This window comes from Gordonia sp. 11cp, assembly GCF_057767225.1.
The window spans coordinates 975,385-1,030,932 of the sequence record NZ_CM173437.1 but is presented as its reverse complement, the minus strand read 5'-3'; the positions used below and the strand labels follow the sequence as shown (position 1 = coordinate 1,030,932).

At 68.0% G+C, this 55,548-nt stretch carries 58 protein-coding genes and 1 pseudogene (2 of these 59 cut by a window edge); 38 read left to right on the top strand and 21 right to left on the bottom strand.

All coding sequences use genetic code 11. The annotated features are described in order from the left end of the window. Positions 1–423 carry the beginning of an alpha/beta fold hydrolase gene (locus tag AC3B6C_RS04440; protein WP_488375122.1) on the bottom strand. Its footprint begins 600 nt before the window's first position, so 423 of the gene's 1,023 nt are visible here — the first part of the coding sequence; the start codon lies at positions 421–423; its stop codon lies off the left edge, out of view. Between the two features lie 128 nt (positions 424–551). Between AC3B6C_RS04440 and AC3B6C_RS04435 the strand changes: the two genes are divergently transcribed. The 7 genes from AC3B6C_RS04435 to AC3B6C_RS04405 all read left to right on the top strand — a co-directional run bounded on the left by AC3B6C_RS04435 (position 552) and on the right by AC3B6C_RS04405 (position 5,677). Further along, entirely contained in the window at positions 552–1,196 is a 645-nt protein-coding gene (locus AC3B6C_RS04435) for a TetR/AcrR family transcriptional regulator (protein ID WP_488375121.1), read from the top strand. A gap of 125 nt (positions 1,197–1,321) precedes the next feature. After that, a complete protein-coding gene (locus tag AC3B6C_RS04430; RefSeq protein ID WP_044507285.1) occupies positions 1,322–1,813 on the top strand; it encodes a hypothetical protein in 492 nt (163 codons plus the stop codon). A gap of 4 nt (positions 1,814–1,817) precedes the next feature. Continuing rightward, the gene (locus AC3B6C_RS04425; RefSeq protein ID WP_488375120.1) at positions 1,818–3,047 is read left to right on the top strand and encodes an Nramp family divalent metal transporter; all 1,230 of its coding nucleotides are present in this window, start codon (positions 1,818–1,820) and stop codon (positions 3,045–3,047) included. After that, entirely contained in the window at positions 3,044–3,412 is a 369-nt protein-coding gene (locus AC3B6C_RS04420) for a PRC-barrel domain-containing protein (RefSeq protein WP_010843703.1), read from the top strand. Before AC3B6C_RS04425 ends, AC3B6C_RS04420 begins: the two co-directional genes overlap by 4 nt. Continuing rightward, entirely contained in the window at positions 3,409–3,762 is a 354-nt protein-coding gene (locus AC3B6C_RS04415; RefSeq protein ID WP_014928235.1) for a PRC-barrel domain-containing protein, read from the top strand. Before AC3B6C_RS04420 ends, AC3B6C_RS04415 begins: the two co-directional genes overlap by 4 nt. A 65-nt stretch (positions 3,763–3,827) precedes the next feature. After that, positions 3,828–5,246: a cytochrome P450 gene (locus AC3B6C_RS04410; protein WP_488375119.1), complete on the top strand. Its 1,419-nt coding sequence runs from the start codon at positions 3,828–3,830 to the stop codon at positions 5,244–5,246. 146 nt (positions 5,247–5,392) lie between these two features. Beyond that, positions 5,393–5,677 carry a hypothetical protein gene (locus AC3B6C_RS04405; RefSeq protein WP_014928233.1) on the top strand — a complete coding sequence of 95 codons (285 nt, stop codon included), beginning with the start codon at positions 5,393–5,395 and terminating at the stop codon, positions 5,675–5,677. Between the two features lie 19 nt (positions 5,678–5,696). Here AC3B6C_RS04405 and AC3B6C_RS04400 read toward each other — a convergent pair whose 3' ends face one another. Then, positions 5,697–6,419 carry a cutinase family protein gene (locus AC3B6C_RS04400; RefSeq protein ID WP_488376219.1) on the bottom strand — a complete coding sequence of 241 codons (723 nt, stop codon included), beginning with the start codon at positions 6,417–6,419 and terminating at the stop codon, positions 5,697–5,699. A 175-nt stretch (positions 6,420–6,594) separates the two neighbouring features. Between AC3B6C_RS04400 and AC3B6C_RS04395 the strand changes: the two genes are divergently transcribed. Then, positions 6,595–7,320 (top strand): GAF and ANTAR domain-containing protein, encoded by a 726-nt coding sequence (locus AC3B6C_RS04395; RefSeq protein WP_488375118.1) that lies wholly within the window; start codon positions 6,595–6,597, stop codon positions 7,318–7,320. A gap of 63 nt (positions 7,321–7,383) precedes the next feature. Further along, entirely contained in the window at positions 7,384–7,785 is a 402-nt protein-coding gene (locus tag AC3B6C_RS04390; RefSeq protein WP_488375117.1) for an SRPBCC family protein, read from the top strand. 27 nt (positions 7,786–7,812) lie between these two features. Here AC3B6C_RS04390 and AC3B6C_RS04385 read toward each other — a convergent pair whose 3' ends face one another. Then, complete coding sequence (locus tag AC3B6C_RS04385; RefSeq protein WP_488375116.1) at positions 7,813–8,718, bottom strand: alpha/beta hydrolase family protein; 906 nt, start codon at positions 8,716–8,718, stop codon at positions 7,813–7,815. A gap of 98 nt (positions 8,719–8,816) precedes the next feature. Between AC3B6C_RS04385 and AC3B6C_RS04380 the strand changes: the two genes are divergently transcribed. The 3 genes from AC3B6C_RS04380 to AC3B6C_RS04370 are packed head-to-tail and all read left to right on the top strand — an operon-like array spanning position 8,817 to position 11,519. Beyond that, a complete protein-coding gene (locus AC3B6C_RS04380) occupies positions 8,817–9,410 on the top strand; it encodes a TetR/AcrR family transcriptional regulator (RefSeq protein ID WP_488375115.1) in 594 nt (197 codons plus the stop codon). 57 nt (positions 9,411–9,467) lie between these two features. Continuing rightward, the gene (locus AC3B6C_RS04375; RefSeq protein ID WP_488375114.1) at positions 9,468–10,004 is read left to right on the top strand and encodes an alpha/beta fold hydrolase; all 537 of its coding nucleotides are present in this window, start codon (positions 9,468–9,470) and stop codon (positions 10,002–10,004) included. 42 nt (positions 10,005–10,046) lie between these two features. Then, entirely contained in the window at positions 10,047–11,519 is a 1,473-nt protein-coding gene (locus AC3B6C_RS04370; protein ID WP_488375113.1) for a DHA2 family efflux MFS transporter permease subunit, read from the top strand. Here the strand turns inward: AC3B6C_RS04370 and AC3B6C_RS04365 are convergent. Continuing rightward, positions 11,516–11,935 carry a DoxX family protein gene (locus tag AC3B6C_RS04365; RefSeq protein WP_010843692.1) on the bottom strand — a complete coding sequence of 140 codons (420 nt, stop codon included), beginning with the start codon at positions 11,933–11,935 and terminating at the stop codon, positions 11,516–11,518. The two genes, AC3B6C_RS04370 and AC3B6C_RS04365, sit on opposite strands and share 4 nt — an antisense overlap. A 194-nt stretch (positions 11,936–12,129) precedes the next feature. Here AC3B6C_RS04365 and AC3B6C_RS04360 point away from each other — a divergent pair, with 194 nt between their 5' ends. The 3 genes from AC3B6C_RS04360 to lon all read left to right on the top strand — a co-directional run bounded on the left by AC3B6C_RS04360 (position 12,130) and on the right by lon (position 15,392). Then, entirely contained in the window at positions 12,130–12,312 is a 183-nt protein-coding gene (locus AC3B6C_RS04360; RefSeq protein WP_488375112.1) for a hypothetical protein, read from the top strand. 61 nt (positions 12,313–12,373) lie between these two features. Next, positions 12,374–13,000, top strand: a complete 627-nt coding sequence (locus tag AC3B6C_RS04355; protein WP_488375111.1) for a glyoxalase — start codon at positions 12,374–12,376, stop codon at positions 12,998–13,000. Positions 13,001–13,064: 64 nt separating this feature from the next. Next, positions 13,065–15,392, top strand: coding sequence for an endopeptidase La (lon, locus tag AC3B6C_RS04350; RefSeq protein WP_488375110.1), 2,328 nt, complete (start codon positions 13,065–13,067; stop codon positions 15,390–15,392). Between the two features lie 70 nt (positions 15,393–15,462). On the opposite strand, the gene AC3B6C_RS04345 is transcribed toward lon, so the two are convergent. The 3 genes from AC3B6C_RS04345 to AC3B6C_RS04335 form a co-directional block, all read right to left on the bottom strand. Beyond that, positions 15,463–17,109: an HNH endonuclease signature motif containing protein gene (locus AC3B6C_RS04345; protein WP_488375109.1), complete on the bottom strand. Its 1,647-nt coding sequence runs from the start codon at positions 17,107–17,109 to the stop codon at positions 15,463–15,465. A gap of 98 nt (positions 17,110–17,207) precedes the next feature. Further along, positions 17,208–18,026 (bottom strand): DUF1353 domain-containing protein, encoded by an 819-nt coding sequence (locus AC3B6C_RS04340; RefSeq protein ID WP_488375107.1) that lies wholly within the window; start codon positions 18,024–18,026, stop codon positions 17,208–17,210. A 72-nt stretch (positions 18,027–18,098) separates the two neighbouring features. Further along, the gene (locus tag AC3B6C_RS04335; RefSeq protein ID WP_488375106.1) at positions 18,099–18,698 is read right to left on the bottom strand and encodes a TetR/AcrR family transcriptional regulator; all 600 of its coding nucleotides are present in this window, start codon (positions 18,696–18,698) and stop codon (positions 18,099–18,101) included. A 101-nt stretch (positions 18,699–18,799) separates the two neighbouring features. Here AC3B6C_RS04335 and AC3B6C_RS04330 point away from each other — a divergent pair, with 101 nt between their 5' ends. From AC3B6C_RS04330 to AC3B6C_RS04275, 12 genes are all read left to right on the top strand, one after another. Further along, a complete protein-coding gene (locus AC3B6C_RS04330) occupies positions 18,800–19,327 on the top strand; it encodes a DUF4242 domain-containing protein (RefSeq protein WP_488375105.1) in 528 nt (175 codons plus the stop codon). Between the two features lie 5 nt (positions 19,328–19,332). Further along, positions 19,333–20,367 (top strand): acyl-CoA dehydrogenase family protein, encoded by a 1,035-nt coding sequence (locus tag AC3B6C_RS04325; protein WP_488375104.1) that lies wholly within the window; start codon positions 19,333–19,335, stop codon positions 20,365–20,367. Further along, complete coding sequence (locus AC3B6C_RS04320; RefSeq protein ID WP_488375103.1) at positions 20,343–21,077, top strand: ABC transporter ATP-binding protein; 735 nt, start codon at positions 20,343–20,345, stop codon at positions 21,075–21,077. Before AC3B6C_RS04325 ends, AC3B6C_RS04320 begins: the two co-directional genes overlap by 25 nt. Continuing rightward, on the top strand, positions 21,074–22,237 hold the full coding sequence (locus tag AC3B6C_RS04315; protein WP_488375101.1) for an ABC transporter substrate-binding protein: 1,164 nt from the start codon (positions 21,074–21,076) through the stop codon (positions 22,235–22,237). The genes AC3B6C_RS04320 and AC3B6C_RS04315 overlap by 4 nt, the downstream gene beginning before the upstream one ends. Continuing rightward, on the top strand, positions 22,234–23,022 hold the full coding sequence (locus AC3B6C_RS04310; protein WP_055477115.1) for an ABC transporter permease: 789 nt from the start codon (positions 22,234–22,236) through the stop codon (positions 23,020–23,022). Before AC3B6C_RS04315 ends, AC3B6C_RS04310 begins: the two co-directional genes overlap by 4 nt. 366 nt (positions 23,023–23,388) lie before the next feature. Continuing rightward, on the top strand, positions 23,389–25,233 hold the full coding sequence (dnaK, locus tag AC3B6C_RS04305) for a molecular chaperone DnaK (protein ID WP_010842653.1): 1,845 nt from the start codon (positions 23,389–23,391) through the stop codon (positions 25,231–25,233). Next, complete coding sequence (gene grpE / locus AC3B6C_RS04300) at positions 25,230–25,862, top strand: nucleotide exchange factor GrpE (protein WP_010842654.1); 633 nt, start codon at positions 25,230–25,232, stop codon at positions 25,860–25,862. The genes dnaK and grpE overlap by 4 nt, the downstream gene beginning before the upstream one ends. A gap of 109 nt (positions 25,863–25,971) precedes the next feature. Continuing rightward, positions 25,972–27,171, top strand: a complete 1,200-nt coding sequence (gene dnaJ, locus AC3B6C_RS04295; protein ID WP_055477113.1) for a molecular chaperone DnaJ — start codon at positions 25,972–25,974, stop codon at positions 27,169–27,171. A gap of 3 nt (positions 27,172–27,174) precedes the next feature. After that, positions 27,175–27,573: a heat shock protein transcriptional repressor HspR gene (locus AC3B6C_RS04290; protein ID WP_010842656.1), complete on the top strand. Its 399-nt coding sequence runs from the start codon at positions 27,175–27,177 to the stop codon at positions 27,571–27,573. Positions 27,574–27,676: 103 nt separating this feature from the next. Then, positions 27,677–28,144: an SRPBCC family protein gene (locus AC3B6C_RS04285; RefSeq protein ID WP_488375100.1), complete on the top strand. Its 468-nt coding sequence runs from the start codon at positions 27,677–27,679 to the stop codon at positions 28,142–28,144. Between the two features lie 13 nt (positions 28,145–28,157). Further along, complete coding sequence (locus AC3B6C_RS04280; protein ID WP_488375099.1) at positions 28,158–29,243, top strand: hypothetical protein; 1,086 nt, start codon at positions 28,158–28,160, stop codon at positions 29,241–29,243. A 97-nt stretch (positions 29,244–29,340) separates the two neighbouring features. Then, entirely contained in the window at positions 29,341–30,420 is a 1,080-nt protein-coding gene (locus tag AC3B6C_RS04275; protein ID WP_488375098.1) for a hypothetical protein, read from the top strand. A 6-nt stretch (positions 30,421–30,426) separates the two neighbouring features. On the opposite strand, the pseudogene AC3B6C_RS04270 reads toward AC3B6C_RS04275, so the two are convergent. Then, positions 30,427–31,587, bottom strand: a pseudogene (locus AC3B6C_RS04270) (FAD-binding oxidoreductase); the annotation flags it as partial. 126 nt (positions 31,588–31,713) lie between these two features. Between AC3B6C_RS04270 and AC3B6C_RS04265 the strand changes: the two are divergent. Continuing rightward, entirely contained in the window at positions 31,714–32,847 is a 1,134-nt protein-coding gene (locus AC3B6C_RS04265) for an amidohydrolase family protein (protein WP_055477110.1), read from the top strand. Positions 32,848–32,851: 4 nt separating this feature from the next. Here AC3B6C_RS04265 and AC3B6C_RS04260 read toward each other — a convergent pair whose 3' ends face one another. Then, a complete protein-coding gene (locus tag AC3B6C_RS04260) occupies positions 32,852–33,829 on the bottom strand; it encodes a serine/threonine-protein kinase (protein ID WP_488375097.1) in 978 nt (325 codons plus the stop codon). A 49-nt stretch (positions 33,830–33,878) separates the two neighbouring features. Next, complete coding sequence (locus AC3B6C_RS04255; protein ID WP_014928212.1) at positions 33,879–34,304, bottom strand: nitroreductase/quinone reductase family protein; 426 nt, start codon at positions 34,302–34,304, stop codon at positions 33,879–33,881. An 86-nt stretch (positions 34,305–34,390) separates the two neighbouring features. Here AC3B6C_RS04255 and AC3B6C_RS04250 point away from each other — a divergent pair, with 86 nt between their 5' ends. After that, complete coding sequence (locus tag AC3B6C_RS04250; protein WP_488375096.1) at positions 34,391–35,755, top strand: FAD-binding oxidoreductase; 1,365 nt, start codon at positions 34,391–34,393, stop codon at positions 35,753–35,755. On the opposite strand, the gene AC3B6C_RS04245 is transcribed toward AC3B6C_RS04250, so the two are convergent. Further along, positions 35,703–36,890, bottom strand: a complete 1,188-nt coding sequence (locus tag AC3B6C_RS04245; RefSeq protein ID WP_014928210.1) for a GGDEF domain-containing protein — start codon at positions 36,888–36,890, stop codon at positions 35,703–35,705. The two genes, AC3B6C_RS04250 and AC3B6C_RS04245, sit on opposite strands and share 53 nt — an antisense overlap. A 450-nt stretch (positions 36,891–37,340) precedes the next feature. On the opposite strand from AC3B6C_RS04245, the gene AC3B6C_RS04240 reads away from it, so the two are divergent. Further along, positions 37,341–38,252: a LysR family transcriptional regulator gene (locus tag AC3B6C_RS04240; protein ID WP_014928209.1), complete on the top strand. Its 912-nt coding sequence runs from the start codon at positions 37,341–37,343 to the stop codon at positions 38,250–38,252. A 16-nt stretch (positions 38,253–38,268) separates the two neighbouring features. Here AC3B6C_RS04240 and AC3B6C_RS04235 read toward each other — a convergent pair whose 3' ends face one another. From AC3B6C_RS04235 to AC3B6C_RS04225, 3 genes are all read right to left on the bottom strand, one after another. Further along, positions 38,269–39,951 (bottom strand): acyl-CoA dehydrogenase family protein, encoded by a 1,683-nt coding sequence (locus AC3B6C_RS04235; protein WP_488376218.1) that lies wholly within the window; start codon positions 39,949–39,951, stop codon positions 38,269–38,271. Further along, entirely contained in the window at positions 39,951–40,616 is a 666-nt protein-coding gene (locus AC3B6C_RS04230; protein ID WP_488375095.1) for a TetR/AcrR family transcriptional regulator C-terminal domain-containing protein, read from the bottom strand. Before AC3B6C_RS04230 ends, AC3B6C_RS04235 begins: the two co-directional genes overlap by 1 nt. 104 nt (positions 40,617–40,720) lie before the next feature. Next, positions 40,721–41,479 (bottom strand): glycoside hydrolase family 16 protein, encoded by a 759-nt coding sequence (locus AC3B6C_RS04225; RefSeq protein ID WP_488375094.1) that lies wholly within the window; start codon positions 41,477–41,479, stop codon positions 40,721–40,723. 143 nt (positions 41,480–41,622) lie between these two features. Between AC3B6C_RS04225 and AC3B6C_RS04220 the strand changes: the two genes are divergently transcribed. Further along, complete coding sequence (locus AC3B6C_RS04220) at positions 41,623–42,576, top strand: proline dehydrogenase family protein (RefSeq protein WP_488375093.1); 954 nt, start codon at positions 41,623–41,625, stop codon at positions 42,574–42,576. Here the strand turns inward: AC3B6C_RS04220 and AC3B6C_RS04215 are convergent. Beyond that, a complete protein-coding gene (locus AC3B6C_RS04215; RefSeq protein ID WP_488375092.1) occupies positions 42,551–43,150 on the bottom strand; it encodes a TetR-like C-terminal domain-containing protein in 600 nt (199 codons plus the stop codon). The two genes, AC3B6C_RS04220 and AC3B6C_RS04215, sit on opposite strands and share 26 nt — an antisense overlap. A gap of 51 nt (positions 43,151–43,201) precedes the next feature. Between AC3B6C_RS04215 and AC3B6C_RS04210 the strand changes: the two genes are divergently transcribed. From AC3B6C_RS04210 to AC3B6C_RS04200, 3 genes are read left to right on the top strand one after another with little or no spacing between them, the layout of a single operon-like run. Next, positions 43,202–44,317 carry an Rv3169 family protein gene (locus AC3B6C_RS04210; RefSeq protein ID WP_488375091.1) on the top strand — a complete coding sequence of 372 codons (1,116 nt, stop codon included), beginning with the start codon at positions 43,202–43,204 and terminating at the stop codon, positions 44,315–44,317. 8 nt (positions 44,318–44,325) lie between these two features. Beyond that, a complete protein-coding gene (locus tag AC3B6C_RS04205; protein WP_488375090.1) occupies positions 44,326–45,366 on the top strand; it encodes a TIGR03617 family F420-dependent LLM class oxidoreductase in 1,041 nt (346 codons plus the stop codon). After that, positions 45,363–47,753: a PEP/pyruvate-binding domain-containing protein gene (locus tag AC3B6C_RS04200; RefSeq protein ID WP_488375089.1), complete on the top strand. Its 2,391-nt coding sequence runs from the start codon at positions 45,363–45,365 to the stop codon at positions 47,751–47,753. The genes AC3B6C_RS04205 and AC3B6C_RS04200 overlap by 4 nt, the downstream gene beginning before the upstream one ends. 40 nt (positions 47,754–47,793) lie before the next feature. On the opposite strand, the gene AC3B6C_RS04195 is transcribed toward AC3B6C_RS04200, so the two are convergent. Together AC3B6C_RS04195 and AC3B6C_RS04190 are read right to left on the bottom strand one after the other, a co-directional pair. After that, a complete protein-coding gene (locus AC3B6C_RS04195; RefSeq protein ID WP_488375088.1) occupies positions 47,794–48,204 on the bottom strand; it encodes a globin domain-containing protein in 411 nt (136 codons plus the stop codon). 129 nt (positions 48,205–48,333) lie between these two features. After that, positions 48,334–49,200 carry a helix-turn-helix transcriptional regulator gene (locus tag AC3B6C_RS04190; protein WP_488375087.1) on the bottom strand — a complete coding sequence of 289 codons (867 nt, stop codon included), beginning with the start codon at positions 49,198–49,200 and terminating at the stop codon, positions 48,334–48,336. A 135-nt stretch (positions 49,201–49,335) separates the two neighbouring features. On the opposite strand from AC3B6C_RS04190, the gene AC3B6C_RS04185 reads away from it, so the two are divergent. After that, positions 49,336–50,355 (top strand): zinc-dependent alcohol dehydrogenase family protein, encoded by a 1,020-nt coding sequence (locus tag AC3B6C_RS04185; protein ID WP_488375086.1) that lies wholly within the window; start codon positions 49,336–49,338, stop codon positions 50,353–50,355. A gap of 40 nt (positions 50,356–50,395) precedes the next feature. After that, entirely contained in the window at positions 50,396–50,806 is a 411-nt protein-coding gene (locus tag AC3B6C_RS04180; protein ID WP_014928198.1) for a (R)-mandelonitrile lyase, read from the top strand. A gap of 22 nt (positions 50,807–50,828) precedes the next feature. Here the strand turns inward: AC3B6C_RS04180 and AC3B6C_RS04175 are convergent, their stop codons facing one another. From AC3B6C_RS04175 to AC3B6C_RS04160, 4 genes are read right to left on the bottom strand one after another with little or no spacing between them, the layout of a single operon-like run. Next, on the bottom strand, positions 50,829–51,827 hold the full coding sequence (locus AC3B6C_RS04175) for an NADP-dependent oxidoreductase (RefSeq protein WP_488375084.1): 999 nt from the start codon (positions 51,825–51,827) through the stop codon (positions 50,829–50,831). A 46-nt stretch (positions 51,828–51,873) separates the two neighbouring features. Then, positions 51,874–52,713, bottom strand: a complete 840-nt coding sequence (locus AC3B6C_RS04170; protein ID WP_488375083.1) for an alpha/beta fold hydrolase — start codon at positions 52,711–52,713, stop codon at positions 51,874–51,876. Beyond that, entirely contained in the window at positions 52,710–53,435 is a 726-nt protein-coding gene (locus tag AC3B6C_RS04165) for an SDR family oxidoreductase (RefSeq protein WP_488375082.1), read from the bottom strand. The genes AC3B6C_RS04170 and AC3B6C_RS04165 overlap by 4 nt, the downstream gene beginning before the upstream one ends. A gap of 53 nt (positions 53,436–53,488) precedes the next feature. Beyond that, on the bottom strand, positions 53,489–54,376 hold the full coding sequence (locus tag AC3B6C_RS04160; RefSeq protein ID WP_488375081.1) for an alpha/beta fold hydrolase: 888 nt from the start codon (positions 54,374–54,376) through the stop codon (positions 53,489–53,491). A gap of 128 nt (positions 54,377–54,504) precedes the next feature. Between AC3B6C_RS04160 and AC3B6C_RS04155 the strand changes: the two genes are divergently transcribed. Next, positions 54,505–55,128 carry a TetR/AcrR family transcriptional regulator gene (locus tag AC3B6C_RS04155; RefSeq protein WP_014928193.1) on the top strand — a complete coding sequence of 208 codons (624 nt, stop codon included), beginning with the start codon at positions 54,505–54,507 and terminating at the stop codon, positions 55,126–55,128. Positions 55,129–55,165: 37 nt separating this feature from the next. Continuing rightward, positions 55,166–55,548, top strand: partial view of a MaoC/PaaZ C-terminal domain-containing protein gene (locus AC3B6C_RS04150; protein WP_488375079.1) — the 5' portion only. It continues 91 nt past the right edge of the window; only the first 383 of its 474 coding nucleotides appear in the window; the start codon lies at positions 55,166–55,168; its stop codon lies beyond the right edge, outside the window.

Genomic DNA, 55,548 nt, shown 5'->3' with positions numbered 1-55,548 from the left:
CATGCTGTGCCCGACGAAGACCGCTTTCGAACCGTCCGGAACCGTCTGGGAGACAACCGTGTACAGGTCGTCGGCGAGTACATCGGAATCGAACTTCCGCCGGCCCCACGTGCTGTCGCCGTGTCCGCGCTGGTCGTATGCGATGACGTGATAGCGCTCGGCGAGGGCGTTGATCTGCGGATTCCAGTACTCGATGCAGCACGACCACCCGTGGATGAGCACCAGAACAGGAGCCCCCGAAGGGCCGTGATGGTGGACCCGCAGACGTGCGCCGTCGTCGGTGACCGCCCACGACGTCCTGTCCGGTTCTCTCGAGTTGAAGAGGGCGTCGACGTACTGCCGCCGGCGGAGTCGTCGACGTGCTTCTGCCGGACTCAGTCGCGACCGGGCCCGACGGGCGACGGCTGCTCCGCTCACACTCATGGTGTCCTCCTCGACCCCGTGACACGCGTCACAGCAGACGCCCAATGATACAAACCGGGTAACCCCTCGTTCGCAAACGAAACATCTCGCCGGTCACGGCCTCGGCCATCCGGCTACGATCGGCGACCATGCCCACCTCGGACTCCGGCATGCCGGCCGACGGCCCCGCGACAGCCATCCGGCGAGTCAATCGGCGCGGGCAGGCGACGCGCGACGCGATGCTCGACGCCGCGATCACCTCGCTGGCATCGGGTGACCCGGCATCGGTGTCGGGCAACCGCATCGCCAAGGACATCGGCGCCACGTGGGGTGCGATCAAGTACCAGTTCGACGACATCGACGGTCTGTGGGCCGCGGTGCTGCACCGCACCGCCGAGCATCGCGGCGACCTCCCGGTGAGTGTGAAACCCGAAGCGCCACTGGACCAGCGGGTCGCGGCCATCGTCGACCTCATGTACGACGGGCTGACCGCGCCCGAATCGCGGGCGATCGAGACACTTCGGGCGGCACTGCCGCGGGATCCGGACGAGCTGCGCCGGCAGTTCCCCAAGACCGCAGCCGAGTTCGCCTCGTGGGGGCCGTCGTGGATCGACTCGTGCCAGCGAGCGTTCGCCGACCTGGACGTCGATCCCGAACGTGTGCGCGAGGTGGCGGCATTCCTCCCCGGGGCCATGCGGGGACTGGTGTCGGAGAAGCAGCTCGGCACCTTCCAGGATCAGCAACTCGCCCGCCGCGGCCTGGCCAGGGCCATCGTCGCGCTTCTCGCGGCCTGAGCGCAGGCGGGGAGCAGCGTTCAGGACCCGGTGCCGCTGTCGGCGGCTCCCTCGTCTGGTTTCGTCGCAGGCCGGTTGGGTTATCCCGCGTCCGGGATGTCACGCCTTCACAGAAGGGGACGGTGATGCTTCTGCCGACCGGGCCGAGGGCCGAATCGTTCGCGATGCGCCGGGCGTTGACGTGCGTGCTGTGCCTCCTCCTGCTCGCCGGATGCGCCCGGCAGCCCGGTGGCGTGATGGCCGAACTCTCGCACTCGTCCGGTGACGTGGTCAGCGCGGTTGCTTCCGGAGAGGAAGGGCTGCGTTCGTGGGCCGAGGGTCGTGCACCGCGACAGTACGTTCGCGTCCTCTTCGACGACCTGATCGAGCAGTCGCTGTCCGCCTATGGAGCGGTCGTCAACCTGGACATCGACGACGTCGCCGACGAGCCGATGCGGGCCGGGGTCGAGGACGCGATGGCGGAGGCCACCCGTGTGCTCGTGGCGGCGCGGTCGGTGACGCTGCTCGAACGGGCGGACCCACGGGTGTCCGACTCGCGCGGCGCGCTCACCGAGATCGGCGAACGGTTGCAGCAGATCGTCGACGATCCGCGTTCCGCGGCCGGTGCGAGGGGATGAGCCGGTGAAGAACGTCATCGGCGTCGCGCTCGGCATCCTGACCGCCATCGGCGGGTTCCTCGACATCGGTGACATCGTGACCAACGCGGTCGTCGGGTCCCGGTTCGGGTTCGGCCTGGTGTGGGTCGTGGTGGTCGGCGTCATCGGGATCTGCCTGTTCGCCGAGATGTCGGGACGGGTCGCCGCGGTGAGCGGCCGGAGCACTTTCGAGATCATCCGGGAACGGCTCGGTCCCCGCATGGGCGCCGCCAACCTGGTCGCATCGCTGTTCGTCACCGGTCTCACCCTCACCGCCGAGATCGGCGGCATCGCTCTCGCGCTTCAGCTGGCCAGTGGGGTCGCACCGTTGCTGTGGGTGCCCGTCGCCGCGTTCGGCGTCTGGATCATCGTGTGGCGCGCCAACTTCAAGATCATGGAGAACGTGACGGGCCTGTTGGGGCTGTGCCTGGCGGTGTTCGGCGTGGTCTTCTTCCTGTTGCAACCGCCCTGGGGCCAGGTCTGGGATCAGATCACCGCGCCCGCCATCCCCTCGCAGGAATCGGTACCGACGTACTGGTACTACGCCATCGCGCTGTTCGGTGCGGCGATGACGCCGTACGAGGTGTTCTTCTTCTCCTCCGGTGGCATCGAAGAAGGCTGGCGGCGCAAGGATCTCGCCCGTGAGCGATGGAATGTGCTGATCGGTTTTCCGCTCGGGGGTCTGGGGTCGATCGCGATTGCCGGTGTCGCAGCGTTGTACCTGATGCCGGCCGACATCTCGGTGGACTCGTTGTCGCAGGTCGTGTTGCCGGTCGTCCAGGCCGGCGGGCAACTGGCACTGGCGTTCGCCATCATCGGGCTGGTCGCGGCCACGACGGGTGCGGCCTTGGAGACGGCGTTGTCGACCGGTTACACCATCGCCCAGTACGCGGGGTGGCCGTGGGGCGCGGCCAAGAAGCCGCGTCAGGCAGCCCGCTTTCACCTGGTGATCATCGTGTTCCTTCTCGGGGGTGTCCTGATCCTCCTCACCGGGGTCGACCCGATCATGGTCACCGAGTACTCGGTCGTCTTCTCCGCGGTCGCCCTGCCACTGACCTACCTGCCGATCCTCGTCGTGGCGAACGATCGGGAATACATGGGAGACAACGTGAACGGACGAGTGCTGAACTTCTTCGGAACCATCTATCTGGGCATCATCGTGGTCGCCTCGGTGGCGGCGATACCGTTGCTGATCGTGACGGGGGCCGGGCGATGAGCTCCGACGACGACCGTCGGCTGTCGCGCCGCACCACGATCGATCTCCGCCTTCATCTGCTGGACAGGCAGATCCACGACCGGGACGGTGTGCCGCTCGGCGTCGTCGACGACGTCGAGATCGACATGCCCGACGACGGACCGCCGCGGGTGTCCGCGCTGCTCACCGGACGGGCGCTCTTCTATCGACTCATCGGCGGAGGTCCGCATGTGAGCGAGCTCGACCGGATCCCGTTCGACCGCGTCCGCGACATCGACGTCCGGGTCGCGATCGACGACAAGCAGGACGATCTCGAGCTCGCGTGGCCCGAACGATGGTGCCGGGACCACATCGTCGCGCGTATCCCGGGAAGTGGGCAGCGATGATCGCCAGCGACCTGTTGAGCTGTGCCGTCCACGATTCCGGCGGCGATCACCTAGGTCACGTGATCGACCTCCGCTTCGAGGTGGAGGACGACGAACTGCGGCTCGTCGGGTTGCTCGTCAACCGCCGAAACCGCGTGTCCTTCCTCGGCTACGAGCGCCAGGGCGTCTCGCGGCCCTGGGCGCTCAACCGGTTCTTCGCTTGGCTGCATCGCGGCACGGTGCTCATCCCGTGGGCGGACGTGACTTCCGTCGAGGACGGGGCGGTGTGTGTCCGGGACGGTTTCCGTCGCCTCGACGCCTCGCTGGACACCGCGCATGCCGACGGTTTGGGGCGCCCGGTCGACGGGTAGATCTGGGACGGCCGACGCCGCGGTCCGCCCGGCGTGAATACTCTGCGATGGGAGTGTTGTCGCTGATGACGCAGGGACGCGATGATGGCGTGCAGGACAGCGGCGGTGCGGTGACAACGACACCGCGCCTGGCCCGCGCGGGGCTCGGGGACACCGGGCGAGTCCTGCTCGGCGTGCTCGCCCCGGTGATCGCCGAAGGTGTTGTGGCGCGCCGGAAGACGATGGTCCGCTTCGGTGGGCGATTCGACACCCACGGCCGGGCCGCCCGGGTACTCAACGGCCTGCGGTCCCGCCACGACGCCGACGCGCTGGCTCTGACCTTTCCGCGCTCGATGGTGCTCGCGCTGCGCCCGCCGGCGGTGACGGCAACCCTCCACGGCACGCCGGAACCCTTCACCCCGGCGTCGAAGGAGAAGGTCGCGGCACTCTCCCGGTTTCAGCCGTCGGGTGTGCTGATCTCGGACAACCGGCATCGGCAGGCGAGGCGGGAGCTGAACGAACTCGCCCTGCAGACATCGGCGGATGTGCACTCTCTCCACGGGCGGTGTGGGGAGATCATCGAATCCGAAGTCGCGGAACTGCTCCAGACCCTCTCCGAGGGCCATCTCACCTGGGACACCTACGTGGTCGCACACTGGCGCATGGTGCGCCGCTTCGTCTTCGGGGATGCAGCGCGTGACGACGAGACGGTGACGGACCTGCTGACGGTGCTCCGACGAGACGCCAACTGGGGGTACGCCTTCCCTCGTCGATCCGCCACCTACAACAACTTCCGACGACGTCTGGACCATCTGGTGGCCGCGGCTCCCGAGGACTCGTTGGCCGCAGTGGTCCGCGACGCGGTGGGCAAGCCCGGCTCGTTGGACCCGATCGGTCAGATCCCGCACTGGCTGTTCGCGTTCGACGCCGTCGCGGTGGCCATCCATCGGGCACTCGCACTGCTCGCGTCCCACCCCGTGACCGCGGCCGCCGCCCGGACGGAGGCCGCGGTTGTGGACTCCGCGGAGCCACGGGTACTGCCGACACTTCGGGCGACCGTCCTCGAATCCCTGCGTCTGTGGCCGACGACCCTCGCCATCCTGCGGGAGGCGACCCGGGATGTCCCGTGGGACGGCGGCGTCGTCGCCGAGGGTGCGACCACGATCGTGATCGGGGAGTTCTTCCAGCGCGACGACGATGCGATGGACTTCGCACAGCGCTTCACCCCGGACGCCTGGACAGACGGACGAGCTCAGGAACTCGCCGGCGTCGTCCCGTTCAGCGACGGGCCGGGCGAATGCCCGGGACGCAATGTGGTGCTGATGTTCGCCACGGCAGTGCTGGCGGCGATCTGTCGCGACGTCGACCTCGACGACAACGTGCTCTCGCCGCGGGCGCGAGCCGGTGTAGTGGACATGCCGCACTCGCTGGACCACTTCGACCTGAGGATCGAGCTCCGAGCCGTGCCGGGGTCGACGCGAGAAATATCCCGCCCGCACGATTGACCAAAGCGCTTGTTGGGTAAGGACACCGAACCGACGAGCGGTTCGCGAGCGGGAACGACACCGGAGTCCGAGAAGTGGGCTGGTCGTGACCGGGAGAACCGGGGTGCCCAAGGCTGGGTTCGGTGCGGCACGATAGGAGACGACCGATGGGGTCTCACTGCAAGACGACGCGCGATCACGACGAGATCCGGGAATGGGTGACCACCCATCAGGGTGTGCCGGCGCGCGTTCGCGACGTCAGAAGCGTCGGCGGAACCGGAGTGCTCCGCATCGACTTCACCGGCCGGACCGCCGACGAGTGCCTCGAGCACATCAGCTGGGACGAGTGGTTCCGCAACTTCGAGCGTGCCGAGCTCGCTCTCGTCTATCAAGCGGAGAAGTCCGACGCCGGCAGGACTTTCGCGAAAGTCGTGCCGGCGCCGGACTTCTGAGCCGTGTGAGCTTCTCCGGTCAGACGCGCCGGGCGACGTATCGGGCGCCCTCCAGCGTCATACCGTTCACCGAGTACAGCACATGCAGGGCGTTGGGGCCGCCGACCGGAGCTCCGTCGCAGATGGTGTCACCCGGGATGCAGTAGCGAACGGTGCGGCTGCGGTACGGCGCGGCGACCTTCACCGGGGGAGCGCCGATGTCGTCGATGAACCGATCCGATGGGGCGCCGTAGAGCACGATCGCGGCGACATTGCGGGCCATGTTCGCCGGCAGCGGCGGCGGGACGAACCGGTCGTAGGTGGCGTACCGCGCCGGCAGGTCGAGTCCCGCGTGGACGGAGTATCCCGCGACGACGGCGCCCTGGGAGTAACCGCCGAGGACGACCTTGGTACCCGGGCACTTCGCCGCCAGGTACTTGATGCGGTTCTGCGTGGTGCGGACGCCGTCGGCGACCGTCTGGGCGAACTTCAGCCGATTGTCGAACTTGTCGCTCGCGGGGTAGGGGACGCCGTAGGAGCTGACGGACTTGCCCGGCAGCTGCGAGCGAACGGCCTCGACGAAGGAGATACCGGTGAGACCCAGCGGCGGAGACGTCTCGACGGTGCCGCGCGCGAACACCACCTCGACGTCGGAGCACGATGGTGCGGCCTGCGCGGTCGGTGTTCCGAGGGCCACCGCCCCCGTGATCGCAGCGATGACACAGAGGACGGAAACACTCAGGCGTTTGATCACCCGCCCCATGGTAGAGATCACAGCACGGCGGGGTAAGGGCCTCATCGTCTCAAAGAACGAGGGAGTCCACACCCATCCGCGACCGGGTGCGCAACGAAGGACCCCGATGACCAGCCCATGGATTTTGTAGGATCACGTGACGTGCCGGACTCGACCGGCCGCTCGAAGCAGAGGTGAGTGCCCGGTGGACGCAGATGTGCATTTCAAGATCGCCGAACTGGCGCGGCAGATGCATGCGGTGCCGGAGAGCATCGAAGACAGCACCGGCCGGGTCCTGGACTCCATCACCGCCGGGGCCGTCGAGCATGTCCCCGGAGCTCGGTACGCGGGTGTCCTGCTCGTCGACCAGAAGAAGAACTTCGACACACTCGCGCCGACCGACCCGCTGATGAACGAGGCCGACCGGATCCAGCGGGAGACCGGGGAGGGTCCGTGCCTGCAGGCCGCCTGGGACCATCACACCGTGCTCGTCAACGACATCCGTCGCGACGAGCGGTTCCCGGCGTTCTCCGCCCGGGTCATCGACGAGACGCCGCTGCGCTCGAGCCTGTCGTTCAAGCTGTTCACCGACAAGGGAACCATCGGTGCGCTCAACGTCTTCTCCGACGAGACCGACGTGTTCGGGGAGGAATCCCTGGAGATCGGGCTCCTGTTCGCGACCCATGCCGCACTGGCGCTGCGAGCAGCGCGCCAGCAGCAGCATTTCCAGAGCGCCCTGGCGAGCCGGGACGTGATCGGCCAGGCCAAGGGCATGATCATGTACCGCTTCCGCATCGACGCGGTCCAAGCGTTCGCGCTGCTCCGGCGGCTGTCCCAGGACACCAACACGCCGCTGGCCAAGGTCGCCGAACAGCTCATCGAGCGGGAACTCGCCGAAGCCGTCGAGGCGGGAAACGGCTCGCCGTCCTGACCCCCGGTCTTCCGTCGACTGGGCGCCGTTTTCCGTCGACTGTGCACCGGCTAGGTTGGGCTCATGCGCAGCCGGCATGTGAGCGTGGTCATCGACGCCGAGCCCGCGAGGGTCTACGACTTCGCGGCCGAACCCGACAATCTGCCGCGGTGGGCCGCAGGACTGGCGACGTCGGAGGTGACCCGGCGTGGTGACGAACTCCTCGTCGAGTCGCCGATGGGCACCGTCACCGTACGGTTCGTCCCGCGGAACACACTCGGCGTCGTCGACCACGAGGTCGTGCTCCCCACCGGGGACACCGTGCTCAACCCGCTGCGCGTGCTGGCGCATCCGCAGGGCGCGGAGGTGGTCTTCACCATCCGGCAGCTGGCCATGTCCGACGACGAGTTCGACCGCGACACCCAGATGGTGGAGAAGGACCTCGCACAGCTCAAGTCGCTGCTGGAGGCGGGCGGTCCGGCCTGAAACCCCGGCACGCTGAGGCCGGGGGCATCATTTCGGCTGCACCGTGAAGTCCGCAGACTCCGCTCGACGCAACGCTTCCCACTCGACCGAGCTGACGCCGAGTGCGTCGAGCAGGTAGGCGGCGACGGCGTCGGCCACCAGGGAGACCCTCGCCGGGTCCTCATCGGTGGTCTCGCGTACCGCCTCGCCCGCGATGCCGCCGAGAGTGTGCTCTCCGTCCGGGATCCACATCAGGTCCGTCGCGCCCGGGCCGAGATGGAAGGCATCGGTCAGCCAGTCGGGGCCGCGCGTCGACAGTGCCGAGTCGTCTTTGCCGCCGGCGATGACGAGTGCCGGGGTCGTCATGGTCGAGAAGTCGGGACGCATGAACGGAAGGTGTTCGCGCGCATACTCGCTCAAGCTGTCGCCGGTCCCCGCGGTCGCGATCAGTGCGCCCGCTCGTACGGCGGGATGTGCGAGATCCGCGCCGACGACGCCGTCGGGTCCGATCACACGCGCGCCGAGGAGAGCGCCGACGGTCTGACCGCCCCACGAGTGGCCGGCTGCGGCGAGCAGGTCGATGTCGACTCGGGAGCGGAGGTCCCCGCCGGCCGCGATCAGTATCTCGTCGAGATGGTCGATCACGGCGTGCGCGTCCTGCACCCGCATGCGCCAGATGGACGTGAACCGGGGATCGTCGAATCCGATTCCATGGCGCCGGGAATCCAGGTGCGTCGGTTGTACGACGACGAATCCCGAAGCGGCCCAACGATCGACGAGCGGCTCGTAACCATCCATCGACCAGGCGTTGCCGTGGGAGAACACGACGACCGGGAGGCGATCACCGGCGACAGGTGCGCTGACCTTCGCCGTCAGAGGGAAGGGCCGATCCGAGGTGGGGACGAGAATGGGCTTGACGGCGACGATCTGGCGGGCGAGCAAATCCGTGGACATGGGAGCTCCTTCGGGACGGGGCCGGGTACGCGATAATCTGGACGGAACGATGTTCCGCCAAACTAGCGGAACAATGTTCCGCGAGCAAGGGGTGGACGGTGTCCGAAGGTAAAACCGCACGTCAGGCACAGGCTGAACGGAGTCGCACGGCACTCCTCGAGGCGGCGGCCGCGGCTTTCGTCGATGTGGGTGTGCAGGCCCCGGTGCGCGACATCGCCACGCGTGCCGGTGTCGGCGTCGGGACCGTGTACCGGCACTTCCCGACTCGAGCGGAACTGGTCACCGCGGTGTACCGGCATCAGGTCGACGAGTGTGCGGCACTGGCGGAAGAGCTGCTGGCCGAACAGATCCCGCCGCGCGCGGCGCTGTGCCGGTGGACGTCGGCATTCACCGACTTCCTCGTCACCAAACACGGACTGAGCGACGCACTCAGCTCCGACGATCCCAGCCTGGCCGACCTGCACGCGCTCATCTTCGACACCCTCGTGCCGGCGTTCGCCTCCCTGCTCGAGCCGGCACAGGCCACGGGGGAGGTCAGCGAGGACATCTGCGCGCTGACCTTCCTGCGCGCGATCGGCAACCTGTGCATCGTCGGACCCGGCTACACCGACGCCGACGCAAGGGCGATGGTGGGTCTGTTGTTGATCGGCTCCGGTGCGTCGTCGGCAGAAGACGAGAACGAGGGGCGATGAGAACGGCCACGCGCCGAAGTCAACCTTGATGACCGAACGCGACTTCGAGGAGATCCCATGCCCCAGCGTCGACTGTTCTTCATCCACGGTGCGGGCGGTTACGTCGAGGACGGGCCGCTCGCGGACTCGTTGTCGGCTGCCTTTGGCGCGTGTCTCGACATGCCGAGGTTCTCCGACGACGACATGTCGATCGAGGCGTGGGCTCGACCGATCCGACAGCACCTCGTCGGGTTGGGCGCCGACGATCTCGTCGTCGCGCATTCCTTCGGTGCGACGGTACTGCTGCACGTCCTCACGGCGGACGGCGTACCAGAACCGAGAAACGTTGTGCTGCTTGCGATGCCGAACTGGGGACCGGACGGCTGGGATGTTCCCCAGTACGTACTGGCCGACCACTCGCTCCCGAGCCACGGAGGGCTGACTCTCTCCCTCCACCACTGCATCGACGACGACGTGGTGCCCGTCGAACATCTGGATCTGAACACGACGCTCCTCCCGGCGGCGACGGTGCAGCGGCACCCGATGGGCGGCCACCAGTTCGACGGGCTCGCCGATGTGCTTGCGCGCGGGCGAGGTGGCCCCGACCCTGGGTAGGTACGCGACCCAGGTCCGGAGGGCACACATGGACGACAACCGATGAGCGAGCACGGCTCGGCCGAGACCGGGTCCCGAGGGGTGCCGGCAGCGTCGCCGGCGGGTCGATGGTTGATCGTCGCCGCGGTCCTCGGTTCGGGCGTCGCCTTCATCGACGGGACCGTCGTCAACGTCGCACTGCCGGCCATCGCGCGTGACCTCGACACGGGCTTGCGCGGTCAGCAGTGGGTGCTCGACGGGTATCTGCTGACGCTGAGCTCGCTGTTGCTCATCGGTGGCGTCGCCGGTGACCGGTACGGGCGCCGGCTGGTGTTCGCAGGTGGTCTGGGTGTGTTCGCGGTGGCGACGGTCGCGTGCGGGCTGGCACCGACCGTCGAGCTGCTCGTCGTCGCGCGGATCGTGCAGGGGATCGCCGCGGCCGCCGTGGTCCCCGGAAGTCTGGCGCTGATCAACGCCGAGATCCAGCCGTCCGACCGGGGCGCTGCCGTGGGCTTGTGGGCCGGGATGTCCGGCGCGACCACCGCGCTCGGACCATTCCTCGGCGGCTGGCTCGTCGACGCGGCGTCGTGGCGATGGACGTTCCTGCTGAGCGTGCCGCTCGCCCTGGGCGCGCTGTGGATCGCGGTCCGGCACGTGCCCGAATCGCGGGGCGCGCCGTCCGACGCCCGGCTCGACGTCGCGGGCGCGATCGCGATGACCGTCGGTCTCGCCGGCGTGATCTATGCGCTGATCGAGGGGCCGTCGACCGGGTGGAGCGGCGCAACCCTCGCCGCCGGGGTGACCGGTGTCGTGTCGCTCGTGGGTTTCGTGGTGATCGAGTCACGGGTCGCGGCGCCGCTCCTGCCGCTCGGGCTGTTCCGCTCGTCGCAGTTCACCGGCGCCAACCTGACGACGCTCCTCGTCTATGCGGCGCTCGGTGGTGCGCTGTTCCTGCTGGCGCTGCAACTGCAGCAGAGTCTCGGCTACTCGGCGTTGGAGGCCGGCGCGGCGATGTTCCCGAGCACGTTCATCATGCTGTTCGGGTCGCCGCTGGTCGGCAGACTCGCGCAGCGCACCGGGCCTCGGCTGCCGATGACGGTCGGCCCGCTCATCGCGGCCGGCGGGTTCGCGCTGATGTCCCGGGTCGAGCCCGGCTCGGGATACGTGGATGCCGTCCTGCCGGGAGTGTTGCTGTTCGGGCTCGGGATGACGGTGACCGTCGCGCCCCTCACCTCGGCGGCACTCGCCGCCGTCGACGACGAACTCGCCGGAACCGCGTCGGGCGTGAACAATGCGGTGGCGCGACTCGCGGGTCTGCTGGCGGTGGCCGTACTGCCGGCCGTGGCCGGGATCGATGCGGGGCCCGGGGATCCGCTCGGTGACGGTTTCCGCATGGCGATGTACATCTGCGCGGTGTTCTGTGCGGTCGGCGGGCTCGTCGCGGCGTGCACGATCAGGTCGAGCACCGACGTGCGGCCCCAGGTGCGGGCGGGCATGGACACCGCCTGCCAGGATGCGGCGACCCGGGCGGGTTAGTCGCGACGTTCGCCGGTGCCGGCCGCGATGGCCCAGAGCACGAGGACGGGCTGGAAGAACAGTCGAGTCAACCGCTTCTCGTCGGTGTCGAGGCCGAAGGCGTCGATGTGCTCGACGTACTGGTTGATGTTGCCGGGGAAGATGACGACGAAGAACGCGGCCACGATCCACGACACCACCTTGCGGTGACGGGGCAGCGCGATGAGCGCGGCGCCCAGCGCGATCTCGACCCCGCCGGAAGCCAGCACCACGAAGTCCTTGCTGAACGGCACCCAGTCGGGCACCTGCGCCTGGAATTCTTCGCGCTGGACGGTGAGATGGCCGACGCCGGCGATCGCCAGTACGGCTCCCAGGGCGATCCGCGCAATGGCCCGGCCCAGCGGCTGACGAGTGGTGGTCGGCGTGACGATCGACATGCAGGCTCCTCGATGGGGGTGGGTTCGGTTCTACCGCACTTCGTGGCGGAAGAGGTTTCGGACGGCCGGCATCGGTGACTTCGCGTCGTCGTGGGTCTTGGGGATTTTCTGGCACAGAAGTACCCACCTGTGATTGCATGTTGTGACCCCGGCCACTCCGACCGGGGTTGCTCGTTGCTCGCAGAGGACCGCCCATGACACTCGACACCGCACAGCCGCACCGACTTTCCGCCCCGTGGCTGCACTCGATGTCCGACGTCGTGCGAGGCGCGGCCGGTGTCGTGGTCACCACCGCGGCGTTCCTCGTCGCCGTCGCGGTGTTGGTCGTCGCGCAGATCGTCGTGGTCGCCGCCCGGGCCGCGGTCGACCTCACCTGAGGTTCGCGACCGGTCAGGAATCGAGAAGCATCCGGGCGGCTCGACGTCTTAGCGTCGAAGCATGACGAACATCAACGCACTCACACTCGAAGTCTCCGACATTGCGGCGGCACAGACGTTCTACGACAAGGCTTTCGGACTGGCTGACCGGTTGCGCCTTCGCGCGGGAGATTCACCGACGACGGGCTTCCGCGGCTTCGTGGTCTCGCTCGTCGTCGCCGATCCGACGGTCGCCGACTCCTTCCTCCAACCGGCGATCGACGCCGGCGCCACCGTCCTCAAACCGGCCAAGAAGTCCTTCTGGGGATATGGCGGCGTGGTCCAGGCGCCCGACGGCACGATCTGGAAGGTCGCCACTTCGTCGAAGAAGCCGACCGGCGCGCCGGAACGTAAGGTCGACGATCTGGTCCTGCTGCTCGGCGTCGACGACGTCGCGGCCACCAAACAGTTCTACGTGAGCCACGGATTCGCCGTGGCCAAGAGCTTCGGCCGGAAGTACGTCGAGTTCGAGAGTGACGTGAACTCGATCAAGCTGGCGCTCTACGGACGCAAGGCCGCGGCCAAGGATGCGGGTGTTCCCGCGGGCGGTTCGGGTTCCCATCGGCTGGTGATCGGCGGCGACGCCGGGGAACTGACCGATCCGGACGGGTTCGCGTGGGTGCCCACGCCCCGTTCACTCCTGGCATAAATCGCTCGGGAACAAGATTCCTGCCACCTGGGTTGAGTCGGTCAGACTTAACTCTGGAGGTTTCATGTCGAAGACATATTCACTACCGGTTCTCTTCGTCGCCGACGTCGTCCTGCTGCCCGGCATGGTCGTGCCCATCCCGCTCGACGATGCCGCCCAGGCCACGGTCGACGCCGCACGGGCGAGCGAGACCGGAAAACTGCTGGTCGCGCCGCGTCTGGACGACCGGTATCCCACCTACGGTGTCATCGCCTCGATCGTCCAGGTCGGACGCATCCCGGGCGGCGGCCTCGCCGCTGTCGTCAAGGGTGAACAGCGGGCACAGATCGGGACCGGAACACCCGGCCACGGTGCCGCGCTGTGGGTCGAGGTGACCGAGGTCGACGCCGTAGACGCCACCGACGAAGACCGTGAACTCGCCGGCGAGTACAAGAAGCTCGTGCTGGCGATGCTGCAGCGCCGCGAGGCGTGGCAGCTCATCGACGCCGTCAACAAGATGTCCGAGCCGTCGGATCTCGCCGACACGTCAGGCTATGCGGCGTGGCTGACCGACGAACAGAAGCGCGAGCTGCTCGAGACGCCGGTGACCGCCGAGCGGTTGCGTCGGCTCATCGAATGGACCGGCGATCACCTGGCCGAGTCCGAGGTGACCGAGAAGATCGCCGAGGACGTCCGGGCGGGCATGGACAAGCAGCAGAAGGAATTCCTGTTGCGTCAGCAGCTCGCCGCGATCCGCAAGGAACTCGGCGAGGACGAGCCCGAAGGAGCCGACGACTACCGCGGCCGCGTCGAAGAGGCCGACCTGCCGGAGAAGGTGCGCGAAGCCGCGCTCCGTGAGGTGGGCAAGCTCGAACGCGCCAGCGACCAGTCGCCGGAGACCGGATGGATCCGCACCTGGCTCGACACCGTGCTCGACCTGCCGTGGAACACCCGCACCGAGGACTCCACCGACGTCAAGGGCGCTCGCGAGATCCTCGACGCCGACCACCACGGCCTCGATGACGTGAAGGACCGCATCGTCGAGTACCTGGCGGTTCGTGCCCGTCGCGCCGAACGCGGCCTGCAGGTCGTCGGCGGACGCGGGTCGGGCGCTGTCATGGTGCTCGCCGGTCCTCCCGGCGTCGGCAAGACGTCGCTCGGTGAGAGCGTCGCCCGGGCGCTCGGCCGCAAGTTCGTGCGTGTCGCCCTGGGCGGTGTGCGCGACGAGTCGGAGATCCGTGGTCACCGCCGCACCTACGTCGGCGCGCTGCCCGGCCGGATCGTGCGGGCCATCGGCGAGGCGGGATCGATGAATCCCGTTGTGCTGCTGGACGAGATCGACAAGGTGGGGTCGGACTACCGGGGCGACCCGGCCGCCGCGCTGCTCGAGGTCCTCGACCCCGCGCAGAACCACACCTTCCGGGATCACTACCTCGATCTCGATCTCGACCTGTCCGACGTCCTGTTCCTGGCGACCGCCAATGTCATCGAGAACATCCCGTCGGCCCTGCTCGACCGCATGGAACTCGTCACGCTCGACGGTTACACCGAGGACGACAAGGTCGCCATCGCCCGCGACTACCTGCTGCCCCGGCAGGCCGAGCGTGCGGCCCTGACGCCCGACGAGGTGACCGTCACGGATGCGGCGTTGCGCGAGATCGCGGCCAACTACACCCGTGAACCCGGTGTGCGACAGTTCGAACGGTTGCTGGCCAAGGCGCTCCGCAAAGCGGCGACCAACCTCGCACAAGGGACCGCGACGGCGCCCGTCACCATCGACGAGCCCGAGCTGCGCGACTACCTCGGCCGACCGCGCTTCACGCCGGAATCGGCGGAGCGCACGGCGGTCCCCGGTGTCGCAACGGGTCTCGCGGTCACGGGCATGGGCGGCGACGTCCTCTTCATCGAGGTGAACGCCACCGACGGTGAGCCGGGTCTGAAGCTGACCGGCCAGCTCGGCGACGTGATGAAGGAATCGGCACAGATCGCCATGTCGTACGTGCGGGCGCACGCCGAGCAGCTCGGCGTCGATCCGAAGGCGCTCGACAAGACCATCCACGTGCACGTTCCCGCCGGAGCGGTGCCCAAGGACGGTCCGAGCGCGGGCGTCACCATGGTCACGGCGCTGGTGTCGATGGCCACGGGTCGCCAGGTTCGCAGCGATGTCGGTATGACCGGTGAGGTCACGCTGAACGGGCGCGTCCTTCCGATCGGCGGCGTCAAGCAGAAATTGCTTGCCGCACAACGCAACGGGCTGAAGACCATCTTCATCCCGCAGCGCAACGAGCCCGACCTCGACGACGTGCCGGCCGAGGTGCTCGACGCCCTCGACGTCCGCCCCATGACGGACGTGGCCGAGATCGTTGCGCAGGCACTGGAAGCCGCTTCCGACGCGCAGGCGACCGCGGCCTGACGGTGCTCGAACGATGACACCCCGGCGGGTGCGTGGATCGTCCACGCGCCCGCCGTTGTGTTGTCGTCCGTCAGAACGGCGGTGGGTCGTCGTCGTGATTGGTCGCTCGATGGTGGGCCGCCTCCGACCGGGCATGTCGATTCGCTTCGCGCTGTGCCTGATTGCGGGCACGTTCTTCTCGCCGCTTCGCGTGTTTCGCGGCGGTTCGTTCGGTGATCGTGCGCGGTGGTCGGCCGTGCCGGTCGGGCACGATGACCCGCGGTGTCGGTGGGGCTTTCGCGGCTTGCTCGAATCGGATACGACGCAGGTTGGGGAAGAGGTCTTCGAGGGTTTCGGCCTCGCCGGGGATCACAAAACCTTCCGGCGTCACGAATTCGGTGACCAGACGGCCATGCTCGTCGCGATACTGCACATCGGTCCAGTCGCCGTGGGTTTTGTGGAGATGCCCGGCACGGCATTTCGCGTTGAGGTTCTCACTCGACGTCGCGCCGCCACGCGCTGGCCGGGCGTGGTCGTACTCGGCGACGTGATCGACATCGGCGGTGAACGCCGACCGCGTACACCCGGGTTCGGTGCAGTAGCCGTCCCGCACCCGCACGAACTGCGCACACGCTGTGGTCGGCCGATACGGATCACCGGGCAGAGCACCTGGAAAGACCACCACAACCTCCGAGGGTGCTGGCGATCCGCTCTCGTCGGCGACGACCCGGGCGGGTGGTGTGCGTACCGGGGTGACCGGGGTCAGGGTGGCGTCGGGCCGGGCGGCGAGGTCGCGCACGTGCTCATCGCAGATCACCCCGTGCCCGTCGACCCACCCGGGCCCGGACCCACCGGCCAGCGTGTCGGCGTCGGTCACGACGTGGATCACGATCTCGGTGCCCGACGCCGCGGCGGCCGGGGCAGGAGGTGGTGCGGTGCAGTCGGATTCGCCACACGCGCACGCGAACACCGATCGGGTGAGCAATGCGCACATGGCATCGGACTTACGTTGACCCAGGGTGCGCCCATCCCGATCGCACACCGATGCGGCAAGCGCGCGCACCGACGCCTGGCAGGCCCGAACGTTCTCGGCGGCCATGACCGCGGTGATCTCGGCGGTGCCGTCGCCATGGTTCTCGGTCCATACGCCACGGTTGTCGAGCGCTTCGCGGCGCCGTTCGCGGACCGCGTCGGCATCGTGGCCGAAGACCAGACGGTCGATCATGTCGCGTAGACCCGATGTCGACCACGACCCGCCCCGACCGCGTAGCAGGTCGGCGATCGATTCGTCGAGAACCTCGATGATCCGCCGACTGTCGGGGTCGTCGGGATCGAGATGGTGATCGTCGGACACCAGGTGGGTTCGGCTGATGATCTCGCGGATCTGGTGCGGGGCGATGATGCCGTCGCGCAACGTCTCCAACACCCGCGGTAGCCGATCACGAAGACACAGCGCGTCGTCGACCAGCGCCGCCGCACGGTAGCGGGTGATGCCCGCTTCGCGGGCCACCCGGGCGACGATGTCGCCGAAGCCATCCGACACATAACTGGAACCGGTCGTGGTCAACAATCGGTCACACAGCACCAGGATCGTCTGGTAGCGGCACCACGCCAGATACGACTCCCCAGCCCGGACAGCACCTAGGCGTTGCATGTGTGAGACCGTGTCGGCGTCGGCCGGGCGGGCAGCATCGACCCCGGCGAGAAACTCGCCCGGTAGATCCGTCCACGCCCCCACAGTGCCCCCCCAAGACGCTGCAACCCGATCGAATCGACCGGTCCGACTGAATGCTTCCAAGGTAAACCCGACCACCGACAAGAATGCTCCGTCATCCGCTACGTGAGCCCGCCGGTGCGGGCGGCCTTCTCCGACAACAGGTACAGCGCATAGGCGAAGTACGCCACGATCGCGGCGGGCAGGAGCCACAATGCGGCAACGGCCGCAACGAGACTCGCCGCCCACTGTCGTCCCCACAGCGGTGCGGCGATGAAGATCATCAGCAGTGAGAGCGCGAGCGAGACCGCCGGTGACGACGCCGGCCACGGCCAGCCGAAGAGCAGTGCCCCAGTCGAACCGACAGCCGCCGAGATGCCGACGACGCTCAGCAGCAGCCACACGACCACACTGAGGCGTCGCCATCCGCCGGCGACCCACCGCGTGCGGAGCGCCACCGCCGACCACATGATCCACCGTTTCAGCCAGGGCACGCCGGAGGTCCGCATCATCTCGCGGAAGAAGCGATCGGACAGCGTGTCGCTTCCGAGTGCACCGGAGTTGACGGTGCCCGTGATGAGTTCGTCGTGTATGAGTGCTGCGAGTGAATGTCTGCCGTAAGGGTTTTCGAACCAGCGCAGGAACCGGGGGATCGAGGCGAGGTCGGTCGGGTTGTCGTCGCGGGGGACGAACGTTCGGGCTGTGTCGACGGCCCGTCGTGCCTGCGGCTCAGTTGCGCCCCGATCGATCAGCTGTCCGACGAGGTACTCCTCGACAGCGGGATCGTCGAACCGGAATGCGTTGCGCACGAGGAACTGTCGTTCATCGGTCTGCGCGATCTCGACCTCTCCGCGCCCGGTCGGATCGTCGACGACGAAGCCCGATCCGGGTGCCACCCGCCATGACACCCATCGCTCGTCGCCCGATGTGTGCTCGGCCATCACCACCTCCGCGTCGAAGGGATGTATCGACGGTAGCGCTGATGTTCCGCGGGAGGGTGCGGAATGCCCGGCTCACCCGGTGGTGCGGTCGAGCAACGCCTCCACCAACTGCTTTCCGGTCTCGATGGGGGCGGTGGATCGGGCCATCTTCGACCCCGACAGCGCGCCGTCGTAGACCACCTGGATCTGCCGCGCGATCACGTCGGGTTCGGGAGCGCCGAGTGCGCGCAGGTTGTCGCTCAAGGTGAAGAGCAGCCACGCCCGGTGCGCGGCGATGGGTGGTAGGTCGGTGTCGGGGAACTCGGTCGCGGCGTTGGCGTACTGGCAGCCCCGGAAGTTGCGGGTCGGGGCACCGGCGATGGCGAGGTCGAAGAACGCGAGGATGCGTTCGCGGGGGCCGGCAAGGGTCTTGGTGGCCTCGAGCCATCGGTTTTGATCAGCCTGATCCAAATGGTCGAGGTAGGCGACCACGAGCCCGTCCTTGGAGCCGTATGCGGAGTAGAGGCTGGCCTTGGCGACCCCGGACTCGCGCAGGATCTGATCTATGCCCACTGATCTGATCCCTTGTGCCGCAAAGAGTTCGGATGCAACGGCAAGGAGTCGTTCGGCCGGGGTGTTCTTCCCGGTCGCGTTCGACGCGCGCCGGGCGCTCGCTTGGGCGGGAGTGCTCACGTCGCCAAGCGTAGACCACGATCCGACATAGACAGACCGGTCTGTCTATGCCAGGGTCGGTGCGGTCACCAGCGGGCACACCGACGCAGAAAGGCTCACCCATGGCGCTCTTCCTCTACGAACTCGAACCTGCCGACAAAGATGCGGGCAAGGTCGAGGAACTCATCAAGGGGCTCGACGCGCACCTGCGGACCGCGGGTGGCGAACTGATCGAGACACAGGTGACCGAAGGTGCCGGCCGACTGTTCGTGATCGCGGAGTTCGAGGGGTGCCGCGCCGCGGGACTCGACGAGGTCGAGGCGTTCAAGGGACTCGTCGCCGCCGGACCGGACGAGGTCCGGCTCGTCGGCGCGGATCTGGAGGAGCTGAAGAAGGCACGCCCGACCGCCGGCTACCTCGTCGAGTGGGACATCCCCGAAGCCATCGACATGGACACCTACCTCGCCCGCAAGAAGGCCAACTCCCCGAAATACGCCGACGTCCCCGAGGTCAGCTTCCTGCGAACCTACGTCCGCGAGGACACCGACAAGTGCCTGTGCTTCTACGACGCCCCGGACGAGGCGGCGGTCCGTCACGCCCGCGAGGTCGTCTCGACCCCGGTGGATCGCCTCCACCGTCTGCAGGGCTGAACGGCATGGTGCCGACGCTGACCGGTGAGCTCGACGAGGTGGTCGCCTCCGTGGCCGATCGCGCCCGCGACCTCGACGTCGGGCACACCGACACCCGGGTCGACATCACCGCGGCCGGTGCGGCCGGTCTCCTGGGGAGGGGAGTGGTCGACGGTTCGCTCGCGTCGATGATCGAGGTCATCGAACGTGTGTCGTCGGTGAGTCTGTCGGCCGGGTTCTCGCTGTGGGCGCAGCGGATGACGATCGAATACGTGGCTCGGTCACCGGAGCCGTTGCGGGAGAAGCATCTTGCGTCCCTACTCAGCGGTGAGCGGATCGGTGTCACGGCAATGGCGGCGGGTCTGAAGCAGGTTGCCGGGCTCGGCGAGGTGCCCATCACCGGGCGTCGCGGCCGAGCAGGTGTCGTCGCGAGCGGACCCATCCGCTGGGCGTCGAACGTCTACGACGAGTCGCTCATCGTGCTGCCGGTGCGTACCGAGGACACGACTCTCGTCGCGGTCGTCGACGCGGATGCGGCCGGCGTCGACATCCGTTCCGCGCCGGACCTGATCGGGCTCGGGTCGACCGCATCGACGTCTCTCGAACTCGCCGACGTGACGATCCCGGACGACAACGTGATCTCCGCCGACCTGACCGCGTTCGTCCGGGGGATTCGACCGGTCTTCCTGTTGCTGCAGTGTGCGTTCTGCAGCGGAGCGATCGGTGCCGCCCTCGACGGCGCCGCCGAGTCGCTGGCCGGCGTCAACGAGGTGTTCCGTCCCGAGTTCGACGAGCGAACGGCCGAATTCGACTCGATACGTTCGCGTCTCGCGGTGTACGCCGCCGAGCCGACGACACCGTCGCCGGCCGATCTGATCCGGTTGCGCCTCGATGCCGCCCGAACCGCGGTCGCGGCCTCCCGGCTCGAGGCGACCGTGTGCGGCGGTGCGGGTTATGCGACCGGAACCGCCACCAACCGGCGTTTTCGGGAGACAGCTTTCATCCCCATCCAATCACCTTCGGAAGGACAGCTGCGGTGGGAACTCGCGCAGTTCGAATAACCGGTGGCCGGAAGGCCTTTCGTGGCACGACGGTGCTGTCGGGAATCGACCTCACGGTCGACGACGGCGAGTTCGTCGCCGTTCTCGGGCGCAGCGGCAGCGGAAAGACCACACTTCTGCGTGTGCTCGCCGGTCTCGAGACGCTGGATTCGGGAAGCCTGGAGTGGCAGGACGAATCGGGCGGGGAGCGGCCACACACGGGGGTGGTCTTTCAACGCGCCCTGCTGATGCCGTGGCTGACCGTCGAAGAGAACATCCGGTTCGGCCGACGATTCGCCGCCCACCGTGCGTCGTTCGAGAACGAGTACGCGCTCGGCCTGTTGCGTCGGTTCGGGCTCGACGGTCTCGCCGACCGGTACCCCGATCAGCTGTCGGGCGGTCAGGCGCAGCGAGTGGCGATCATTCGTGCGGCGGCGATCCGGCCCCGGCTGCTCCTGCTCGACGAACCGTTCAGCGCACTGGATCCGGCCGTGCGCGGTGAGTTGCGGGGTTGGCTGGCAGAACTGGCCGGTGAACTGGGGATCACCGTCGTCCTCGTGACCCACGACGTCGACGAGGCGCTCGAACTCGCCGACCGGATCGTCCTGCTGTCCGAGACCGGACGTATCGGCGGGGAATGGGGCACCGGCTCGGGCGTCGATCGAACCGATTCGGAGCGGCGCGCGGAGATCCTGATGCACTTCGGCCGACAGGTGGGGCAGCAGGTGTGAACGCGCCCATCTCACGCCGACTCCTCCTCGCCGGGGTCGGTGGTCTCACCGTGGCGGGCGGCATCGGAGGCGTCGTCGGCCTCGGCCGGGCCGCGACGGAAGCGCCGCCGGGCGCCTCCGATGCGCTGCGGGTCGGTTACCTCCCCATCACCGATGCGGCGCCGCTCCTCGTCGCACATGCCGCCGGACTCTACGACCCGTCTGCGGTGAGTTCGACGAAGCCGGTGCTGTTCCGGAGCTGGTCCTCCCTGGCGGAGGCCTTCGTGACGCGCAAGGTCGACGTCGTCCATCTGCTGATGCCGATGGCGGTGGCACTTCGGTACGCGATGAAGAGCCCGGTGCAGGTGCTGGGCTGGAATCACACCAACGGATCGGCGCTGACCGTGGCGCCCGACGTCGTCGACCTCGAGCAGCTCGCCGGCGCGCAGGTGGCCATTCCGGCGTGGTGGTCGATCCACAACATCATCCTGCAGCGGATGCTGCGCACCCATGGATTGCGACCGGTCATCCGTACCGGGGCATCGCGTGGCGACAAGACCGTCGAACTGGTCGTGATGAGTCCCTCGGACATGGTGCCGGCGCTGGCCAACGGATCGATCGGCGGCTACGTCGTCGCCGATCCGTTCAACGCGATGGCCCAGGTGCGTGGGATCGGCCGCATCCACACCTTCCTCGGCGACGTCTGGCGCCAGCACGCGTGCTGCGCGCTCCTCGTCCACCAGTCGGCCATCGACGAACGCCCGGCCGCGGTGCAATCCCTCGCCGACTCCGTGGTCGCGGCCCAGCATCACATCGACCTCGACCGTCCCCGGGCCGCTGTGGAACTCGCCGGCGGGTACCTCCCGCAGCCGAAACCGGCCATCGCCAAGGCGCTGACCTACGACCCGGCCGACTTCGCCGTGAGCAACGCCGACTGGCAACCGCAGCGACTCGGATTCCAGCCGTTCCCGTTCGCGAGTTTCACCGAGCGGCTCGTCACCGAGATGGACAACACCCTCGTCGACGGCGATCGCCGATTCCTCGCGCGCCTCGACCCGGCAACCGTCCATGCCGACCTCGTCGACGATCGATTCATCCGTAGCGCCATCGGATTCCGTGGTGGCGCAGCCGCTCTCGGACTACCCGCCGACCTCACGAGAACCGAACAGGTGACGTCATGACGCTGCTGACCCAGGACGAGACCGCGACGGCCCCGCGCCGGCGATCCGGTTCTGCCCTCGCCCCGCCGCTGGTCGCGATCGCGGTGCTGGTCGCGATCTGGTGGGCGACGACGACAGTCGTCCCCGCCGAGGACTCCCTCGCCCGCCAGTTCGCTCCCCAGCAGGTGTTCCCGGCGATGTGGGAACTCCTCGACCGCGGGGTGTTGCTGCCCGACATCGGACTGAGCCTGTGGCGGTTGCTGATCGGCCTGCTGATCGCGGTCGTGCTGGGCCTCCCGCTGGGCCTGCTGATCGGTCTGAGTCTCACCGCGGAGCGCGCCGCGAATCCGATCGTCGCCTTCTTGCGGATGATCTCGCCGCTGTCGTGGGCTCCGGTCGCGGTGATGGTGTTCGGCATCGGCAACGAACCGGTCATCTTCCTGATCGCGATCGCGGCGATCTGGCCGATCGTCATCAACACGGCCGCCGGGGTGAAGTCGATCGACCCCGGCCTCGTCGAGGTCGCGCGATCGTTCCATGCCACCCGTACCGAAGTCCTCACGGCCGTGGTGATCCCCGCGATCCGCGGCAACGTGCAGACCGGTGTCCGCGTGGCACTCGGGATCGCCTGGGTGGTCCTGGTACCCGCTGAGATGCTCGGCGTGCGCTCGGGCCTCGGCTACCAGATCCTCAACGCCCGCGATCAGCTGGCCTACGACCAGGTCGCCGCCCTGATCGTCGTGATCGGCATCCTGGGCTTCCTGCTCGACGCGGCAGCCCGCTTGTTGCTCACCCGACGACGGTGAGCGCTGGTCCGCGACGCCGGTCACCTGGGTAGTTCCTGGTGTGAGCGGTTGATGATCCGTATGACGGTGTGCCCGGAATCCGGGCACACCGTCATACGCATCTGTGGTCTCGCCGGGACTGAGCGGCATCCGCTCAACTTTTTTCGACGACCCGGGAACAATCCGCCGATGAGGCCCGTTACACACTTCGAGAAACCTGAGTGATGTGGACTCAAGTAGGTTTGACTCGGACCCACTTTTTCAGTAGGACATGAGTCGGACGCACTGAAGTCCGGTCCCGCAGAGTTTCGCCACGACATCCCCGCGGTCGCGAGACCTCGGGACAAGGACTCGGGTGCACACCCACAAACTAGGAGGAAGCCAAACATGTCTCGTGCTGTTGGAATCGACCTCGGTACCACCAACTCGGTGGTCGCCGTGCTCGAAGGCGGCGAAGCCGCCGTCATCGCCAACGCCGAAGGCGCGCGGACCACACCGTCGGTGGTCGCGTTCGCGCGTAACGGCGAGGTGCTGGTCGGTCAGCCCGCGAAGAACCAGGCGGTCACCAACGTCGACCGCACCATCCGCTCCGTCAAGCGCCACATGGGCGAAGGCGACTGGACCGTCGAGATCGACGACAAGAAGTACACCCCGCAGGAGATCAGCGCGCGCACGCTCATGAAGCTCAAGCGCGACGCCGAGTCGTACCTGGGTGAGGACGTCACCGACGCCGTCATCACGGTTCCCGCGTACTTCAACGACTCCCAGCGTCAGGCCACCAAGGAAGCCGGCCAGATCGCCGGCCTCAACGTGCTCCGCATCGTCAACGAGCCGACCGCGGCCGCCCTGGCCTACGGGCTCGACAAGGGGGAGAAGGAGCAGACCATCCTGGTCTTCGACCTCGGTGGCGGTACCTTCGACGTCTCGCTGCTCGAAATCGGCGACGGTGTCGTCGAGGTCCGCGCGACCTCCGGTGACAACCACCTCGGTGGTGACGACTGGGATCAGCGCGTCGTCGATTGGCTCGTGGAGAAGTTCAAGAGCCAGAACGGCATCGACCTGACCAAGGACAAGATGGCCCTGCAGCGTCTGCGTGAGGCCGCCGAGAAGGCCAAGATCGAGCTCTCGAGCTCGCAGAGCACCTCGATCAACCTGCCCTACATCACCGTCGACGCCGACAAGAACCCGCTGTTCCTCGACGAGCAGCTCTCGCGCAGCGAGTTCCAGAAGATCACCTCTGATCTGCTGGAGCGCACCCGCGCACCGTTCCAGGCCGTCATCAAGGATGCGGGCATCTCCGTCGGCGACATCGACCATGTCGTGCTCGTCGGTGGTTCGACCCGTATGCCGGCCGTCACCGACCTGGTGAAGGAACTGACCGGTGGCCGCGAGCCCAACAAGGGCGTCAACCCGGACGAGGTCGTCGCCGTCGGCGCCGCACTGCAGGCCGGTGTGCTCCGCGGTGAGGTCAAGGACGTGCTGCTGCTCGACGTCACCCCGCTCTCCCTCGGCATCGAGACCAAGGGCGGCGTGATGCACAAGCTGATCGAGCGCAACACCACGATCCCGACCAAGCGGTCGGAGACCTACACCACGGCCGAGGACAACCAGCCGTCGGTGCAGATCCAGGTCTATCAGGGTGAGCGCGAGATCGCCTCGCACAACAAGCTGCTGGGCAGCTTCGAGCTCGGCGGCATCGCCCCGGCACCGCAGGGTGTCCCGCAGATCGAGGTGACCTTCGACATCGACGCCAACGGCATCGTGCACGTCACCGCGAAGGACAAGGGCACCGGCAAGGAGAACTCCATCCGCATCCAGGACGGTTCCGGCCTGAGCAAGGACGAGATCGACCGCATGATCAAGGACGCGGAGGCCCACGCCGACGAGGACCGCAAGCGCCGCGAGGAGGCCGAGACCCGCAACCAGGCGGAGTCGCTCGTCCACCAGACCGAGAAGTTCCTCAAGGAGAACGAGGACAAGGTCCCGGCGGAGGTCAAGGAGAAGGTCGAGGCAGCCGTCTCCAACGCGCAGGAAGCGTTGAAGGGCACCGACACCGCCGCGATCAAGACCGCGATCGAGAAGCTGTCGGAGGAGTCGCAGGCCCTCGGCCAGGCGATCTACGCCAACGCCGCGGCAGAGTCCCCCAACGGTGAGGCTGCCGGCGCCGACAGCGATCCCGACGTCGTCGACGCCGAGGTCGTCGACGACGCTGACACCAAGGAGAACAAGTGACCGCAGGATCCCATTCGACGAATGGGTCCGGCGAGGAGCCGGTGACGGTGACCGACCGTCGTCGCATCGACCCGGAAACGGGTGAGGTGCGCGACGAGCCGGCCGCCGGACCCGGCCCGGCCGACGCCGGACCGGTCGTCGACGAGTCACAGGTCGGCGAGGAGCAGGCCGACGCCGCACCCGACGAACCGGATGCACGCGTCGCCGAACTGACGGCCGACCTCCAGCGTGAACGCGCCCAGTTCGCCAACTTCCGACGGCGTGCCGCCGAGGAGAAGCAGGGCTCGGTCGCCTACGGCAAGCAGATCCTGATCGACAAGCTGCTGCCGGTCATCGACGACCTCGACCGTGCCCGCGAGCACGGCGATCTCGACAGCGGGCCGCTGCGTTCGGTCGCCGACAAGCTGGCCGGTGTGCTGGCCGCCGAAGGTCTCGTGGCCTTCGGTGCGTCGGGTGACGAGTTCGATCCCGAACTCCACGAAGCCGTGCAGCACGACGGCACCGGAGCACATCCGGTGATCGGATCGGTGTACCGATGCGGCTACCGCCTGGGCGAGAAGGTGATCCGCACCGCGATGGTGACGGTCACCGATCCCGCTCCCGCGGGTGACCAGACCGGTGCACAATAGAGCGAACACCGATCCCTGAGGTGCGAGGAGCGCAGACCGCGAACCTCGCACCTCAGGTTCTTCGCAAGACATTCATCCAGACAACAGAACTCAAAGGAGGTGACGTCTGGTGGCACCACAACGTGAGTGGTTAGAACACGACTTCTACAAGGACCTGGGCGTTGCTTCTGACGCTTCGGCTGAAGAGATCAAGAAGGCCTATCGCAAGCTCGCGCGCGAGCTGCATCCGGATGCCAATCCGGGTGACACCGCGGCCGAGGAGCGCTTCAAGCGGGTGTCCGAAGCCCACAGCGTGCTCGGCGACTCCGAGAAGCGCAAGGAATACGACGAGACACGCGCCATGTTCGCCGGCGGACGATTCCGCGGCGGCGGCAACGGCTTCCCGGGCGGATTCCCCGGCGGCGGAACGACCTACACCACCGGCGGTAACGACTTCGACCTCGGCGATCTGTTCGGCGGGGCGCAGACCGGCGGCGGCGGGGGCGGTTTCGGCGACATCTTCGACGGACTGTTCAACCGCGGCGGCGGAACGCAACGTACTTCGACGGCGAGCCGTCCGCGTCGCGGCAAAGACCTCGAGACCGAGACGACGCTCTCGTTCTCCGATGCCGCGCTCGGCACGACCGTCCCCCTGCGGGTGACCAGCCCGTCCCCCTGCACCACCTGCCACGGTTCGGGCGCCAAGCCCGGAACGAGTCCGCGTGTGTGCGCGAACTGCAACGGTTCGGGCTTCGTGAGCCGCAACCAGGGCGCGTTCGGTTTCAGTGAGCCCTGCCAGGACTGCCAGGGCACCGGTTCGCGGATCGACGATCCGTGCACCGACTGCGACGGAAGCGGAGTGAAGGTCCGCGCACGCACCATCAACGTGCGGATTCCCGCCGGCGTCGAGGACGGACAACGCATCCGGCTCGCCGGACAGGGCGAGGCCGGGCGGCGTGGGGCCCCATCGGGCGACCTGTACGTCGTCGTCCACGTGACCCCGCACAAGCAGTTCACCCGCAGCGGCAACGACCTTCGGGTGCAGTTGCCGGTTCGGATCTCCGAACTCGTTCTCGGAGCGACTGTCTCGGTCCCGACACTCGAGGGCTCGGTCGGGGTGAAGATCCCGCCGAACACCACCGACGGCCGCACCCTGCGGGTGCGTGGTCGCGGTGTGCCCAAGCGGTCCGGCGGTGCGGGCGACCTGCTCGTCACCGTGAAGGTCGCGGTGCCGAACAAACTCGACGAGGCCGCGGTCGAGGCGATGCGCGCCTACGATCAGGCCGAGCGGGCAAGCGGTTTCGACCCGCGGGCGGACTGGGGGCGATGAGTGATGGCCGGTCAGAAGAACTTCGACGCCGACGGCGCGACCTTTCTGATCTCGGTCGCCGCCGAACTCGCCGGCATGCACGCGCAGACCCTGCGGACCTATGACCGTCTGGGGCTGGTCACGCCGCAGCGGACGAGTGGTGGCGGTCGCCGCTACTCGTCCCGAGACGTCGAACTCCTGCGGGAGATCCAGCGTCTCTCGCAGGAGGAGGGCGTCAACCTCGCGGGCATCAAGCGCATCATCGACCTGAGCAATCAGGTGGAGGCTCTCCAGCACCGGGTTCGCGAGCTCACCGACGAGGTGCAGGCGTCGCGGACCCGCCGCGGTGGCGAACTCGTCCCGGTGCCGCGCACCAACGCCCTGGTCGTATGGCAGCCGCGACGTAAGCGCACCACCGACTGACTCATCACACCCTCGCCGGGCCCGACATCCGATCGGGCCCGGCGTCGTGGCGTCCGGGCGCAGTTTTCGACGCGAGCCGGTCGACGTGCGTAACGTTGACCGCATGGCTTCTGAACCCGTCACCACCGTCGACTCCGGTCCCCACAAGGTCTCGCGTCGGGTGGTGGTGAACGCCCCGGCCGCCGATGTGTTCGCGCTCGTGTCGAACCCCCATCGCCATCCCGAACTCGACGGCTCCGGCACGGTGCGCGACACCCCCGTCAGCGGGCCCGAGACATTGACCCGCGGCGCGCGTTTCAGCGTCGGGATGAAGCAGTTCGGTGTGCCGTACAAGATCACCTCGACCGTCACCGACTTCGAACCCGACCGGGTCGTCGAGTGGCAGCATCCGATGGGCCACCGCTGGCGGTGGGAGCTCGAATCGACCTCGCCGACCACCACCGCCGTCACCGAGACGTTCGACTACTCGACACTCCGGGTGCCGAAGGTCATGGAACTCATCGGCTACGACAATAAGAACGGCAAGGGGATCGAGGGCACGCTCCGGGCGCTGGCGGCCCGGTTCGCCTGAACCCCGGCCGCAGATGGACTCCTCCGCCGGCTCGCCGGCTCAGCCCGTCGTCGTCCTCGGCATCGTCGGGGCGCCCGGCCAGGCCATCGGTCTCGCGCGCAAACTCGTCGATGACGGCCTGACCGAACACGTCCAGACGACGTTCCCGGGCGCCCGATGGCAGATCGAACTCGTCGAGGCCGGACTCGTGCAGCCGCCGGCCGGCGACGCCGAGATCGTCGATGCCACGAGAGACCTTCTGCTCGAACGTGAATGGGACCTGGTGGTCCACCTGACCGACCTTCCGCTGCACGTCGGCAAACGCCCGGTCGTGGCGCATGCCAACGCCGTGCACGGCGTCGCGGTCCTCTCGGTGCCCGCGCTCGGCGCGACCGGCGTGCGACAGCGGACCCGCGCGATCATCACCGGACTCGTCGGGCAACTCCTCGGCGCCGACGCCGACGACCTCCGCGAACACCAGAAGTCGCCGGCGCGATCGGCGTTGCGCCACCGCGTTCGTCAGCTGGGGACCGACGTCGACGACGAGGGCACCGCCTTCACCGCGCGCGTCCTGACGGGCAACCTGCGCCTGCTCACCGGCATGGTGCGGGCCAACCGCCCGTGGCGTCTCGCACTCGGCCTCACCCGCGCGCTCACCGGAGCGATCGCGGCCGGGGTCTTCGCGTTGGTGACCGCCGACATCTGGCTGCTCGCAGACACTTTCGGCGGGATTCGACTCACCGGTGTCGCGCTCGGATCCATCATCGCCATCACCGCGACGCTGATCATCGGTGCCGACCTCTGGGAACGCGGCAGCTCTCGACAGACGCGAGAACAGGTGGCGCTGTTCAACATCGTCACCGTGATCACCGTGGCCCTCGGTGTCGCAGCCCTCTACGCGGCACTGTTCGTGCTGTCCGCGCTCGGCGCGATGTGCCTCGTGGTGCCGGAGGTGTTCAGTTCGACCCTCGGACACCCGGCCGGCTTCACCGACTATCTGGAGGTCGCCTGGCTGACCTGCTCACTCGCGACCGTCGGAGGAGCCCTGGGGGCGGGCCTGGAAACCGACGAGGCGGTCCGCGTCGCCGCCTACACCCAGCACGCCGCCGAGCCGATCTGAGCAGTACACCGGACACGGTCGGGTGCCCCCCTCTACACGCCAGCCGCTAGGCTTGCGGGTCAGGACGCCGCAGCAGGCCGGCGACGGGAGGTGAACCATGTCCGAGGTACCGGGAACCGGTCCGTTGCCAGGGTTCGTGGTTCTGGGCATCTCCGTCGTCGACGACCAGATCAGCTCGGTGGTTCGTGACGCCGACGGACACATCCTGGCGAGCAACCTCGTGGACCTCCCCGACGCGTCGGCCGCCGGTGCCGAGGCCGCCATCGTCGAACTCGTCGACTCCGTCCCTGTGGAGGTCGATCGGATCGGCATCTCGGCGTCGCGTGCGGACGTCCGCGATCATCTGGCCCGGGTCTTCGCGCCGGGCGCGGCCACGGGGCCGTCCTGGAGCGACAAGGTCGTCGTCACCGGATACGCCGCGGCACTGGCCGAGATCGCCTGCACCTACTCGACCCGCGGCGGTGTGGTCGCCGTCGTCGACCTCGATCGCAACGCGGCACCCGCGGCCGGCACGACGCTGGCGACCGTCGACACCGCGTCGGGCGCGGTCCTCGGCACCGCCGACTTCGCGCCGGGTGAGATCGCCTCGGTCACCGACCCCGACGCCGCGTCGCGGCTCGCGACGACGGTCAGCGGGCTGCCACGTGGTCGAGACGTCACCTCGGTGATCGTGGTCGGCCCGGGTGCGCAACTCCCCGGGATCGCGCCGGCGTTCGAGTACGCGGCGCAGCGCCCGGTCACGGTCGCGGACAACCCGTCTCTCGCCTCCGCGATCGGTGCCGCCGACGCCGCGGTGGTCGCGCCGGCCACCGCCGTCGCCACCCGGACGTCGACCGGTCGCCGCTGGTGGTTCGTCGGCGCCGCGATCGGTGCCGCCGTGTTCCTGGGTGCCGTCGGGATCACCCTCCTCCTGACCGCCGAGTCGAGCATCGTCGAACCCGCCGCCCCCGTCACGGTGACCGAGACGCCGGCGGCGGTCACCTCGACCGAACAGGCGACGGTCACCGAGACCGAGACGGCGACCGACGTCCGCACGACGACCGTGACGAGCACTCCACGCCCGGTCACGCGGACGGAGACGGTGACCGAGTCGGCTGCCGAGACGGAGACCGTGACCGAGACCGAGACCGTCTACTCGGCTCCGGCCGGCGGCGAACCGAGTCTCGAAGTCCCCTGAGCGGCCCTAGAACACGGGGTCGTGCTGGATACGGCTGGCCCGCACACCGGCGATGATGAGGGTGCGTCGGGTGTTCTCGATCATCTGGGGTGACCCCGCGATCAGGACCTGGCGGTCCTCCCAGTTGCCGGACCGGGCCACCACGTCGGCGAGTGTGCCGATCTCGTGGTCGACACCGAGTTCGGCGGGCGTCGCCACCGCGTTGATCCACCACGGATCGGTCTGCTCTTCGGACACGGCGGTGACGCGCAGCCACGGATTGGTCGACGCGATGCGGTGCAGCACCGTCAGGTCGTACAGCTCGCCCGGGTAGCGCATCCCGTAGAAGATGTGCGTCTCCGGCGAGTCGGCGCGTGCGGACATCTCGATCAGCAGTGCGCGCAGGGGAGCGAGTCCGGTGCCGCCCGCGACCATCAGGACCTTGCTGTCGCGGTCGACGTGCAGCGTGCCGTGCCCTTGGGCGAGGGTCCACACGTCGCCGACGCTGGTCTCGCTCACGATCGCGGTGCTCACCGTTCCACGGGGGACCGCGCGGACGTGGAACTCCAGTTCGCCCGCCGGGTTGGGCGGGATGGCGGGGGAGAAGTTGCGCCACTGCTTCGGCCACTGCGGGGTGTGCACCTCGAGGTACTGGCCCGTGTTGAACGTCAGCGGCGAATGGGCGAGGAGCCGGACGACCGCCAGGTCGCGGGTGATCCGGTACTTCTCGACGACTTCGGCGGTCCAGCGCGCGGGATGGGTCGCGCTCTCGGCGGCACCACGCATCACCCCGGTCACCAGCATCATGGCCTGCGAGATGGTCTGTTCGGTCTCGGCGTCCCAGTAGCCGGCCATGAGGCTGCCGAACTCGCCCATCAGGGCCGCGTACATCACGTGGTAGTGCTCGGGCTCGACCCCGAACTTGCGATGGTCGCGTCCGAGCTGCGCGAGGAACTCCACGAGTTCGGCATGACCGGACTCGGCCGGGATCGCTTCGAGGACATGGTCGATGACGCGATGGAAGGCTATCCGCTGGGCGGCCATCGACACACCGAACAGCTCCCGCAGGTCGGGGTCGATCGCGAACATCCGGGTGTAGACGTTGGTGACGAACCGGTCGGGCTGCCGATTGACTGCCGTCCGCAGCTGATGCAGCGCATGGCGCGAATGTGTCGCCATATCGAAAAGATCACACCTCCGTCGCGGCTCGTTTCCCCACCCGGTTCAAGAGACCCACACTAGTCCTTCGGTGCGTCCGAATTCAGGATCCGGCATCGTATGTCGAGCGGTTGTGAGGTGTGGCAAGGTACCGGTATGACGTCCCTCGAAGGGGTCCTCACGGGCATCGTTGATGCCCATGTGCAGCACTGGAACCCGCGGCGCACCCCATGGGCGGCCACGCGCGCGTCGAGGCTGTACGGGTTCGTCCCCACATTGGGCGACCGGGTTTTCCCCCTCATCGTCTCCCGCGCCGACCGCGAGTACATCCTGACCCCGCGCACCGTCGCCCGGGCCTACGAGCCGCGACAGTACGCCACCGACGCGGCGCTGGTCCCGACCGTGGTGGGAGTGCCCATCGACACGGTCGTCCACGTCGAGTCGCATTGGCGTCGCGAGATCCCCGACGCCACGGGGCCCCCGGTGGACAGCACCGCGGTGGAGGAGACGCGGTACCTGGAGAGCCTGCCGTTCGGCCAGGCCGGCACCCCGCGTCTCGGCGCGATCATCTCGCACGGCGACCCGCGGACCCGGACTTTCGCGGACATGCTCGACGAGCAGTTCGCGGCGTCGTCGCGATTCCGCGGCATCCGCATCGTCGCGTCTCGGCATCCCGATCCACGTGTCCGCGACGGCGGGGACACCGACAACCTGCTGTCCTCGACGTCGTTCCTGGAGGGATTCGCCGAGCTCGCGAGCCGCGGTCTCGTCTTCGAGGCCTCGGTGTACTCACACCAGCTCTACGACGTCATCCTGCTGGCGCGGGAGTATCCGGAGACGACGATCATCCTGGACCACTTCGGCATACCGGCCGGGGTCTTCGGTCCGGTGGGTATGCGTACCGGCGCGACAGCCGCTGCGCGCGCGGACATCTGGCGGCTGTGGCGCGAACGGATGACGACCCTCGCGAACTACCGCAACGTGGTGGTCAAGCTGTCCGGTCTGGCGATGCCCATCCTCGGCTATGGCCACGAGCGGTGGGGCAACATCGGCGGTCAGGCCACCCTCGCCGAGATGATCGGGCCGTTCGTCGAGCACGTCATCACCCATTTCGGGTCCGATCGCATCATGTTCGGGACCAACTACCCGATCGACCGGCCCAACGCCGCGATCGACGTCCTCGTGGGCGCACTCCTCGACTGCGTGTCCCAGTGGGGGTCCGAGGCGTTGCGAAAGGTGTTCCGCGACACAGCGGTTCGCGTGTACGCGATCGACGGTCCGAGGAGCTGACCGTTCATCGGGTCCGTGGCCACCACGTCGAGCGCTTCTCCGGTTCTGGCACGGGCACGTCGCGCATGAGCCGGTTCAGGATCTCCACGAGTTCCGTGCACGAGGAGTACCGGTCCTCGGGAGACTTCGCCAGGGCCTTGGCGAAGATCGAGTTCGTCGCCGACGGCAGCCAGGGCCGGCGTCGGGTGAGTTTCGGCGGGTCGTCGTTGAGGTGCGCATAGGTGATCGCGAAGGCGGTGTTGCGTGGATACGGCGGTGTACCGGTGATGAGTTCGACGAGCGTGCAGGCAAACGCGTAGAAATCGGTTGCCGGCGTGAGTTTCTGCGCCTGCAGGAGTTCGGGCGAGGCGTAGCCGATGGAACCCTGTACGCGGCCGTTGCGCGCGAGTGGCCGCGTGTCGTCGAGGAATTGGGCGATCCCGAAGTCCGACAGGTAGGCGTCGACCGGACCGGCGCCGTCCGATCGTGGGCCGGGGGTGCGGGACAGGAGGATGTTCGCGGGTTTGACGTCGCGGTGCAGGATGTCCTGGGCGTGCGCATGGTCGAGTGCATCGGCGATCTGCGCCGCCACACGCAGGACGGTGTCCATGTCCGGCTCGTCGCCACGTTCCGGGATGAGTGCGGTCGCGGCCGGTCCGCCGATGTACTGCATGGTCAGCCACATCGACGGCAGGTGCCGCGGGCCGAGCGATCCGCGCGGTGGCTCGATCTCACCGTGCGAGAGCATGCGCACGATGTGGGGATGGTCCAGCAGCGACGCGATGCCGAATTCTCGCTCGAAGCGCTCGCGGACCCGCGCGTGGTCGGAAGCGTTCGGGTGCAGGACCTTCAGCGCGACGGACCCGTCGCGTCGGTCGTGCCGAAGGTCCGACGGGTCCCCGTCGCTGCCGGTGCGATGGACCCGGAACACATCCGCGCTCGCCCCGCCACCGAGGAATTCGTCGATGGTGAAGCCGGCCACGCTCTCGCCAACCTCGAACACGCTTCTCACAGTAGATGCGTCGACGGACCCGCGGCGGGAACCGGCGGGGTCAGCGAGCCGGTGTCAGGCGGAAGATCGGGAATCGGCGGCCCTGAGCGGTCTCGGTGTACTTCAGGAACTGCTCGGAGGCCTCGATGAACTTCTGCCACGCCGGTTCCCAGTCGTCGCCTTCGACTTCGCTCACCGCGGTGTCGAGACGCTCGATGCCGTTCTCCGACGGTGCCTCCACGGCGACCGACTCCGGGTGGGCACGGAGATTGTGCACCCAGTCCGGCGTCTTCGGCGAGCCGGCGAACGACCCGATGATCAGCCAGCTGTCGCCGTCGGGAAGCGCGAACAGAGGACTGATCCGCGGCTCGGCGGATTTGGCGCCCAGCGTGTGCAGGAGCACGAGATTCTTGCCGAAGCCGGCGGTCTCGACATGGCCGTTGTTGGATCGGAACTCGTTGATGACGGTCGCATTGAAATCGTTCACGAACTCCATTGTTCCGGTACGGGGGAAGTCCGGCCATGTTTCACAGTGCAAACCGTGGTCGTCGGCCCGGCGAATACTCTGAACAGATGAGTGCCGACCCGAGTTCGCTCGCCGATTCCCTCCCCGACGGCATGGTGGTCACCGACGCCGACATCCTGGCCGGCTACCGGCAGGACCGCGCCGCCGACCCGACGGCGGGCACTCCGCTCGCACTGGTGCGGCCGACGACCACCGAACACGTACAGGTCACCGTCCGCTGGTGCGCGGCCAACGGTGTCCCGATCATCACGCGGGGTGCAGGCACCAGCCTGTCCGGGGGATCGACGGCGGTGGACGGCGCGATCATGCTCTCGACCGAGAAGATGCGCGACATCGAGGTCGACCCGGCGACACGGACCGCGGTCGTCCAACCCGGCCTGTTCAACTCGGAGGTGAAGGCCGCGGCCTCGGCTCATGGGCTCTGGTACCCGCCGGACCCCTCGTCGTTCGAGATCTGCTCGATCGGCGGGAACGTCGCCACCAACGCCGGCGGGCTGTGCTGCGTGAAGTACGGCGTCACCACCGACTACGTCCTGGGTCTGCAGGTGGTGCTCGCCGATGGACGCGCGGTCCGGGTCGGGGGCAAGCAGCTCAAGGACTCCGCAGGCCTGCCGCTGACCAAACTGTTCGTCGGAAGCGAAGGGCTCCTCGGGATCATCACCGAGGTCACCCTGCGGCTCCTGCCGCCGCAGGGTCCGGCGAGCACCGTTGTCGGAGTGTTCGGTTCGGTGCACGAGGCCAGCCGGGCCGTTCTGGCGGTGACCGCAGAGATCCGTCCGGCGATGCTCGAGTTCATGGATTCGGTCGCCATCAACGCCGTCGAGGATCTGATGCGGATGGGCCTCGACCGGGAGGCCGGCGCGCTCCTCGTCGCGCAGTCCGACGCCCCGGGTGCCGCCGGCGCGGCCGAGGTCGAGTTCATCCGGAAGGCCTTCGAGACCAACGGTGCGGGGGAGGTCTTCGCGACCGACGATCCCATCGAGGGCGAGGCATTCACCGCCGCCCGTCGCGCGGCGATCCCGGCCGTGGAGAAGCTGGGATCGTTGTTGCTCGAGGACGTCGGTGTGCCCCTCCCGTCCCTGCCCGATCTGATCGACGGCGTGGCGGAGATCGCCGACGACAATCGGGTGATGATCTCGGTGATCGCCCACGCGGGCGACGGCAACACGCATCCGCTGATCGTGTTCGACCCCACCGACCCGGCCGAGGCGCAACGCGCGCAGGTCGCGTTCGGCCAGATCATGGACCTCGCGATCCGGTTGGGCGGCACCATCACCGGCGAGCACGGTGTGGGACGCCTGAAGAAGGGCTGGCTGCCCGACCAGGTCGGATCCGACGTCATGGAACTGACGGCGCGGATCAAGCAGGCTCTCGACCCCGACGGTCTGCTGAATCCGGGGGTGCTCCTGTAGCCGGCCCGAAGGTGGGGCGGCCCGCCACCACGTAGGTGCCGCGCCCAGCGGCCTTGGCGTCGAACAGCGCGTCGTCGGCGACCTCGAACTCGTGCCGGATGAACGCGTTGGCGTCGGCGGAGGACATGTGGCCCGCCGGGGTGACACCGACGGCGATGCCCAGGCTGACGGAGGCCGTCGCGCCTTTCCGGGTGGTGATGAGCTGCGTGCGGATGCGTTCGGCGAGAGCCCGCACCGAGGCCTCGTCCGCGAGCGCCGCGATCGCGAACTCGTCGCCGCCCAACCGCGCTACGATGGCCTGTCCGTCCGTCGCCCCCTGCAGGATCGCCGCGACGCGCTCGAGGACGTCGTCGCCGGTCGCGTGGCCGTGCTCGTCGTTGATGCCCTTGAATCGGTCGACATCGGCGGTGAGGAGGGCGAACGGGCGGGCGGGGCTGCGTCGGAGCATCGTCGCCGTCGCGTAGAGGAATCCGCGGCGATTCAACAAACCGGTCAGCGAATCGGTGTTCGCCATGATCAGCTGATGTTTCAGCGAGCGCTGGAAATCGGATGTGTAACTGCGATGAAGAGCCGTCGTGCCATTGGTGACGACCAATAGCGCAAGCGTCGTGAACACCACACTGAGAATCGGGGTGCCATTCGACCACGAGAGGATTCCCAGGGCGCCGACGGCAATGCTCGAGTAGATCATGTGCGCGTACGCGACCGGGCTCCGTACGAAATGAGCCACATATGAACCGACGACCGCGAAGATCGCCGCGCAGAACTGGGCGAGGGTGATGTCGGTGATGGCGAGGAGGGCCACGGTCAGCACGGCGTCGGCCCACAGGACGAATGCGGTGTTGAATCCTCTGAGCGAGGACTGCTTGGTCCACCAGATCACCCCGAGGTGGACCCGGCTGACGGCGAAGGCCATCGGGATCGTCGTGGCCACGGCGATGCCGAGCGCGATCGAGCGCGGGGCGGAACCCTGCGTGCCGCTCGGTGTGAAGAGCGCGATGGTCCCGAGAATCCCGCAGACGGCGACCAGCACGGAGATGGTGATCCGGACGTGCCGTTCGCGCATCCGCACCTGTTTGAGGACGTGGTCGGCGTCGTCGTAGAGGTGGCGGTGTCCGGTGATCTCGCCGGTCATCGGCCCGTGCCGAAGTGCCCGGAACCGCGCTGTTCGGCGCGCGTCGGGCCCCTCGTGTTCCGGGTGGTCGATGGCCGCGTCCTCTTTCTCACTCACGACGCGCGTGTACGCGCCTGTGTGCGAGGCAGAAATCGCCGAACACACGTTACGGAGTTTAGAGGACGATTAAAGATCGTTTCATCTCGAATTCCGCGATATGACCCGACGGAGTGAAAGATGTAAGAATCGGCTGAATCGCCGTCGATCTGATGTGCGCTGAGAAGGTCATGCCAATCGGGCCCGATCGGCCGCTTCCTGCTGGGGTCCTCCCGTCCCCTCCGCGGGAGGGACCCCAGCAGGTAGTCCATGTGCGATGTGGCCGGCGCACTCGCGGCCTCGCAGGATTCAGCATATGGGCTCGATGGTCAACCTACAATCACATCAATCGGGATAACTGACAGGAGATGGTTGATGAATGGTCCCGGGGAGCCCGGACTACGCGATATCGACCTCCGACGACTGCGAATGTTCGTCGTGGTGATGGAGGCACCGAGTCTTCGTGTCGCCGCGGATGACCTGTTCATCAGTCAACAAGCGCTCTCGTCGGCCATCCGCGAACTCGAGCGCCACCTCGGTGTCGAGCTCTTCTCACGGTCACGTCGGAGCCTGACGCCGACCCCCGCCGGGGAGGCGCTCTACCGCGGGGCGGTGCCCTTGCTGGCCGGTGGTGAGCAACTCGCCACCCAGGTGCGTCGCGTCGACGCCGGGTCGCCGGCGCCGTTCGTCATCGGCCACGCCCCGGACCTGGCCTCGTCCGAGGTCTTCCGCATCATCGAGCCGGTGGTGCTCGCCGACCCGTCGGTACCGATCACGGTCCGACCGGTCTTCGCCGAACTCATCCGCGACGAGTTGTTGTCCGGGGCCATCGACATGGCCCTCGGTCGTGGTGTGGCGGCGCCACCGGACATGGCCACCACCATCGCGACACAGCACGAACTGCGCCTGGCGGTTCGTGCCGACCATCCGCTCGCCGCGCACGATCGGGTCGACATGGCCGACCTCGCGGGCTACGAGATCGTCGTCTGGGGCCCCGAGCACGAGTACGAATACACCGACATCCTGGTCGGCCTGTGCCGGCGCGCGGGGTTCGAACCGCGAATCATCTTGTCGACGCTGCTGGGTACGCCTCCGCACACCGCGGTGATCGCACACCCCGATGCGTGTGCCTTCGTCACCAACGAGCCCGGCTGGATCTACGTCAACCGCATCCGGATCGTCGAATTCACCGATCCCCCGTTCGCGCCCGTCCGCGCGATGTGGCTGCCCAACACCTCGTCGACCCTCCGGCGTCAGATCCTCGCCGCTGCCGAGAACTCGCTGTGAGTGAGGTGATCGGCGTTCAGTGTCGCTCGAGGATCGCACCCAGGTCAGCGCCGGCGGGAAGGGTGCCGTATTCGAGGCTGCGGTCGGGCCCCAGGCGCGCGGCGATGAACGCATCGGCGACCGCGGCGGGACTGTGCCGGACGAGAAGTGACGCCTGCAGGGCCAGGGCCATGGCCTCGACGGTGGACCGTGCCCGCCGCTGGGCGTCGGCGGGATCCATACGGGAGAGTTCGCCGAGCTGGTCGCGCAGGTGGTCGAGATGGGCGTCGAGGGTGCGATCCGCGCCGCGCGCGAGCGAGATCTCGGCATCGAAGGCGGCGATGGACTCGGGTTCGCGAGTCATGGCCCGCAGGACATCGAGCGCGATGACGTTGCCCGAACCCTCCCACACCGCCATCACCGGCTGCTCGCGGTAGCGCATGGCGAGCGGGAAGTCCTCGGTGTAGCCGTTGCCGCCCAGGCATTCCAGGGACTCGTAGGCGTGATGGGGGCCGCGTTTGCAGATCCAGTACTTCGCTACGGCGGTGGCGAGGCGGCGGAAGGCCCGCTCCTGCGGGTCGGCGTCCTCGTCGTGCGCGCGAGCGAGTCGGATCGCGGTGGTGGTCGCGGCCTCCGATTCCAGTGCGAGATCGGCCAATACGGCGGTCATCGCCGGCTGATCGGCCAGTGTCGCGCCGAATGCGCTGCGGTGCCGCGCGTGCCAGACCGCCTCGGCCACGGCCTGGCGCATGCCCGCAGCCGAACCGAGGACGCAATCGAGTCGGGTCTGCGCGACCATCTCGATGATGGTGCGTACGCCGCGGCCGGGTTCGCCGATCATGATCGCGACCGTCCCGTCCAGTTCGATCTCGCTCGACGCGTTGGATTTGTTGCCCAGCTTGTCCTTCAGGCGCTGGATGCGGAAGACGTTGCGGGTGCCGTCGGGCAGGATGCGCGGGAGCAGGAAGCACGAGAGCCCCTCGCCACCCGCGCCCTGCGCCTGTGCGAGGACGAGGAAGGCGTCCGACATCGGGGCCGAGCAGAACCACTTGTGCCCGGTGAGCAGGTATTCCGCGCCCGGACCGCCGGTGCCCGCCGGAGTCGCGACCGTCGTGTTGGCGCGCACGTCGGAGCCGCCCTGCTTCTCGGTCATCGACATGCCGAAGATCGCCGAGCTCTTGTCGGCGGCGAGGTCGGGAGAGTAGGTGCGCGACAGCGCTTTCGGCACCCACTGGGCGGCGACGTCGGGCTGGAGTTCCAGAGAGGGGATGACCGCATGGGTCATCGACACCGGGCACGCGTGACCGGGCTCGATCTGGCCGAAGAGCATGAACGCCGCGGCGCGTACGACGTGCGAACCCGGTTGCGGGTCCGCCCAGCACCGGGTGTGGGAACCGTGGGCGATCGACGCGGAGATGATGCGGTGGTAGGCCGGGTGGTACTCGACCTCGTCGATGCGGTTGCCCCATCGGTCGAAGGTCCGCAGCACCGGGGTGACGGTGTTCGCGAGATGGGCGTCGTGCTTGAAGGATTCACTGCCGACCAGCGCCCCGATCTCGCGGAGCTCGGCGTCGCCCCACGCCGCGTCGTGGCGCGTGACCGCTTCGCGCAGCACGGTGTCGAGTTCGTACTCGTTGACGTCGACCCGCGGGGCCGACTGGTTGAACACCTCGTGGGTGAGATGCGGTTGCGGCCGAACGGAACTCGTGGACCGGGTCATCATGCCTCCTGTGTTGCGTGTGATGTCGTGTCTGTGCCGACCGGGCGGAGCGGACTGTCCAGGATCTCGTCGGGGATCTGCAGATTGGTGAAGACGACGGCGACGGCGTCTTCGAGTCGATAGCCGAAATCGACACCGGTGGCGGCCTTCTGGACCGCCAGGCCGAAGATCGCCGACCAGAAGGCCCGGGCCTCGACGTCGATCCCGGCGCGCAGTTGCCAGCCGGTGCGGACGAGCGTGGACAGCAGGGCCTCTTCACCGCGCTCATGGAGCAGGGTGAGGGTGTCGGTGATGAGCGGACGCAGGTCGGTGCGCCGTGCGACGAGGAGCATCGCGGTGGCGAAGAGTTCCACGTCCCGTGCGCACGGACCGAGCAACGTGCCCACGAGCGTGTTGGTGTAGTCGCGGACCGTGGCGGCGCCGGCTGCCGCTTCCTCCGCGCGCCGGCCGGCCCGGAGTACGCCTGCGCTCGCGACTTCGACGAACAACTGCTCTTTGGAACCGAAGTAGTACGTGACCTGATTCGGGTAGGCGTCGGCGCGTTGACAGATCTGCGCCACGGATGCCGACTCGCCGTGCTCGGCGAACACCTCCGCGGCAGCACGGAGCAGCGACTTGCGCGTGGCCTTGCCGGCTTCTCGCGTGGCGCGTCCGGTGGTCGGCATTCGCATCCTCGTCCTCTGGCAGTGTTTGTATGACAAACAATAAAATGTCAACCTGGGTCCAGGCAAGGGTTTACCTGCTGGCGGCCGCGGCGGCGGGGATGGCCTCAGCCGCCGTCGAGTGTGCTGACCTGCACGTACTCCACATCCAGGATGCGGGGGTATGGGAGCGGAGAGTCCGGGGCCGCGCGGTCGGGGAAGTCGAAGATGCTCAGCATGAGCTGCATCGGGTAGCCGATGGACTGCCGGACCTCCTTGACGACGCGCCCGTCCATCGTGAACACGAGACGGTCGGGTCCCCACTCGACGACGTACTCGTGGAGGTCGGCGAGGTCCTCGGCCATCTCGATGACGGAGAAGTCGTCGACGATGCGCGGATCGCGGTGTGGATGTACCCCGACACCCAGCGTCCACGATTCGCCGGGCCGCGGGCCGAAGATCTCCGCGACGCAGATCTCCCCCGACTCCTCTGGTCGCTCCTCCGTCCCCAGGAGCCAGAACGCCACCATCGACGCCGGGTCGCGAATGGCTCTCATCGTCACCGCGAAGCGGCCGTGCCGCTGTGCGAAGAGGATCTCCGACGGGCGGTAGGTCACCACGGTGAGCCCGTCTCGGTGCGCGTGCTGGCCGACCGTGCTGCCGACCTCACCGGCGTGGTGCCCGGTCTGCAGGCTCGAGACCCGCATCGTCGACTCCGACGGCCGCCATGCGGGTTGGTCGTCGTCGATGCACAGTCGCGAACGTCCCCCCGAAGCGGTCCACCGGGCCGCTGAGTTCGCCGGTCTCGTCCAGTGCGGGAGATAGTCGGCGATCCATGTCCGGCTGTCGAAACCGTCGCCGGAGAAGTCGTCGCGCAGGGTGATCATCAGACCTCTCCTCGGTGGGCGGGATCGTTCGTGCACTCGATCGCGTCAGGCGTGTCGTTCCATGGCGGTACAGTACATCGACTTTCGACGTGCTCCGCGTAATGTGTGCTGGTCGGCAGGCGTGTGAGCAGAGGCGGGATGACATGGAAACAACAAGTGCGGCAGACACACTCCGTCGGTGGGCGCTCGACGAGGAGCTGAAGTCCCGGGTCATGGCCGATCCCGCGCTGGCCGAATGTGCGCGGCGGATCGCCGAACGGTACACCGCGGGAGAAGATGTCGACTCGGCGATCCGCGCCGGGGAGCGCGCGGTGGAACGCGGACACCTGGTGAGCATCGAGTACACGGGTGAGAGCGTGCGCGACGCCGCCGAAGCGACCGCGGCCACGGAGGTCTTCGTCTCCGTCGCCGAACGCATCGGTCGGACCGGTCTGCCGTCGACGGTCTCCGGCGACCTGTCGCACATCGGACTTCTCGTCTCCGGAGATCTGGTGCGGGACAACGCTGCCCGTCTGGCAGAGGCGTGCGCCGCGGTCGATTCCGTCTTCATGATCTCCGCCGAGGGATCGGACCGGACCGATCGGGTTCTCGAGGTCTACGACTGGCTGTCGCATCGGTACGACAACGTGGGCATCACCCTGCAGGCCAGGCTCCATCGCTCGGACGAGGACGTGGATCGACTACTCGCCGCCGGTGGCCGGGTCAGGCTCGTCAAAGGTGCGTTCCTGGAGGCCGAATCGGAGGCCCTGCCCCGGGAGGACCCGGAGTTGCCCAAGCGGTTCGGACGACTGGCGCGCCGCATCGTCGACGGCGGCGGCTCGCTCACCCTCGCGACGCACGACGAAGCGCTGTTGACTCATGTCCTGGGGTCTGTGGGCGCCGCCGAGTCCGTCGAGGTCGAGATGCTGATGGGTCTGGGGACCGACCTGCTGGACCGGTTGGCGACGGACGGGATCGCCACGCGCGAATACTGCATCTTCGGCTCGGAATGGTGGTTGTACGTGCTGAACCGCATCGCCGAAGACCCGACGCGGGTGTTCCAGGCTCTCGTCGACCTCGGGCGCGGGCCGATCAGCCCGCCGGCCAGCGCTCGGTGATGAGCTCGACCATCTGGTCGACCCAGGCGTCGTCGAGTGCGGCGTCGCTTCGGATGAGAATGCGGAAGATCGCGGTGCCCGCGACGACCTCCGCGAGCATCGGCAACCGGTCGTCGTCCCGGCGTTCCTGGCCGAAGCGGGACTCGAAGGCGGGGAGGTCGCCGGCGAGCCGGGCGATCATCTGACTGTGCACCTCGGGTGACGCAACGGTGTCGGCGATCAGGCCGGGGAGTGCCACGCGCGCCTCGGGCCGGTTGAACATCGCGCGCACGATCTCGACGAGTGCCCGGATGTCCTGGCGGACATCTCCCGAACCTGTTGGCGGATCGAGGGTCTCGGCCGACAGCACCGCCTCGTGCACGAGCTCGGCCTTGCCCGACCACCGCCGGTAGATGGCGGCCGTCGTCGTACCCGCGCGTGCGGCGATGGCCGACAGCGACAGCGCCGGATAACCGGTCTCGAGGATCAGCTCGCGGGTGGCCGCGATGATCGCTGCGTCGATCCTCCCGTCGCGGGGCCGCCCGGGCGTCGAGGGTTTGCGCCTCTTGTCTTCCCTGTGCCCATCTGCTGTCATGAGATACATCCTAATTGCAATACAGCGCGCATCGTATTTGAGGGAGAGTTCGTGAAGCTGAGTCCGCTCGACGAGTACCCGATCCATCAGACACCGGCGCCGATCACCTGGCCGGCGAGCTCCGACCGCAATGTCTACGACCGCTCGTACTTCAACGTGCTGGACCGCGAGGGCCGCTTCATGGTGCTGACCGGCATCGGGTACTACCCCCGGCTCGGGGTGAAGGACGCCTACTTCGTCGTTCGCCGCGGCGACACCCAGACTGCGGTGCACCTGAGCGACGCCATCGACGACGACCGGCTCCACCAGCACGTCAACGGCTACCGCCTCGACGTGGTCGAGCCACTGCAGGAAGTCCACCTCACGCTGTCGGAGACCGAGGGCATCTCCGCCGACCTGACCTGGCGCGGACTCTTCCCCGCGGCGCTGGAGAAACCGCACGAGATGCTGACCGAACGCCGGGTCACCTTGGAGGCGTGCCGGTTCGCGCAGGTGGGCACCTGGCAGGGATGGATCGACGTCGACGGCGAGCGCCTGAGCGTCGATCACGACAGCAGTGTGGCGAGCCGGGACCGGTCCTGGGGCATCCGTCCCGTCGGTGAGCCCGAACCGGCCGGGAGGCCGGACGCCGCGTTCCGCGGAATGTGGTGGCTGTACCTGCCGCTGGCCTTCGACGACTTCCAGTTGTTCCTGATCCTGCAGGAGGATCCGGACGGGCATCGCAGCCTGTACGACTGCACGCGGCGCTGGCGGGACGGCCGCGTCGAACAGCTCGACGGTGTGCGTGTGACCATCCATTACACGTCCGGGACCAGGATTCCGCACGGTGCACACATCGACTTCCTCAACCGCGCCGGGGATCGGATAGAACTCGACGTCGAGTCGAAGTTGTTCGCTCCCATCGCCTTCGGGTCCGGTTACGGTGGTGACTCGTCGTGGGCGCACGGCACATGGAAGGAGGGCACGTTCACCGAACGCGTCACCTTCGACCTCACCGACGACGAGGTCATGGCCCGTGCACCCTTCAGCCTCATCGATCACGTCGGGTCGGCCGTGTGCACCGAGCCCGACGGCACCGTCCGGTCGGGGGCCGGCTTGTTCGAGCACGGCGTCATCGGCCCGCACCACCCGTCGGGATTCTCCGACTGGACCGACGTGGTCGGATAGGGCACCCGATGAAGGTCATGACGGCGTTGTTCAACCCGACGGGTGCGGTCGATCGCGCGCGGGCGCTGCAGGAGGCCGGCGCGTCCGGGGTGTTCACCTTCGAAGGTCCGCACGACGTGTTCACCCCGCTCGTGCTGGCGTCGGCGGTGGAGGGCCTGGACATCATGTCCAACGTCGCGATCGCGTTCCCGCGCAACCCGATCCAGCTCGCTCACCAGGCCAACGACCTGCAGCTGCTCAGCGAGGGACGCTTCATCCTGGGGCTCGGCACGCAGGTGCGCGCCCAGATCGAGAAGCGCTACGGCGCCGAGTTCAACCGTCCGGTCGAGCGGATGAAGGAGATGGTCGGTGCCCTGCGGGCCATCTTCGCGACCTGGAATGACGGTGAGCGCCTGGACTTCCGGGGCGAGTACCACTGGCACACCCTGATGACCCCGACGTTCGTCCCCGGGCCGAACCCTTACGGACCCCCGCCGATCTATCTGGGCGCGTTGGGGCCTCGACTCACGCGCGCCACCGCTGAGGTCGCCGACGGTCTGCTGGTGATGCCGTTCGGATCGAAGCGGTTCCTGCACGGCACGACGCTGCCCGCCGTACGCGACGGTCTCGCCGCGGCCGGCCGCAGCGAGGACGACTTCGAGGTGGTGCCCGAGATCATCGTGTCCGTGGCGTCGGGCGCCGGGAGCGCAGCGAGCGGGCCGAATGTGTCGGGCGCCGGGAGCGACGACCATGCTTCGACGCGGATGTTGCTGGCGTTCTACGGTTCCACCCCGGCGTACCGTCCGGTGCTCGATGCGCACGGATGGGGAGACCTGCAGCCGGAACTCAACACGATGTCCAAACAGGGGCGCTGGCAGGAGATGGCCGGACTCATCGACGACGAGATGCTCCACACCATCGCGGCCTGTGGCACGCCGGCCGAGATCGCCGCACACATCCGCGACCGGGTCGACGGTGTGTCGGACCGGATCTGCCTCTACCAACCGGGCCCCATCGGTGTCGAACCGCTCGCCGAGATCGTCGACGCCCTGACCGGTGGCGCGAGATGAGTTCGGCAACGGTCGAATTCGAGGACATCACCGACGACCGGTACGGCGGCAAGGCGGCCGGTCTCGCGCGCTTGCGACGTCTGGGACTGGCGGTGCCCGCAGGCTATGTCATCACCTGTGTGTCCTCCGGGGCGCGCGACGTCGACACAACACGATTCGACGAGATGGTCGCCGCCGGGTCGACACCGGTCGCGGTTCGGTCCTCGGCGGTCGGGGAGGACGGGGCGGACCAGTCCTTCGCCGGCCAGTACGACACAGTACTGGGGGTCGATTCCGTCGACGCGCTCGTCGCCGCGGTCCGCGCCTGCGCCGACTCGGTGCACTCACGACGCGCGTCGTCGTACAGCGGGAATTCCGCGGCCACCATGAACGTGGTGGTCCAGCGGATGGTCGATGCCCGCGCCGCCGGCGTGGTGTTCACCGCGGACCCGGCGTCCGGGCGCCGGGATCTGATGGTCATCGACGCCGTCGCCGGACTCGGCGAGTCGCTCGTCGACGGGACAGCGGCTCCCGATCACTTCGTGCTCGAAGTCGGCGGTGCCGTCATGGTGCAGGAAACTGTTGCGGCGCCGGTCTTGTCGGCTGCGGAGATCGGCGACATCCGTGCCGGTGCCCGCCGCGCGGAGCAGGAGTGGGGCCGACCGATGGACCTCGAGTGGGCCATCGACGAATCCGGAGAACTCTGGTGGTTGCAGGCACGGCCGATCACCACGCTGCCCGGGGACCTCAACGAGATGGACTCGCCGGTGGCCGGGGCCGACCACGTCTACACGCGATGCAACATCGGCGAGATGATGCCGGGCGCGTTCTGCCCCCTGACCGCATCGGTCTCCGGGTTCGCGATCGACTACGCGATGCAGATGGTGCAGGTGGTTGCCCGCGCGCAGCAGAGTTACGAGAGACCATGGCTCCAGGTGGGTTACTTCTACGGGCACATGTTCCTCAACCTGACCGAGGGCACGGCGCTGAGTTCGGGCATCCTCGGCAACTCGCTGGAGCAGTTCTCGACGTCGATCTGCGGGCGGGTCATCGACGAATTGACACCGAAGCCGCCGCAGCCATTCCGGCGCAAACTCGGCAACACGATCCGGCTCACCGCGCATGCGCTGTCGGTGGGGCCGGCCATGCGTCGGCTGCCGGCCGAGATCGCCGCATTCGCGGTGCCGACGAGCCGCGACCCGCGAGTCGTGCTGCGGGAGATGGAGTCCGGTGTCGACCAGTACCGTGAGGTCACCCTCGTCCACGTGCGGTCGTCCTCACGCGCTGCGGTCGCGGCGAATGTCCTCGAGAGCGTCCTGGTCCGGCAGGCGGTGAAGGACGGGCGCACGGAGGATGACGGCAAGGCCGAGGCGGCCCGGCTCATGGCCGGCGCCGCGGAGGTCGAGAGCGCTCTGATGCTCGCCGAACTCGATGCGGTGGTGCGCGCCATCGCCGCCGACCCCGCGGTCGCCGACGAATTCCTCTCCGCGGCACCAGATGACGCGGTCACCACGCTGCGGGCGACATCCGGCGGCCCCGGCCGTGCGCTCCAGGGGTTCCTGGAACGCCACGGTCACCGGGGATACCGCGAACTGTGCATGCGCGATCCGTCCTGGGCCGACGACCCCGGCGGTCTGGGCGCGATGATGCAGGTGATGTTGCGGTCGGTGGCGACGCGGTCGGACCCGCCGTCCGTCCGCGCGGCCGCTGACCTGCACCCCGCTGACTTACCCCCTTCTGGATCGATCCGACTCCTGGCACGGCTGGCGCAGGGCGGTGCGCGAGGACGCGAGGAGACCAAGTCGCGGATGGCGCTGATGGCCCACCGGCTCAAACGGGGCTACCGGCACCTCGGTGAGATCCTGGCCGAGTGCGGGCGGTTACCCGACGCCGACCTCGTGTACTTCTTCGACCGCGCGGAGCTGCACCGGGTCGTCGAGTCCGACGACACCGGGGACCTCGTGCTGAGCGCGCTGAAACGTCGAGAAGCGTTGTCGTATCAGGATCGCCTCGAGTTCGACGACGTCTCGGTCGGCCGCCCGTCCCCACGCGTCGTCGCGCCCGTGACCCATGCCGGCGACGGCCGGATCGTGGGCCGTCCGGCGGGCCGGGGAACCGTCGAAGGTGTGGTGCGTGTGGCGAAGTCGGTAGTCCAGGCGCGGGACGTCCAACCCGGCGAGGTCCTCGTCGCGCCCGTCACCGATGTCGGCTGGACGCCGTACTTCACCGTCATCGGCGCGCTCGTCACCGACATCGGTAGCTCGGTGTCGCACGGTGCGGTGGTCGCCCGCGAGTACGGGCTGCCGTGCGTCGTCAACACCCTGGTGGGCACCCAGGTGCTGCGGACCGGCGACCGGGTGCGGGTCGACGGCGATCGCGGGATCGTCGAGCTGATCGAGAGTAATTGACCGCCAAGGGCACGCGGGGGATCGCGACCCGCCGGACGGTTCAGTCGGCGACGGCCGGATAGGCGTCGAGCATCAGCCCGGCGACGGCGCCGAGTGCTTCGGTCCAGGCCGCGGTCATCTCGTCGGTCCAGTCTCCGCCGCCGCGCTCGGCCATCGTCGTGATGAGCGCGCCGGCCACCCATCCGTACATCTCGGGCGTGACCCCGAGGTCGGCGTGCCGGCGTCCCAGCGCGCCGAGCGTGCGGCCGAGCCACTCGGCGTCGTCGAGGTGGTCGAGAACGGCCGCTATGGCCTGCTGGAGCATCGTGGCTTGTGGTCGCAGGTCGGCGCCGAACAGAGGCCGGACTTCGGGGTGTTCGTCGAACAGGCGGTCGTAGAAGGCGAGCATCAGCTTGTGCTCGTCGTCGATCACCAGGGACAGGCTGTCCTGCAATACTTCTCGGTTCAACATGGTGGGGCTGCACCTCGTCGGTCTCGTGATGTATCAATGACACAATGACTGTATCTCTGTAACATCTAGCACGACGCGCGGCCTCGTACAGCGGAATGGCCGGACCGGTGTGGGTCGGGCTGACGCGACTCAGGAGCCGGCGACCTCGCTGGCTGCGTAGGAGGCCAGGAGCTGTAGCCGCTCGGCGCTCGGGGAGCCGGGTTCGGCGGTGTAGATCATCAGGATCGTGCCGGGATCGGCGGTCACGGCGAGCTCTTCGTAGGCCAGGGTCAGTTCGCCGACCACCGGGTGGTGGAAACGCTTGGTGCCGGCGCCGTGGGTGCGGACGTCATGGGCGGCCCAGAGGGTGCGGAAAGTGTCGCTGCGCGTGGACAACTCACCGACGAGGTCCTGGATCGCCTTGTCGTGCGGATCGCGCCCGGCCTCGGCGCGCATGATGGCCACACACATCTCGGCGAACAGGTCCCAGTCGGGGTAGAAGTCGCGGCTGGCCGGGTCGAGGAACTGAAAGCGCGCCAGGTTCGGGGTTCGGCCGCCGTCGCCGATGACCGGAGAATAGAACGCGCGGCCGAGCGCATTGGTGGCCAGCAGATCCTGGTGGGAGTCGCGGACGAAGGCGACGGCGTCGGTGATCGCTCCCAGTGCCCAGTGGAGGCTGTTGCGCGTGGTGGTGCTCTTCGACGACCGGCGCCGGGAACGCCCGGACGCCGGGATGCCGTCGGCCGCGCGGGCGAGGTCGAGGAGGTGGGCACGCTCGGTGTCGTCGAGCTGCAGTGCGCGCGCGAGCGATTCGAGGACCGACGACGACGCGCCGGCGATGGTGCCGCGTTCCAGGCGGGAGTAGTACTCGACGCTCACCCCGGCGAGGGTCGCCACCTCGCTGCGTCGGAGGCCCGGCACCCGGCGATTCCCGCCGGGCGGCAGCCCCGCCGTCTCGGGCGAGATCTTCGCGCGCCGCGACATCAGGAATTCGCGGACCTCGGCACGGTTGTCCATACGCCCAGCGTAGGACGGTCCGCGACCTCCAGGGGTGCCCTGTCGGTACACCTCCCGACAGGAGCTGTCGCCGACACGACATATGCGGTTGCCTTGAAGGCGAGCACGCGGCGAACCGAACGAAGAGGAGTGCACATGCGCGGAGTGATCATGGACGCCCCCGGCAAGATCCGGGTGGACGACCGCGACGACCCGACCATCCAGGAACCGACCGACGCGATCATCAAGATCGCCGCGACCTGCGTCTGCGGGTCGGACCTGTGGCCGTACCGCGGCGTCGAGGACGTCGACCATGCGCCGATGGGCCACGAGTACGTCGGCACCGTCACCGAGGTCGGGGACCAGGTGTCGTCGATCAAGGTGGGGGACTTCGTGGTGGGTTCGTTCTTCGCCTCGGACAACACCTGCGAGATCTGCCGCGCTGGCTACCAGTCCCGGTGTGTCCACGCCGTGGGAATGGGTGGCATCGGCACCCAGGCCGAGTACGCGCGGATCCCACACGCCGACGGCACCCTCGTCGCGACACCCGGTCAGCCCGACGACGACCTCATCCCGTCACTCCTCGCCGCGTCCGACGTCCTGGGTACCGGCTGGTTCGGTGCCGTGGCGGCCGAGGTGGGGCCGGGCAAGACCGTGGCCGTCGTCGGCGACGGCGCGGTCGGGCTGCTCGGTGTGCTGGCGGCGAAGCATCTCGGTGCGGAACGGATCATCGCGATGAGCCGCCACGAAGATCGTCAGGCGCTCGCCCGCGAATTCGGGGCGACCGACATCGTGGCCGAGCGCGGCGACGAGGGCGTGGCGAGGATCAAGGAGCTCACCGATGGACTCGGCGCGCACTCGGTCATCGAGGCGGTCGGCTCGCAGGAGTCGATGATGCAGGCGGTCCGGTCGACCCGGCCCGGCGGCCACGTGGGCTACGTCGGCGTCTCACACGATGTGGAGCTCCCGGGTCTGGAGCTGTTCTTCTCCGGTGTCCACCTCCACGGCGGCCCCGCCCCGGTGCGACGCTTCCTGCCCGAGCTGATCGACCTGATCTGGAACCGGACGATCGATCCCGGCAAGGTCTTCGACCTGACCCTCCCGCTCGACGACGCCGCCGAGGGTTACCGCGCGATGGACGAACGCCGCGCGACCAAGGTGTTACTCGCCGTCTGACCACGGTCGGTACCCACACCACAAACGAAAGGTGTTCAGTATGAAGATCACTCGCAGTTCCATCGACACCGTCAAGGGACCCGGCGACTGGTTCACCGGCGATGTCTACATCGACGCGGCGGCCGCGTCGCCACCGCCCTCGCGGGTGTCGGCGAGCCTCGTCCACTTCATGCCGGGTGCGCGGACGCACTGGCACCGGCACCCCCTGAGCCAGACGGTCTTCGTCACCGAGGGCGTCGGCCTGTGCCAGCGGCGCGGCGGGCCCATCGAGGTCATCCGACCCGGTGACCGCGTGCTCTTCGAAGCGGACGAGGAGCATTGGCACGGCGCCGCCCCGACTCGCCTGATGGTCCACCTCGCGATCAACGAGGGCGACGACGACCACGAGGTCGCGCAGTGGCTGCAACCGGTCACCGACGAGGAGTACGCGCAGGCGCCACACGAGGTATGAGCGCCTGCTCGCCTGCTCGAGGTCAGTTGTGGGTGATGACGACCTTGCCGGCGCGTACTTTACCGGCGTCGACGTGGGAGATCGCGTCGACGGTCTGGGCGAAGGGGAAGGTGGTGTCGATCACCGGCCGTAGGTGCCCCTTTTCGTAGAGGCCGGCCAGGTTGCGTAGCTGCGGTCCGTCGGCTCGCATGAAGAAGAACGAGTAGTCGACGCCGTGCTTCTTAGCCTGTTTGCGTACTTTTCGGCTGAGCAGCGACAGTACGAACTCGAACGGTAGGGGAGCGCCGAGCTGCTTGGCGAAACCCGCATCAGGTGGCCCGGTGACCCCGAGAGCCAGTCCACCGGGCTTCAGTACGGTCAGCGTCTTCATGAGGTTGTCGCCGCCGACGGCGTCGATGGCCAGGTCGTAGCCGGAGAGGACGTCGGTGAAATCGGCCTGACGGTAGTCGACGACGACGTCGGCGCCCAGGGTGGAGACGAGCTCCGCCGAGTTCGTCCCGGCCGTGGTGGCGACGTGCGCGCCGAGGTACTTGGCGAGCTGGATGACTGTCGAACCGAGTCCGCCGGCGCCGGCGTGGACGAGTACCTTCGATCCGGCGCCGATGCTCGCGCGCTCGACCAGCATCTGCCAGGCGGCCAGAGCCACCAGCGGGACCGCGGCGGCCTCCTCGAACGTCAGGTTCGCCGGTTTGCGGGCGACGTCGGCGTGGTCGATGGCGATGTGGTCGGCGAAGGTGCCGATGCGCAGATCGCGCGGCCGGGAGTAGATCTCGTCACCGACTTCGAAGTCGGTGACTTCGCTGCCGACTTCGGTCACCACGCCTGCGACGTCGTGGCCCAGGATCAGCGGGAACCGGTACTTCAGCAGTGGTGTGAATTCGCCGTTGCGGACCAGCTTGTCGAGCGGGTTGACGCTGGCGGCGACGACTTCGACCAACACGTCGCGAGGCCCGACCTCAGGCATCGGGACTTCGGCTTCGTGGACGGGTCCTTTGTACTTGTCGATGACGAATGCCTTCATCGGATCCTCTTCACGGTTGTCGATCGGTCGGTTCGGGGTTTGTGGTTCACGGTGCGCCGAGGAATTCGAGCACCTCGGGAACGAACTCTCGGTGGTATTGGAAGATGCCGCCGTGGCCGGAACGCGGGTAGATGATGACCCGGGCGTCGGGGATGCGGTCGGCTAGTTCGACCGAGTGCTCACTGGCGACCATGACGTCGTTGTCACCGTTGGCGACCAGGGCGGGTTGGGTGATCACCGACAGGTCGTCGGGTGCGGCTTTGCCGGCGGCCACGATGGTCCGCAACTGTGCCAGACGTGCCTGCAGCGAGATCTTCCGGTCGCGATCGACGCGGCGTTCGGCCAGGCGGTCGAAGTAGTCGGCGGCCGCCTGCTTGCCCTCTGGTGTGCGGGGGAAGAACAAGAAGTTCCGTGCGTCTTGCCGGGTCAGCGCCGCTTTGAGGTAGGCGCCGCCGACGATGCCGGCCATCTTGTCGATGCCCCCGCCGCCGCGCGGCCCGGTACCGGTCAGCACGATTCGTCGGATGAGTTCAGGGGCTCGCAGCGTGACCACCTGGGCCACTGCACCGCCGAGTGAGAAGCCGAACAGATCGACCTTCGTCAGGCCCAGCGCCCGGATGAACGCGATCGCATCGGCGGCCATCTGGTCGATGTCAGTGGGGACTTTCGAGCCGGTGCCGCCGACGCCGCGGTTGTCGAAGGCGATGACGTGGTGGGCCGAGGCGACTCCGTCGATGATCCGCGGGTCCCAGTCGTCGAGTGTGGCGGTGAAGTGGTGCAAGAACACCACCGGCACACCGCCGGCCGGGCCGAGTTCGCGGTAGACGAATCGGACCCCGTCGGCACCGACGCTCTTGGTGCGGGTGTCTGTCCACGTCGTGGTCACGACGCTGCTCCGGCGTTGTTCGTGCGCAGGCCCGGATACATGTCCTCGATCGATCCGCTGAGACCGGCTTTGACGGTTGCGGTGAGGTCGTCACCGATCACTTCGAATCCGCCGCCGGCAACGGTGTCGTAGATGTCGGCGACCAGCTCGGCCGGTGCCAGCTTCGGGCCCGGTGCGTGGGTGGCCATGGCGGTGTCCACGTACCCCATGTGCACGCCGACCACATGCACGCCTTTCGGCGTGAGCTCGAGACGCAGCGCATTGGTCGCCGACCACAGCGCTGCCTTCGACGTGCTGTAGGCGCCGCCGAGGGCGACCCAGCTGAGCACGGAGTGGATGTCGATGAGCACCGCGTCGCGGGCGGCGATCAGGGCCGGGGCGAACGCTTGCGCCACCAGGACCGGCCCGAAGAAGTTGGTCTCCATGTTGGCGCGGAGGTCGGCTTCGGGCAGGTCGACGAGGCCGGCCGACGGGGGTGCCGCGCCCGCGTTGTTGACGAGCACCGAGACATCCGGTGCGGCCGCGACTGCGGCAGCGATGGACTCACCGTCGGTGACGTCCAGGCGCAACGGCACGATGCGCTCGTCGTCCCATCGGCGCGGAGAACGCGCCGCGGCGTACACCTTTGCCGCGCCACGCTCGAGCGCCTGGGTGACGAGTTCTTGTCCGATGCCGCCGTTGGCGCCGGTGACGAGCACGACGGAGTCGTGGAGAGAAGGCATGAGGGTGGTGACTTTCTTTGGTGGGTTCGAGCGGGAGTGAACTGTGTGTGCGGTCAGGCCGCGAGGAACTCCAGCGCGGTCGCAACGAAGTGCCGGTGTTCTTGGAAGATGCCGCCGTGCCCGGCGTCGGGGTAGATCCGCAGGCTCGCGTCCGGGAGCCGGCGGGCGAGATCGTGGGAGTTGCTCGTGGGCACCATGCGGTCGTCGTCGCCGTTGGCGACCAGGACCGGGTGCGTGATCGTGCTCAGATCGGCAGGTGCTCGGGTGGCCCAGCCGTGGATGGCGCGCAGCTGGGTTCGGAACGTCGTCAAAGACACCGGATCATCACGGTCGTCGGTACGCTCGTTCAATCGTGCGATGAACTCCCGCGACCGTGCCTTCCCGTTCTGGGTGCGGGTGAAGAAGAGGTTCTGTTTCGGGTCCTTGCGTGTCAACAGGGCCGTGATCGTGTCCGTATAGGTCACCCGGGTCACCTTGTCGATACCCACGCCGCCGGCGGGGCCGGTGCCGGCCAGGATGATCTTGCGAACCAGCTCGGGCCGCCGCGCGGCGATGACCTGGGCGAGGAACCCTCCCAACGAGAATCCGAGCAGATCGACCTTCGCCAGTCCCATGGCGTCGATGAACGCGATGGCGTCGGCCGCCATGGCCTCGACGGAGTCGGGGGTGGTGCCACCGGACGCGCCGACACCTCGGTTGTCGAACGCGATCACGCGATGGCGGCTCGCGATCCCGTCGGTCAGGCGGGGATCCCAATTGTCGAGGTTGGCCGCGAGGTGATGCAGGAACACCACCGGCACGCCGCCGGTCGGACCGTAGGCGCGATGAGCGAAGTCGGTGCCCCCGACCGAGATGGTGCGAGTCGGCACCGTGGACCACGACACCGTCCCCCCGTCTGTCGACCTCTCTGTCGACGTCCTTGCACGGTTGTGGCTTGTCATCACGGCGCTCCCCCAGGGATGGAAACTGATCGGTGTACCGCCACGATAGGTGGGATCGTCACGTTTGTAAACCGATCGGTGTATCTTGGCGAGGGAACACAGAACGGACCGACAGATCGGCTGGCGGAATGACGACGACAGAGAAGAGCGCCCAACCACCGCGTGGGTCGGGCCGCCCGAGTCCCAGAGACCGGATCCTCTCGGCGGCGGCTGGGCTCTTCTACGTAGAGGGCATCAACGCCACGGGTGTCGAGCTGATCGCGTCTGAGGCGGGAGTGTCGAAAAGGACGCTGTACAAGTACTTTCCGAGCAAAGTGACCTTGGTGGAGCAGTACCTGGCATACCTGCGTGAAATGGTTGTCGACCCTCGGGGAGGGCAGGCCGACGGGCCGCGCGAACGACTGATGCGACTGTTCACGATTCCGGAACCCGGCGACGGCCGGCTGCGCGGATGCCCGTTCCACAACGCGGCCGTGGAAGCAGCCTCGGCGATGCCCGAGGTCACCGAGTTCGTCCACACGCAGAAACGGGCCTTCGCCACCGCGATCGTCGACCTGTGCCGGGACTACGGAGCATCCGATCCGTCCCTGCTGGGCCACCAGATCGCGCTGCTCTACGAGGGCGCGGCGGCGCTGTCGACATCACTCGACGACGTCGAACCGTGGGCGTACGCCCGCACCACCGTAGAGATGCTGCTCGACCACGCGCGACCGGACGCCAGGGCCACGGCTTCGGCCGCTGCAAGAGCATGATCGTTGACCACACCGACTGCACGGATAGGAACAGCTCATGAACAGCCCACGGCCGATCGCTCCGGACGGGGTCTGGCTCGATGACATCGCCGAAGGCGCCACCTTCGTCACCGACACCCATACCGTCGACACCGCGGAGATTCTCGAGTTCGCACGGCGCTATGACCCACAGGTCTTTCACACCGATCCCGACGGCGCTTCGGGAACGTTCTTCGATGGGCTCGCGGCCAGCGGCTGGCATGTCGCTGCGATCACCATGTCGTTGGTCGTGACCAGTGGCCTTCCGGTGGCGACCGGCATCGTGGGGGGCGGAGCCGAGCTCACCTGGCCCAGCGCCACTCGTCCCGGCGATGTCCTGCGTGTGACCGCCACGATCGATTCGATCAAGAGGTCCACGTCGCAACCGGCACGTGCGTGGGT

Bases quoted from the DNA above. Each gene is read 5' to 3' on its own strand.
- lon (WP_488375110.1), top strand. From the start codon at position 13,065: ATGTCGAAGACATATTCACTACCGGTTCTCTTCGTCGCCGACGTCGTC.
- AC3B6C_RS04410 (WP_488375119.1), top strand. From the start codon at position 3,828: ATGACGCAGGGACGCGATGATGGCGTGCAGGACAGCGGCGGTGCGGTG.
- AC3B6C_RS04220 (WP_488375093.1), top strand. From the start codon at position 41,623: ATGGAAACAACAAGTGCGGCAGACACACTCCGTCGGTGGGCGCTCGAC.
- AC3B6C_RS04290 (WP_010842656.1), top strand. From the start codon at position 27,175: ATGGCCGGTCAGAAGAACTTCGACGCCGACGGCGCGACCTTTCTGATC.
- AC3B6C_RS04250 (WP_488375096.1), top strand. From the start codon at position 34,391: ATGAGTGCCGACCCGAGTTCGCTCGCCGATTCCCTCCCCGACGGCATG.
- AC3B6C_RS04415 (WP_014928235.1), top strand. From the start codon at position 3,409: ATGATCGCCAGCGACCTGTTGAGCTGTGCCGTCCACGATTCCGGCGGC.
- AC3B6C_RS04280 (WP_488375099.1), top strand. From the start codon at position 28,158: ATGGACTCCTCCGCCGGCTCGCCGGCTCAGCCCGTCGTCGTCCTCGGC.
- AC3B6C_RS04245 (WP_014928210.1), bottom strand. From the start codon at position 36,890: ATGACCGGCGAGATCACCGGACACCGCCACCTCTACGACGACGCCGAC.
- AC3B6C_RS04195 (WP_488375088.1), bottom strand. From the start codon at position 48,204: ATGTTGAACCGAGAAGTATTGCAGGACAGCCTGTCCCTGGTGATCGAC.
- AC3B6C_RS04385 (WP_488375116.1), bottom strand. From the start codon at position 8,718: ATGTCCACGGATTTGCTCGCCCGCCAGATCGTCGCCGTCAAGCCCATT.
- AC3B6C_RS04175 (WP_488375084.1), bottom strand. From the start codon at position 51,827: ATGAAGGCATTCGTCATCGACAAGTACAAAGGACCCGTCCACGAAGCC.
- AC3B6C_RS04405 (WP_014928233.1), top strand. From the start codon at position 5,393: ATGGGGTCTCACTGCAAGACGACGCGCGATCACGACGAGATCCGGGAA.
- AC3B6C_RS04160 (WP_488375081.1), bottom strand. From the start codon at position 54,376: ATGACAAGCCACAACCGTGCAAGGACGTCGACAGAGAGGTCGACAGAC.
- AC3B6C_RS04365 (WP_010843692.1), bottom strand. From the start codon at position 11,935: ATGTCGATCGTCACGCCGACCACCACTCGTCAGCCGCTGGGCCGGGCC.
- AC3B6C_RS04190 (WP_488375087.1), bottom strand. From the start codon at position 49,200: ATGGACAACCGTGCCGAGGTCCGCGAATTCCTGATGTCGCGGCGCGCG.
- AC3B6C_RS04230 (WP_488375095.1), bottom strand. From the start codon at position 40,616: ATGCCGACCACCGGACGCGCCACGCGAGAAGCCGGCAAGGCCACGCGC.
- AC3B6C_RS04185 (WP_488375086.1), top strand. From the start codon at position 49,336: ATGCGCGGAGTGATCATGGACGCCCCCGGCAAGATCCGGGTGGACGAC.
- AC3B6C_RS04285 (WP_488375100.1), top strand. From the start codon at position 27,677: ATGGCTTCTGAACCCGTCACCACCGTCGACTCCGGTCCCCACAAGGTC.
- AC3B6C_RS04430 (WP_044507285.1), top strand. From the start codon at position 1,322: ATGCTTCTGCCGACCGGGCCGAGGGCCGAATCGTTCGCGATGCGCCGG.
- AC3B6C_RS04265 (WP_055477110.1), top strand. From the start codon at position 31,714: ATGACGTCCCTCGAAGGGGTCCTCACGGGCATCGTTGATGCCCATGTG.
- AC3B6C_RS04325 (WP_488375104.1), top strand. From the start codon at position 19,333: ATGGTGCCGACGCTGACCGGTGAGCTCGACGAGGTGGTCGCCTCCGTG.
- AC3B6C_RS04155 (WP_014928193.1), top strand. From the start codon at position 54,505: ATGACGACGACAGAGAAGAGCGCCCAACCACCGCGTGGGTCGGGCCGC.
- AC3B6C_RS04400 (WP_488376219.1), bottom strand. From the start codon at position 6,419: ATGGGGCGGGTGATCAAACGCCTGAGTGTTTCCGTCCTCTGTGTCATC.
- AC3B6C_RS04340 (WP_488375107.1), bottom strand. From the start codon at position 18,026: ATGGCCGAGCACACATCGGGCGACGAGCGATGGGTGTCATGGCGGGTG.
- AC3B6C_RS04240 (WP_014928209.1), top strand. From the start codon at position 37,341: ATGAATGGTCCCGGGGAGCCCGGACTACGCGATATCGACCTCCGACGA.
- AC3B6C_RS04330 (WP_488375105.1), top strand. From the start codon at position 18,800: ATGGCGCTCTTCCTCTACGAACTCGAACCTGCCGACAAAGATGCGGGC.
- AC3B6C_RS04200 (WP_488375089.1), top strand. From the start codon at position 45,363: ATGAGTTCGGCAACGGTCGAATTCGAGGACATCACCGACGACCGGTAC.
- AC3B6C_RS04360 (WP_488375112.1), top strand. From the start codon at position 12,130: ATGACACTCGACACCGCACAGCCGCACCGACTTTCCGCCCCGTGGCTG.
- AC3B6C_RS04355 (WP_488375111.1), top strand. From the start codon at position 12,374: ATGACGAACATCAACGCACTCACACTCGAAGTCTCCGACATTGCGGCG.
- AC3B6C_RS04370 (WP_488375113.1), top strand. From the start codon at position 10,047: ATGAGCGAGCACGGCTCGGCCGAGACCGGGTCCCGAGGGGTGCCGGCA.
- dnaK (WP_010842653.1), top strand. From the start codon at position 23,389: ATGTCTCGTGCTGTTGGAATCGACCTCGGTACCACCAACTCGGTGGTC.
- AC3B6C_RS04235 (WP_488376218.1), bottom strand. From the start codon at position 39,951: ATGACCCGGTCCACGAGTTCCGTTCGGCCGCAACCGCATCTCACCCAC.
- AC3B6C_RS04205 (WP_488375090.1), top strand. From the start codon at position 44,326: ATGAAGGTCATGACGGCGTTGTTCAACCCGACGGGTGCGGTCGATCGC.
- AC3B6C_RS04420 (WP_010843703.1), top strand. From the start codon at position 3,044: ATGAGCTCCGACGACGACCGTCGGCTGTCGCGCCGCACCACGATCGAT.
- AC3B6C_RS04390 (WP_488375117.1), top strand. From the start codon at position 7,384: ATGCGCAGCCGGCATGTGAGCGTGGTCATCGACGCCGAGCCCGCGAGG.
- AC3B6C_RS04180 (WP_014928198.1), top strand. From the start codon at position 50,396: ATGAAGATCACTCGCAGTTCCATCGACACCGTCAAGGGACCCGGCGAC.
- AC3B6C_RS04310 (WP_055477115.1), top strand. From the start codon at position 22,234: ATGACGCTGCTGACCCAGGACGAGACCGCGACGGCCCCGCGCCGGCGA.
- AC3B6C_RS04165 (WP_488375082.1), bottom strand. From the start codon at position 53,435: ATGCCTTCTCTCCACGACTCCGTCGTGCTCGTCACCGGCGCCAACGGC.
- AC3B6C_RS04225 (WP_488375094.1), bottom strand. From the start codon at position 41,479: ATGATCACCCTGCGCGACGACTTCTCCGGCGACGGTTTCGACAGCCGG.
- AC3B6C_RS04435 (WP_488375121.1), top strand. From the start codon at position 552: ATGCCCACCTCGGACTCCGGCATGCCGGCCGACGGCCCCGCGACAGCC.
- AC3B6C_RS04215 (WP_488375092.1), bottom strand. From the start codon at position 43,150: ATGACAGCAGATGGGCACAGGGAAGACAAGAGGCGCAAACCCTCGACG.
- AC3B6C_RS04375 (WP_488375114.1), top strand. From the start codon at position 9,468: ATGCCCCAGCGTCGACTGTTCTTCATCCACGGTGCGGGCGGTTACGTC.
- AC3B6C_RS04275 (WP_488375098.1), top strand. From the start codon at position 29,341: ATGTCCGAGGTACCGGGAACCGGTCCGTTGCCAGGGTTCGTGGTTCTG.